The organism is Thauera sp. 2A1 (assembly GCF_009469595.2).
Taxonomy (GTDB): domain Bacteria; phylum Pseudomonadota; class Gammaproteobacteria; order Burkholderiales; family Rhodocyclaceae; genus Thauera.
Genome location: NZ_SSXV01000014.1, coordinates 1 through 56499, shown reverse-complemented (window position 1 = coordinate 56499; position 56499 = coordinate 1). Strand labels below are relative to the sequence as shown.

Genomic DNA, 56499 nt, shown 5'->3' with positions numbered 1-56499 from the left:
GGATCTGCGCGACCATCATGGCGATGCGCGGGCTGGAGAGCGTCTTCTGGAAGTAGCTGGAGACGCGGCGCTTGAGGTTCTTGGCCTTGCCGACGTAGAGGACCTTGTCCTCGGCGCCGATCATGCGATAGACGCCGGGCTCCTCGGTGAGGGTACGGAGGAAGGCCTTGGCGTCGAAGGCGGAGGTGGGCGTCGGATCGGTCATGGTCGGTGCTGGGCGGCTTCTGAAAACCGTCGGTGCGTTGGATTGCGCACGGGGCATTCGTTCTGCAGGCTGCGGAACTCGTTCGCTGCGCTCACTCAGACAGTCCTCGCCTGCGCCACGAACACCCCGCACGCAACCCAGCTTGGTTCGTGATCGCCGCGTTGTCGATCCGCGGGATTATCCGTCCTTGCGCAGCACTTCGGTGCGTTGCTGGCCGATCGTAGATGCGGTCATGGTCGGCACGTTGCTCGTGTCTTCGGGGATGGCCATGACCCGCTCGCGCGCCTGGACGTAAGCAGGATGAAGTTCCAGCGCGAAAGGGTCGGCCAGCCAGGCAGGTCGCGAGGCCGGCGGTACGATCGCGGCCAGGCGTGCGAGGTTTTCGGGGTCGGGAGCCGGCGCCCAGCGATTGAGCAGTTCCTCGGCGAGATCGGGGCGGTTGCACACCAGCAGCATGTCGCAGCCGGCGGCGTAGGCCGCCTTGGCGCGGCCGACGATGTCGCCGGCGACGCGCGCGCCTTCCATGTTGAGGTCGTCGCTGAAGATCACGCCCTTGAAGCCGAGGCGCTCGCGCAGCACAGTCTTGAGCCAGAACGGCGAGAAGCCGGCGGGCATGGGTTCGGGGCTGGGGTCGGCGTTGGGGTAGATGACGTGGGCGGGCATCACGCCGGCGAGCTGGCGGCCGAGGCGGTGGCGGTAGGGGGCGATGTCTTCGGCCCAGAGGGTGTCGAAGTCGCGCTCGTCGACGGGCACGTCGTGGTGCGAATCGGCCTCGACGTAGCCGTGGCCGGGGAAGTGCTTGCCGACGCAGCCCATGCCGGCTTCCGCCATGCCGGCGGTGAGCGCCTGGGCAAGCGCGGCGACGGCCGCCGGGTCGCGGTGGAAGGCGCGGTTGCCGATGGCGCGGCTGACGCCATAGTCGAGGTCGAGCACCGGCGTGAAGCTGAGGTCGACGCCGTGGGCGAGCAGCTCGGCGGCGAGGACGTAGCCGGTGGCGCGGGCTACGTCGAGCGCGCCGAGGTGGTCTCGCTCCCACAGCACGCCGAGGCTGCGCATGGCCGGCAGGCGGGTGAAGCCGTCGCTGCGGAAGCGCTGCACTCTGCCCCCTTCATGGTCCACGGCGATGATCAGCGCCGGGTCGCGCAGCGCGCGAATGTCACAGGTGAGCGCGACGAGCTGTTCGGAGTCGCGGAAGTTGCGCGCGAACAGGATCACGCCGCCGACGAGCGGGTCGAGCAGGCGCTGGCGCTCGTCGTCGGTGAGTTCGGTGCAGGCCACGTCGATCATGACGGGGCCGCGGGGGCGGAGGATGGGGCTATTCATGGAATGGACGAAACCAAGGGGGTGGAAGCGCACCTGGCCACGATTCTGTTGGCGGATCGCGGCCAGGTCCGCTCCTACAGGGCCGGCTGCTGTCTCTCGATCACCGCGAAGGCGACCACGTAATCGTCTTCGTCGGTCAGGCTGAGGTGGGCGCCGAGCCCCCGCTCCGCCATGTAGGCCGCGAGCCCGTCGCCATACCAGTAGTGCGGCTTTCCGACCTCATCGTGCCCGACCGCCACCGCATGCAGCGTCGCCGGTACCGCGACGCCGGTGCCGAGCGCCTTGCCGAAGGCTTCCTTGGCGGCGAAGCGCTTGGCGAGCAGGCGTGCAGGGTCGCGGCTGGTGCGCCAGGCCTCGACTTCCGACTCGGCGAGGATGCGCAGCGCAAAGCCTTCGCCGTGGCGCTCGAGCGCGCGGCGCACGCGCTCGATGCGGACGATGTCGGTGCCGATGCCGTGGATCATGGCCTGCGCGTGCAGATCAGGCCGACGGCGTGGCGGCTTCGCGCATCAGCCGCTTCATTTCTGCCACCGCCTCGCGCAGGCCGACGAAGACCGAGCGGCTGACGATGGCGTGGCCGATGTGCAGCTCACGCACGCCGGGCAGCCGCGCGATGGGCTGCACGTTGTAGTAGTTGAGCGCGTGGCCCGCGTTGAAGCGCATGCCGAGACCTCGCGCCGTCTCGCCCGCCGCCTTCACTTTTGCCAGTTCGGCGAGCACCGTCGGCGCTTCGGCATCGCGGCCGGCGCCATGGAAGGCGTGCGCATAGGGGCCAGTGTGGATCTCGCACACGCGCGCCCCGATGCGCGCCGCGGCCTCGATCTGCGGGATCTCGGCGTCGATGAATACGCTGGTGACGATGCCTGCATCGGCGAGCCTTGCGATGACGTCCTTGAGCCGTGCTTCCTGGCCGACGATGTCCAGGCCGCCCTCGGTCGTCACCTCATGCCGGCCCTCGGGCACCAGCATCGCCATCTCGGGCTTCAGGCGGCAGGCGATGCCGACCATTTCGTCGGTGGCGGCCATCTCGAGGTTGAGCTTGACCTGGGTGAGTTCGCGCAGCTTGCGCACGTCGTCGTCGTTGATGTGGCGGCGATCCTCGCGCAGATGCACGGTGATGCCGTCCGCCCCGCCGAGGTGCGCTTCCACCGCGGCCCAGACCGGGTCCGGCTCCCAGGTGCGGCGCGCCTGGCGCAGCGTGGCGACGTGGTCGATATTGACGCCGAGTTCGATCACAGTTCCGCAATCTCCTTAAGGACCCGGCGCGACTGCAGCGGCTGGCCGCCCAGGTAGTGGTTGATCAGTGCGCGCAGCAGCAGCTTGGACTGCGCCTGCGTCTCCGCGCGCGAGAAATCGCCGGCCGCCATATCGAGCAGCACCTGGCCGCGCACCGGCGGCTGGTCGCCCCAGGCGCCGCCATCCTCGACGGCCAGCGCGTCGACGGCGACCGGCCCGCGTTCAAAGACGTAAATGTAGCGCTGCTCGGGCCGCACCGGCACGCCGGTGTCGCCCTCCGCATCGAGCCCCAGGCCGTAGCCCAGTTCCTGCAGCAGGGCGAGTTCGAAGCGGCGCAGCACCGGCGGGATGCTGTCGCCACGGCCCAGCGCGGCAATGGCCGCCGCATAGGCGTCGAAGAGCAGCGGATGCGCGTCCTCGCGCGCGGTAAGGCGTATCAGCAATTCGTTGAGATAGTAGCCGCAGATCAACGCACGGCCAGTCAGTAGCGGCTGGCCGCCCTGCCACTCGGCACGGATCAAGGTCTTGACTTCACCGCCACCCGACCAATCGACGAACAGCGGCTGAAACGCCATCAGCACGCCACGCAGCACCGAATGGGGGCGTCGTGCGCCCTTGGCCGCCAGCGCGACGCGTCCGTGGTCGCGTGACAGCACCTCGACGATGAGGCTGGTCTCGCGCCAGGGCAGCGTGTGCAGCACCCACGCCGGCTGCTGTTCGATGCGCTGTTTCGCAGCCACGGGATGATTCTCCCTGGAGGCCCTGGATAGCTGATGGAGCGCGCGTGCCGGGCTTACTCGTAGCCCAGGCTCTTCAGCGCGCGCTCGTCGTCCGTCCAGCCGCTCTTGACCTTGACCCAGACCTCGAGATAGACCTTGCCGTCGAACAGCCTCTCGAGTTCGACGCGCGCCTCGGACGAGATGCGCTTCAACTTCTCGCCGCCCTTGCCGATGACGATGCCCTTGTGGCCCGGCTTGTCGACGATGACGGCAGCAAAGATGCGGCGCAGGTTGCCTTCGGTCTCGAACTTCTCGATCTCCACCGCGATGCCATAAGGCAACTCGTCGCCGAGCAGGCGGAACAGCTTCTCGCGTAGGAACTCGGCGGCCAGGAAGCGTTCGCTGCGGTCGGTGATCTCGTCTTCCGCATACATCGGCTCGCCTTGCGGCAGCAATGGCGTCGCCGTAGCGACCAGCGCCTCGACGTTGCGCCCGCGCTCGGCCGACAGCGGCACGATCTCGACGAAATCGCGCAGCGCGCGCACTTCGTCGATGAAAGGCAGCAGGCGGGTCTTGTCCTTCAGCAGGTCGACCTTGTTGATCACCAGTACCACGCGCGCATCGGCAGGAATGACGTCGAGCACCTTGCGGTCGTCCTCGCCGAAGCGGCCGGCCTCGATGACGAAGAACACCAGGTCGACGTCCGCCAGCACCTGTGACACGGTGCGGTTCATCGAGCGGTTGAGCGCATTGCGGTGCTGCGTCTGGAAACCCGGCGTGTCGACGAAGACGAACTGCGCATCGTCGTTGGTGAGGATGCCGGTCACGCGGTGGCGGGTGGTCTGCGCCTTGCTAGAGACGATGCTGATCTTTTGCCCGATGAGCCGGTTCAGCAGCGTGGACTTGCCGACGTTGGGGCGGCCGACGATGGCGACGAAGCCGGTACGGAAACCAGGATGCTGCTCGGTCTGGTGTGCGTCGTTGCCCTCGGGTGTGCCCTGGTCCTGATCGATATCGCTCATTTCTTCTTCAACTCCGCGAGGGCCGCGAGGGCCAGCTCGGCCGACTGTTGTTCTGCCGCGCGCCGGCTGGCACCCCGCCCGAAGGTGCGTATGCCCAGCTTTGGGATCTCGCAAGCCACCTCGAATTCCTGCGCGTGCGCCTCGCCCAGCACCTGGCTCATCGTGTACACGGGCAGCGCAATGCGGTGGCCCTGCAGCCACTCCTGCAGCGCCGTCTTCGGGTCCTTCGCCGGCTTGCGCGGATCCACTTCGTCCAGCAGCGGCGCATAAAGCCTGTCGACCACCGCTTTCACCGCCTCGAATCCGGCGTCGAGATAGATCGCGCCGAAAATCGCCTCCAGGGCGTCGGCCAGGATGGAGGGCCGGCGCGCGCCGCCGGATTTCAGTTCGCCCTCGCCGAGGCTCAGCTCGTCGCCCAGCTCCAGATCGAGCGCGAGCCTGTGCAACGCCTCCTGGCGCACCAGCGAGGCGCGCGCACGCGACAGTTCGCCCTCGCGCAGCCCGCTGAAGCGGCTGTACAGCGCCACCGCGGTGATGCAATTGAGGATGCTGTCGCCGAGAAACTCGAGACGCTCGTTGTTGGGCTGCCCGAAACTGCGATGGGTGAGTGCCTGCTCGAGCAGCGCGACATCCCTGAATTCATGGCCAAGCGCGCGCTGCAGGCGTTCCAGCGACATCTGCTCAGCGGCCCCGGCTCGAGGCATTGAATTCGATGAGAAGGCTGACGTTGGCGACGACTGGAACCTTGCGCTCGTACTCGACGCCGATGATCGTGCGGTTGTCGTCCTTGGAGATCTCGAGATCGGCGCCGCTCACACTGCGGATGTCGTCGATCTCGCGGCGACGATCGAAATCACGGCGCAGTTCGATGATCGGCTTGCCATTGTCGCCCTCCTTCGCGAGCACGCCGATGATCCGATCGATCGCCATGTACTCGTTGACGGCAGGCACGGTCCTGAACCCGATCAGGATCGCGAACGCGATCAGGCCACCCACGATCACCACGCTGATCAGGCTCAAGCCCGACTGGTAGCGTGCGCTCAAGCCGCCGCCCTGCCCCTTCACGCGGGACGTTCTGTCAGTGGAAAGCACCGATCCGCCTCATGTCGTTGAAGTTGAACCAGATGAAGAATGCGCGCCCGACGATGTTCTCATCCGGCACGAAGCCCCAGACGCGGCTGTCGCTGCTGGCATCACGATTGTCGCCCATCACGAAGTAATGGCCGGCCGGAACCTTGCAACGGACGCCGCGATTAGTATAGGTGCAGTTCTCGCGACCCGGAAAATTCATCACCTGGGGTACGAAGGCCGGCGCGTCGCGTTCGATCAGGACTGAGTGCTCGACTTCACCCAGCTTCTCGCTGTACCTGGGCGAATAGTAGAGACGGTCCGGATGCAGGTAGGTGCCCGATTCGACGATCGGCACCGCCTCGCCATTGACCGTCAGATGCTTGTCGAAGTATTCGACCGTATCGCCCGGCAGCCCGACGATCCGCTTGATGTAGTCGAGCGAGGGATCGGCCGGATAACGGAACACCATCACCTCGCCGCGCTTGGGCTGGTTCACGTCGATGATCTTCTTGTTGATTACCGGCAGGCGGATGCCGTAAGTCCATTTGTTCACGAGGATGAAGTCGCCCACCAGCAGCGTCGGGATCATCGAGCCGGACGGAATCTTGAACGGCTCGACGACGAATGAACGCAGGCCGAACACGATCAGGATGACCGGGAAGAAGCTCGCGCCGTACTCCACCCACCAGGGTGGCGTCGCGTCGGGCCCGCGACGCTTGCGCGCGACGAAATGGTCGTAGACCCACAGCACACCGGTGGCGACCAGCAACAGGAAGAGGATTAACGCAAAATTCACGCGGACTCCGGTAACACGGTAGGGATCGCGAAAGACGAGAGGCGAAAGACGAAAGACGACGGGCGACGCAGTGCGCGCCGCGCAGGCTTACTTGCCGTCCTCGACGCGCAGCACGGCGAGGAAGGCTTCCTGCGGGATCTCGACGTTGCCGACCTGCTTCATGCGCTTCTTGCCTTCCTTCTGCTTCTCCAGCAGCTTCTTCTTGCGCGAGATGTCGCCGCCGTAGCACTTGGCGAGCACGTTCTTGCGCAGCGCCTTGATCGTTTCGCGGGCGATGATGTGCGAGCCGATCGCCGCCTGCACCGCCACATCGAACATCTGGCGCGGGATCAGGCCGCGCAGCTTGGCCGCCAGCTCGCGGCCGCGGTACTGCGCGCTGGAGCGGTGCACGATGACCGACAGCGCATCGACCTTCTCGCCGCCCACCATCAGGTCGAGCTTGACCAGGTCGGCCGTGCGGTATTCCTTGAACTCGTAATCCAGCGACGCGTAGCCGCGCGATACCGATTTGAGCTTGTCGAAGAAGTCCATCACCACTTCGTTCATCGGCATGTCGTAGATCAACTGAACCTGGCGGCCGTGGTAGCGCATATCCACCTGCGTGCCGCGCTTCAGGTTGCACAGCGTGATCACCGGCCCGACGTAGTCCTGCGGCAGGAAGATGTTGGCGGTGATGATCGGCTCGCGGATCTCCTGAAACTTCCCCACTTCCGGCAGCTTGGCCGGGTTCTCGACGTGGATGACCTCGCCGCTGTTGAGCACCACTTCGTACACCACCGTCGGCGCGGTGGTGATGAGGTCCATGTCGAACTCGCGTTCGAGGCGCTCCTGCACGATGTCCATGTGCAGCAGGCCGAGGAAGCCGCAGCGGAAGCCGAAACCCAGCGCCTGCGAAACCTCGGGTTCGAACTGCAGCGACGCGTCGTTCAGGCGCAGCTTCTCGAGCGAGTCACGCAACTGGTCGTATTCGCTGGACTCCACCGGATACAGGCCGGCGAACACCTGCGGCTTGATCTCCTTGAAGCCGGGCAGCGGCTCGGCAGCGGGACGGCTGGCGAGCGTGATGGTGTCGCCGACCTTGGCCGCCTCGAGCTCCTTGATGCCGGCGATGACGAAACCCACCTCGCCCGCCGACAACTGCTCGCGGCCCACCGACTTGGGGGTGAACACACCGACCTGTTCGCACGGGTACTGTGCGCCGGCCGACATCAGCAGGATGCGATCCTTGGGCTTGAGCGCACCATCGACCACGCGCACCAGCATCACCACGCCGACGTAGTTGTCGAACCAGGAGTCGATGATGAGCGCCTTCAGCGGCGCATCCGCATTGCCCTTGGGCGCCGGGATACGCTCGACGATGGCTTCCAGCACATCCTCGATGCCCAGGCCGGTCTTGGCCGAGCACAGGATGGCACGGGAGGCGTCGACGCCGATGACGTCCTCGATCTCGCTGCGCGCGTTCTCCGGATCGGCCGCCGGCAGGTCGATCTTGTTCAGCACCGGCACCACCTCGACGTCGAGGTCGAGCGCGGTGTAGCAGTTGGCCACCGTCTGCGCCTCCACCCCCTGCGACGCATCGACCACCAGCAGCGCACCCTCGCAGGCCGACAGCGAGCGACTGACCTCGTAGGAGAAGTCGACGTGGCCCGGCGTGTCGATGAGGTTGAGGTTGTAGACCTGTCCGTTCTTCGCCTTGTAGCTCAGGGCGGCCGTCTGGGCCTTGATGGTGATGCCGCGCTCGCGCTCGATGTCCATCGAGTCGAGCACCTGCGCCTCCATCTCGCGTTCGGACAGGCCGCCGCAGAACTGGATCAGGCGATCCGCCAGCGTGGATTTGCCGTGGTCGATGTGAGCGATGATGGAGAAGTTTCTGATTTGCTGCATGCGATAACAAAACGGGTGCCTTGCAGCACCCGGTTTCGATTGGTTGGCGACGTCAAGCCTCGGATTCTAACGGAAAACCCGCGCAATAGGCACGGACCGCCGCGGCGTCGAGGTGGTAGTGGCACACTTCGGTCTCGCCGTGCAGCAGCACCGGCACGAGTTCATTCCAGCGCGCCTCGAGCGCCGGATCCTGATCAACATCGACCACCACAACACGCCAGCCGAACTCGTCGGCGATCGGTCGCAGGGCGTCGACCAGGTCGTGACACAGGTGGCACCACTCGCGGCTCATCACCGTGAATTCGCGATGCACGTCGGCGGGCACGGCGGAAAGTGGATGCATGCTTACTTGTCCGCGCGCAGGCTGACGTAGGACGTCGCCTCGCCCCGCTTCACCAGCAAGGTGACCTGCTGCCCTTCCTTCAGGCTGGCAGCCTGACGGTTGAACTCCTCGACCGATTTCAGCGGAACCTGCTTGCCCGCGATCACCATCGCCAGGACGAGGTCCCCTTCGCGAATTTCTGCGCGCAGCGCCGCGCCGACCGAGCGCTCGACCACCAGCCCTTGATCGATGCCCCGCTCACGCCGCTGCACCGGCGTGGGCGGGGCCAGCGCAAGGCCGAGGCGATTCGGCACGGCCTGCGACTTCGGCATGCCGCCTTGCGCACGCTGCGATTTGCCGTCGTGCCACTCGCCGACGGCAACGATGACGTCGCGCGGCTGGCCATTGCGATAGACCTGCACCGCGACCTTTGCTCCCGGACGCACCGCCGCGACGATGCGCGGAAGATCGCTGGACTTGTCGACCACCTTGCCATCGAAGCGGACGATCACGTCGCCCTGATCGATGCCCGCTCGGACGGCCGGACTGTCGGGCTCCACCGCGCTCACCAGCGCGCCTGCCGCGCGCGGCAGGCCGAAGCCCTCGGCGAGGTCCCGCGTCACCTCCTGGATCGCCACGCCGATGCGTCCGCGCTGAACGCGGCCGAAGGTCCGCAGTTGCTGCTGGACGTCCATCGCGACATCAATCGGGATGGCAAACGACAGGCCCATGAAGCCGCCGGTGCGGCTGTAGATCTGCGAGTTCATGCCGACGACTTCGCCCTTTAGGTTGAACAGCGGGCCGCCCGAATTCCCGGGGTTGATGGCCACGTCGGTCTGGATGAAGGGCACGAAGTTCTCGTCGGGCAGGCTGCGCCCCTTGGCGCTGACGATGCCCGCGGTGACCGATTGCTCGAAACCGAAGGGCGATCCGATGGCGATGACCCATTCGCCCACCTTGAGCTTGTCGGGGTCGCCCAGCGCCACCTTGGGCAGCCCCGACGCCTCGATCTTGATCAGTGCGACGTCGCTGCGCGCATCGGCTCCAATCACTTTGGCGCGGAATTCGCGCTTGTCGGCGAGCCGCACCACGATCTCCTCGGCTTCGTCCACCACGTGCGCGTTGGTCAGGATGTAGCCGTCAGGGCTGACGATAAAACCCGAACCCAGGGACTGGTTGTTGGGGCCAAACTGCGGCGTGTCCGGATTCCGCGGCACGAACTTGCGGAAGAAATCGAACATCGGATCCGACTCGTCCAGGCCGGGGAACGGCAATTGCGGTGAACGGACGCGCGACTGTGCGGTGCCGATGTTGACGACCGCGATCCCCTGCCGTTCGACCAGCGCAGTGAAATCGGGAAGGTTGGCAGCGGCGGATGCAAACACCGGGCTCGCGCAAAAGCCGATCAGCAGCCACGCCGCGACCCGGCACAGGATCGAACGGATCATCAGGATTCCCGCAAGGAATCAGCAGCGGGGTGCAGACAGGCCTGCTCCGCGACCAGCTCCATACCCAGGCCGGCGCGCCAGCGCAGGCTGCGAGACAGGCCGCGGTTGATCACCACTGCCAGGGCGAGTCCCGCAACGGCCCCCAGTGCTGCCGCAAGGTCCGCCAGCTCGCGGCTCGCGAGCGCGGTCCCGGCCGCCGCACCGGCGACAAGGAGGACCACGCCCAGGCCATAGCTGCCCAGCGCGGCCTTCAGCGGCGCACCGTCCGGAATGCGGATGCGCACCATATCGCCCACGCGCGCGCCATCGTAGGCCGGCAGAATGAATTCGTCGGCAGGCTTGCCGAACGCGTGGGAGATCTGCACCGCACGACAGCCGCCTGGCTCGTCGCAACGGCCGCAGCCTCCGCCGTTGTCGCTCACCCTGAGCCACACGCGGCCAGCTTCGATGCGTTGCACGCGCGCGAAGGCGTCCATCATTGCGCCGAATGTTCAATGCCGTCAGCGAGGCGCTGCACCGCACGCGCCGGCACTTCACCCAACGCAGTGACGAGATGGCGATCGACGACGCGCTTGTAGATGTTGATGGCGCCCGAGGACAGCGCACCCACCGCTGGCGATACCGCATGTCCAGCGAGCGGCTCGATGAAGACCGAGATCGCAGCGAGCCCGTCGCCATAGACCATGTGTATCGCCTCGCCGCGCTCGCGACCGAGCGGACGGCGCATCACCGACATCAGCGCATAACCCGGCAGCGGCGAGCGCAGCACCCAGCCGCCCTCGCTCCGCGAAATCTCGCTGCCGCGCGCATTGACGACGCGCCAGCCGCCGCTCTGATCGAAGCGCGACTTGAGCAGATCAGGGCCCACGTCGCCGCCGATCCGAACATCGCTGAATGCGAACTGCTCGATCGTCTCTCCGCCTTCATCCACCATGCGCGACTTCAGCAGCAGGCCGGACTGCACGTCGGCCCACAGCACATAGCCAAAGCGCAGGTCGTCACGTGGCTCGAGGACGATGGATTGTGCCTCGTATCCAGCGACCCGCCCGAGCTCTCCCTTGCGGATCCGGTAGTTCTCGGCGAGGTTGGAAAAACTCGCGGGCAGCCGCGCGGGGAATGCGCGCCTGCCACCTGCCTGGTCGATGATCACCGTCTTCTGTTCCGGCAGCACGCAGCGGACTTCGTTGCCCGAGCGGATCACTTCGCGCGGGCTGCCGTCCAGGACCTCGAGCCGCTCGTACTCACCGGTGGCATCCATGCGATGCGCGATGCGCGACGTCTCGGAGGCGCCGCGCGACTGATACATGAACGTGCCGACGTAACTGAGCTTTTGCCCCGCGCTCGCGATACGACCAAGCCAGGTCAGCGGGTCTGACATTGCCTCGGCATGAACGGTCGGCTGCGCAAGCGCCGCGCAGAGCGCAATCACCGCCGCGGCAAACCTCATCGCGCAGCATCCTCGCGCAGATTGGAAATGCTGCGCACGTACTGCAATGCTGCGGGAACCGGCCCGCCGCCAACGACGCTCTGGTGCGCAAAGACATATTCGCGATGCACATCGTCGCCGGTGCGCTGCACATGCTCCACCTGGGCCGGCGGCACGATCAGCCGCGCCACCTGGGTCGCCGGTTGCGACACCGCGCTCCGCGCAACTGCCGTCTGACCGAGCTGCTGGTCACGCCCCGAATACAGCGACGCCGCCACCAGGCCCACTGCCGCCACACCCATCACCGAGGCGGCGATCGGCATCAGGGAGCGCCAGCCCGCCTGGTTCGCCGCCGATGAAACCGGCCTCGATTGTGGCGCAAGGACGGTCGGTTCGTCGTCCAAAGACGCCAGCACGCGGTTTACGAAATCGCGCGAGGAGCCACGCTCGCCACGCAGGGTATCTCCGATCAGGCAGTACGCGCCCCAGGTCTGCCTCAGATCGGGGTCGCGCTGCAAACCGTCGAACACCGGCTTCATCGCCTCTTCTTCCAGATCGCCATCCAGAAGCGCCGAGAGTCTGTCCTTCATCCCATTTACCTACCAACGTTTGTCCGGGGCCGTGTCGAGCAGCGGCCGCAGGCGTTCAGCAATCGCCTCGCGCGCCCGGAAGATCCGGGAACGCACGGTTCCTATGGGGCAATCCATGATGCCGGCGATTTCCTCGTAGCTGAGCCCCTCCAGCTCGCGAAGGATGATGGCCGTCCGCAACTCCTCGGGCAGCGCCGCCATCGCGTCATCGACGGTTTCACCGATCTGACGCGTCATCATCAGCCGCTCGGGCGTGTTGATGTCGCGCAGTTGTTCTCCATCTTCGAAGCTTTCCGCCTCTTCCGAATCGAAGCTCGTCGATGTCGGCGCCCTCCTGCCTTGGGAGACGAGATAGTTCTTTGCGGTGTTGATGCCGATCCTGTACAGCCAGGTGTAGAACGCACTGTCACCGCGAAACGAACCCAGGGCGCGATAAGCCTTGATGAAGGTTTCCTGCGCCACGTCCTCGACTTCGGCGGGATCACGGATCAGCCGCGACAGCAGACGATTGAGCTTGCGCTGGTACTTGGTTACCAGCAAGCCAAACGCCTGCTTGTCGCCGCGTTGAACACGCTCGACGAGGACCTGATCGATTTCGCGATCGCTCATGTGGGACGGATATTGCTTCTCGGTTTTGCAATCCGCCCGATTATAAGCGCCCGCCCCGAAGCTCTCACCAAAATTCGAAGACGTCAGAACAGACACGGGCACATCCGATTAGTTCATAGGCGAACAGGGGTATTTACCCGGCGCGGGCATCCGGCTGCATCACCGCGGGCGCCGGGCGGCGCGAGTGCCCCTGGCGTGCTATATTTTTCGCCCCCAACCTGCCCGGACCGCAATCTTGCTGAAACAGTACGACGTCCTCATTCTCGGCAGCGGAACTGCTGGCCAGTCCCTTGCGTTGCGCCTGGCAGACCGGCTCAAGGTCGCGTTGGTGACCAAACGCGAATTGTCGGACAGCGCGAGTGCATGGGCCCAGGGCGGCATCGCCGCGGTGCTCGACAATACCGACAGCATCGAGGCACATCTCCAGGACACCTTTACCGCCGGCGCCGGCCTGTGCGATCCGGTGGCGACACGCTTCGTGGTGGAGAACGGCCGCCGCGCGATCGAGTGGTTGATCGAGCGCGGCGTGCCATTCACGCGCGAGGCGCAGTCCGAACTGGGTTATCACCTCACGCGCGAGGGCGGCCACTCCCACCGCCGCATCATCCACGCCGCCGACGCCACCGGCGCCGCTGTCCAGGCGACGCTCGGCGAACAGGTGCGCGCGCATCCGAACATCGACATCCACGAACACCACATCGCGATCGACCTGGTGCTCGGCGACAAGGTCGGGCGCCCCGGCGAAGGCTGCCTCGGCGCCTACGTGCTCGACATCCGCAACGACACCGTGGTCACCTTCAGCGCGCACAACACCATCCTTGCCACCGGCGGGACGGGCAAGGTCTATCTGTACACCACCAACCCCGACGTTGCGACCGGCGACGGCGTGGCAATGGCATGGCGGGCCGGGTGCCGGGTGGCGAACCTGGAATTCATCCAGTTTCACCCGACCTGCCTCTATCATCCGCACGCCAAGTCCTTCCTGATCTCCGAGGCGGTCCGCGGCGAAGGCGGCCTGCTCAAGCTGCCCGACGGCACGCGCTTCATGCCCGAGCACGACCCGCGCGCCGAGCTCGCGCCGCGCGACATCGTCGCCCGCGCGATCGATTTCGAGATGAAGAAGCACGGCCTCGACTGCGTCTATCTGGACATCAGCCACAAGCCGGCCGACTGGCTGCGCGAGCATTTCCCCAACATTCACGCGCGCTGCCTCGAGCTCGGCATCGACATCACGCGCGATCCGATTCCGGTGGTGCCGGCGGCACATTACTCGTGCGGCGGCATCGTAACCGACCTCGCTGCGCGCACCGATGTTCCCGGCCTGTATTCGGTGGGCGAGTCGGCCTGCACCGGCCTCCACGGCGCCAACCGCCTGGCCAGCAATTCGCTGCTGGAATGCCTGGTGTACGGCGAAGCGGCAGCACAGGACATCCTGTCCAAGCCGCCGAAGCCGCACGCGAGCGTCCCCGCCTGGGACGAAAGCCGCGTCACCGACGCTGACGAGGAAGTGGTGATCACCCACAACTGGGCCGAATTGCGCCGCGCCATGTGGGATTACGTCGGCATCGTGCGCACGACCAAACGACTGCAGCGCGCGCAGCATCGCATCCGCCTGCTGTCGCGTGAGATCCACGAGTTCTATTCCAACTTCCGCGTCAGCAACAACCTGATCGAGCTGCGCAACCTCGTCGTCACCGCCGACCTGATCGTGCGCTGCGCGCTCAAGCGCCACGAGAGCCGGGGCCTGCACCATTCCCGGGACTATCCGGAAACCCTGCCGGTGGCGCGCAACACCGTCCTGCGCCCGCCTCGGAAGAAGTCGCCCACGGCTTGAGCACGCCAAGCCGATCGCGGCTTTCGCCACTCCCGGGCCTTGCCGCCATCGGTGGCATGGACGTGGAGGCGATCGTCAAGGCACGATCGCCTCCATCGACGCGCCCATCTAGGCCGCGGTCGATATCCGGCGGTGACTGTTTCAGGCGTCGGGCGAAGCGCGATAGGCCTTGTGTCGCAACCAGGTGCGCAAACCCCGCCAGCATGCCGGTCTCACGTTGCCACTGACCAGCATCCAGCGGCGCACGCCACCGACGACACCCGCATCGGGACGCAGCCGCATCCAGACTCCCCAGCCGAAATCGACCGCACCACTTTCTGGCCGATAGAGGAGTTCGCTACCTTGGGCGCGGCACAGGACGGTGCCGTCTTCGAGCAGGACGAACTGCATCGCCCGCTTCCCCATCTCGCTGCGCAATCCCACGGTCATTGACAGGACCAGCAGGACGAAGCAGACGATCTGGACCGCCAGCACGGGCAGCGACACCGGACCGATCAGGAGCGCGCCGTCGCGCGACGACAGCACATGAAAAAACGCCAGTGTCGCCGCCACGTGGGCGGAAAACACTGACGTCATGACGGCCCAGGAGGGCCGCAATTCGATGGCAAGCGGATAACGCACGGTCGGCCGCGGCCGGGTGGCTCAAACGCGGCGGAAGACTAGCGTGCCGTTCGTGCCACCAAACCCGAAATTGTTCTTCATTGCCACGTCGATCTTCATCGGACGGGCAACATTCGCGCAGTAATCCAGGTCGCACTCGGGATCCTGCTCGAAGATGTTGATCGTCGGCGGCGAGACCTGATGATGCACCGCAAGCACCGCGAACACCGACTCCAGGCCACCCGCGCCGCCAAGCAGGTGGCCGGTCATGGATTTGGTCGAATTCACCACCAGCTTCTTCGCAGCATCGACACCGAAGGCGAGCTTGATCGCGTCCGTCTCGTTCTTGTCGCCGAGCGGCGTCGACGTGCCGTGCGCGTTGAGATAATGCACCTCGTCCGCGTTGATGCCTGCGTTCCGCATGGCGTTGATCATGCTGCGCCGTGGACCATCGGTGTCGGGCGCGGTCATGTGATAGGCATCGCCACTCATGCCGAAACCGGCCAGTTCGCCGTAGATCTTCGCGCCCCGCCTGACAGCGTGCTCGTATTCCTCCAGCACCATGACGCCGGCACCCTCACCGAGGACGAACCCGTCCCGACCCTTGTCCCACGGGCGGCTTGCGGTGGCCGGGTCGTCGTTGCGCGTGGACAACGCCTTCGCCGACCCAAAGCCGCCGATCGCGAGCTCGGTCACGGTGGATTCCGCACCGCCGCAGACCATCACGTCGGCATCGCCGTACTCGATCATGCGCGCGCTCAGACCGATCGCATGCAGCCCGGTGGTGCACGCGGTGACGACCGCAATGTTCGGCCCCTTCATGCCATACATGATCGACAGGTTGCCCGAGATCATGTTGATGATGGTGCCGGGAATGAAGAACGGCGAAATCTTGCGCGGACCACCCGCAAGGTAGTCGTTCTGCGTTTCCGAAATCATCGGCAGGCCGCCGATGCCGGAACCGATATTCACGCCGATGCGTTCTGCATTGGCCTCGGTTACCTCGATTCCCGAATCGCGAATTGCCTGGATGCCAGCAGCCATGCCGTAATGGATGAATACATCCATGCGGCGGGCTTCCTTGGCCGACAGATAGGCGGCAACGTCGAAATTCTTCACTTCCCCGGCGACGCGCGAGGAAAACACGGACGCGTCGAAACGGGTGATCGGACCAATGCCGCTTCTGCCGGCAAGCAGGTTTTCCCAGGCTTCGGAAACAGTATTCCCAACCGGGGAAACCACTCCCAGACCGGTTACGACGACTCTACGACGTGACACGGGCAGCTCCGTATGGAATCAAGGAGAAAAACTGAAAAAAATCCGGACCCTGCGCCTTGCAGAATCCGGAAAGGAAGGATGACTTCCCGAATTACTTCTTGAGGTGGGCGCTGACGTAGTCGATCGCCTGCTGGACGTTGGTGATCTTCTCAGCTTCTTCGTCCGGGATTTCGCACTCGAATTCTTCCTCGAGGGCCATGACCAGTTCCACGGTGTCCAGCGAATCTGCGCCAAGATCATCAACGAACGACGAGTCGTTCTTGATTTCCGATTCGTTCACGCCAAGCTGCTCAGCGACGATCTTCTTGACGCGCTGTTCGATGTTCTCCATGAAAAACTCCTTCCTGACAGATACAGGTTTGTAGTTGAAAAGCGGGCGTATTCTACCAAAAAGGCCGGGAACCGCTATCCCGGCCCCAAATCACGACATGTACATGCCGCCATTCACATGCAGCGTCGTGCCGGTGACATAGGCTCCGGCCGGCGATGCGAGGAAAGCCACGGCGCCTGCGACCTCTTCCGGACGGCCCAGGCGGCCCAGCGCAATATTGCCCAGCAGCGCCTCGCGGGCGGCGTCGGGCAATGCGCGCGTCATGTCGGTATCGATGAAGCCCGGCGCAACGCAATTGACGGTGATGTTGCGGCTGCCCAGCTCGCGCGCCAGCGCGCGCGACATGCCGGCCACGCCGGCCTTGGCCGCCGCGTAGTTCGCCTGGCCAGGGTTGCCGGCGCTCGCCACCACCGAAGTGATGTTGATGATGCGTCCGCCGCGGGCCTTCATCATGCCACGCATGACGAGCTTGCTCATGCGGAACACCGCGCGCAGGTTGGTATCGAGGACGGCATCCCATTCCTCGTCCTTCATGCGCATCGCGAGGTTGTCGCGGGTGATGCCGGCGTTATTGACCAGCACGTTGATCGTGCCGAAGCGCTGCTCGACCTCCGCCAGGAGCGCTTCGCAAGCCGCGGCGTCAGTCACATCGACTGCCAGCCCCGCGCCCTTGATCGACGCATCGGCGAGCGCCTTGTCGATGTCCTGGGCACCGCCGGCCGAGGTGGCCGTGCCGACGACCACGGCACCGAGCCGACCGAGCTCCAACGCCACCGCGCGACCGATGCCGCGTGAGGCGCCGGTGACCAGGGCGACCTGCCCTGCGAGCGAAAAACTCATTGCTTACCTCACTGCCGCAATCGATTGTTCGAGGCTGGCCGCATCGTGCGCCGAACCCCCTTCCACTTCCTTGGCGATGCGCTTGGTCATGCCGGCGAGCACCTTCCCGGGGCCGCACTCGATGACGTGGCTCATGCCACGGCGGGCCATCTCCTGGACCAACTCGATCCAACGCACCGGGGAATACGCCTGGCGCACCAAGGCATCGCGAATCCTCTCGGGATCATCGTACACCGCAACGTCAACGTTGTTGATGACATCGATCCCGGGTCGCGCGATCGCCACATCGGCCAGACGCTCGGCCAGGCGTTCCGCGGCCGGACGCATCAGCGCGCAATGGAAGGGAGCGGACACCGGCAGCAGCACCGCACGCTTGGCGCCCTTGGCCTTGGCGATCTCGCTCGCGCGCTCCACCGCCGCCCTGGCACCGGCGATGACGATCTGTCCCGGTGCGTTCAGGTTGGCCGCCTCGACGACCTCGCCCTGCGCCGCTTCGGCGCAGGCATCGCGCACCGCGTCCGGCTCCAGCCCCATCACCGCAGCCATCGCGCCTTCCCCGGCCGGCACCGCCTCCTGCATCGCTTGCGCGCGGAAGCGGACCAGCGGAACCGCGTCCTTGAAGGCAATCGCGCCCGCCGCGACCAGCGCGGAATATTCGCCCAGGCTGTGTCCCGCCACCATCGCCGGCTGCAGGCCACCCGCCGCCAGCCATGCACGATAGGTCGCAACCCCTGCGGTCAGCATCAACGGCTGCGTATTGACGGTGAGCGCGAGTCGTTCGGCAGGCCCCTCGCCGACCATCGCCCACAAGTCCTCGCCAAGCGCCTCCGAAGCCTCGGCAAAAGTGTCACGGATCACGGCCGAATCACCATAGGCGGCCATCATGCCGACCGACTGCGAACCCTGGCCGGGAAAAACCAGCGCGAATGCCATGCTGTTCTCCGCTTGTCAGAAAAAATGGGGAAACTCAGAAATCGATCAGGGCCGCGCCCCAGGTGAAACCGCCACCGACGCCTTCGATGATCAGGCGCTGGCCGCGACGCACCTGGCCGCCACGAACCGCCTCGTCAAGCGCCAGCGGAATGGAGGCCGCCGAGGTGTTGCCATGGTGGCCGACGGTGGTGATGACGCGCTCCATCGGTAGCCCCAGCCGCTTCGCGGTGGCCTGGATGATGCGGATGTTGGCCTGGTGCGGAATCAGCCAGTCCAAGCTGTCCGCGGCCTCGCCTGCCTGCTCGAGCACCTCGTGCGCCACGTCGCCCAGCACCTTCACCGCGAACTTGAACACCGCCTGGCCGTCCATGCGCAGGAAAGGGTCGCCGATCACCTGACCGGAGGCCACGCCGCCCGGCACGCACAGGATGGGATGATGGCTGCCGTCGGCATGCAGCGAGGACGCGCGGATGCCCGGCTGCTCCGAGGCTTCGAGCACCACCGCTCCGGCGCCGTCGCCGAACAGGACGCAGGTGGCCCGATCCGACCAGTCCAGGATGCGCGAGAACACTTCCGCCCCGATCACCAGCGCGCGCTTGTGGCTGCCTGAACGGATGAATTTCTCCGCGACGGTCAGTGCATAAACGAAGCCGCTGCACACCGCCTGCACATCGAAGGCTGCGCCGCCATTGCGGATCCCGAGCTTGGCCTGAACCATGGCCGCGGTGCTGGGAAAGATGTAGTCCGGCGTTGAGGTGGCGACGATGATGAGATCGATGTCGTCGGCTTCACAGCCTGCCGCCTCGATCGCGCGCTCGGCGGCGACCCGCGCGAGGTCGCTGGCCCCCACATCGGCCGCGGCGAGATGGCGGCTGTGGATGCCCGACCGGGTCACGATCCATTCGTCTGACGTGTCGATGCCGCGCGCCACCAGATCGTCATTGCTGACTGGATTACCCGGCAGATAGCTGCCGGTTCCGGCGATCCGTGCGTAGATCATGCCTTTTCCTCGTTCATGCTCGCCATACGTTCGGAAATGCGCTCGAGCAGCCTGTTGGAAGCCGCCTCGGCCGCACGTGCCAGCGCATTCTCGAACGCCAGCGCATCGGCCGAACCATGGCTCTTCAGCACCACGCCGCGCAGGCCGAGCAGCGGCGCACCGTTATAAAGCCTGTGGTCGACGCGCTGCTTGAAGCGCCTGAGCACCGGCAGCACGACGACCGCCATCGCCCGGGTCAGCAGGCTACGCTTGAACTCTTCCTTGAGGAAGACGCCGATCATCTGCGCCAGCCCTTCCGACGTCTTGAGCGCGACGTTGCCGACGAAGCCGTCACAGACGACGACGTCCACCGTACCCTCGAAGATGTCATTGCCCTCGACGTTGCCATAGAAGTTGAGGCCGCTGTTGCGCAGCAGTTCGCCCGCTTCCTTGACCACGTCGTTGCCCTTGATCACTTCCTCGCCGATGTTGAGCAGGCCGACGCTCGGTCGCTCCTTGTGCTCGATGGCGGCGACGAGCATCGCCCCCATCACGCCGAACTGCAGCAGGTGTTCCGCCGAGCAGTCCACATTGGCGCCAAGATCGAGGACGTAGGTATGCCCCTTCTGCGAAGGCAAGACGGTGGCGATGGCAGGGCGATCGATGCCAGGCAGGGTCTTCAGCACGAAGCGGGAAATCGCCATCAGTGCGCCGGTGTTGCCGGCAGACACGGCGGCATCGGCTCGCCCGTCCTTCACCAGATCGATGGCGACGCGCATGGACGAATCCTTCTTGCTGCGCATCGCAATGGCAGGCGGATCTTCCATGGTGACGACCTCGGAAGCCGGCTGCAGCCGCAGCCTGTCTCCAAAGCGGGCAGCTTCGCTGGCGATCAGCGGCCGCAAGACTTCCTCGCGACCCACCAGGACCGCGTTCGCATCAGGATGGCTGCGCAGGAAGGAAAGCGCAGCAGGCACGGTCACGGACGGACCGTGATCGCCACCCATGCAATCGATTGCAATCGTGACACCCATCGGCATCTCGTGTGATTACAGGGAGAACGTCGGACAAAAAAAGCGGCGCCGGCGCGTCATGCGCCGGGCGCCGCCCTTGTATCAGGCTTGAGCCTTATTCACCCTTGGTCTTGAGGACCTTCTTGCCCCGGTAGAAACCGTTGGGGCTGATGTGGTGACGGAGATGAACCTCACCCGTGGTCGCCTCGACGGCCAGCGCCGGACCGGTGAGGAAATCGTGCGCACGGTGCATGCCGCGCTTGGACGGGGACTTCTTGTTCTGCTGAACGGCCATGGAATGACTCCTGAATCAAAAAAGTTGCGCCTACGCCTTCTTGCCGACGCGCAGCGCGGCGAGCCCGGCGAAAGGCGATTCCTTCTGCACCCCGCCATCGGGGCGAGGCGGTTGGCAATCATCGTGTCGCGGCGCAATCGGCAACGCCAGGAGCACCTCTTCCTCGACGAGGCCGATCACGTCGAGATCGCTGCCGACCTCCAGCGCATCGACCTCATCGTCTTCCAGCTCCTCGTCGGGGATCTCCTCCCCTTCACGCACCGGTTGCAGCAAAACCTCGATATCGACCGGCCACTGCAGCCCACCAAGACAACGCTGGCAGCGCAAGGTCAAACTCCCGCCAACAACGAGCCGCAGGCGGGGACGACGTTCCTCGTCGAGCGAACCCTCGACGCTGAAGCGCAGCACACCCGCCGTATCGGCCAGGCTGTCGGCCAGGCGTTCCAGCTTTGCCACTTCGACTTCAGCATCGATGTGGCGACCATCGGCAGCGAACCGAAACGGATCGGCAATGGTCGTCGAGGTAGCGCCATGTTGCGACATAAGCCGCGCATGATATGATTTTTTTCGCGTTGATGTCAAAGGCTGCGCAAGATGATTATGACGCAACTGTCGCAGGGCGCTCGCCTTGTGAACGCTTTCGCGGCTTGCCACGCCTCCCACCGCTTCAATCCCGGCCCGTTCAATTCCGGATATCCCGAGATGCAACTCGTCCTCGCCTCCACGTCCACCTATCGCAAGCAGCTGCTCGAGCGCCTGATGATCAGCTTCGAGACCGCGCGACCGGAAACGGACGAGACGCCGCTGCCTGGCGAGACTCCGTCCGCCACGGCGGAACGCCTCGCAGTCGAAAAGGCCCGGGCCGTGGCGCCCTCCTTTCCCGACGCCCTGATCATCGGCAGCGACCAGGTCGCTCATCTCGGCAGCGAGGTGTTCGGCAAGCCCGGCACCGAGGAGCGCGCGGTCGCCCAGTTGCAACGCATGCGGGGGCGCACCGTCGTCTTTCACACGGCGCTCGCGCTGATCAACACCCGCAGCGGGCGCATCCAGTGCGAAGGCGTGCCGACCCTGGTGCGATTCCGCGACCTGTCCGACGACGAGATCCGCCGCTACGTCGCGACGGAGCGTCCGCTCGACTGCGCCGGCAGCGCGAAGTCCGAGGGCCTGGGCATCTCGCTGCTCGAAGCCTTGTCGGGCGACGACCCCACGGCCCTGATCGGCCTGCCACTGATCGCACTGTCACGCATGCTGCGCGCCGAAGGCGTCCAACTGCCATGAACGCCGCGGAACCCTCGACACCGACCGGGACGCTCTACCTCGTCCCGGTCGCCCTCGGTGACGCGCCGTGGCAAAGCTTCCTGCCGCAGCAGGCGCAGGCCATCGCCGCACGCCTGAGGCATTTCGTCGTCGAGACCGCGCGCAGCGCCCGGGCGCACCTCAAGCAACTGGACTTTCCGCATCCGCTGCGCGACACCGACGTACGCGAACTGCCCGCCGACCCCGCCAACGCCCCCGAGGCAGCGATCGACGCCCTGCTCGCCCCGGCGCTGGCCGGCGACGACATCGGCTTGATGTCCGACGCAGGCTGCCCGGCGGTCGCCGACCCCGGCGCCCGCCTGGTGGCGCGCGCCCACGCGCTCGGCATCCGCGTCGTGCCGCTGGTGGGGCCGTCTTCCATCCTCCTCGGCCTGATGGGCTCGGGACTGAACGGACAGAGCTTCGCCTTCCACGGCTACCTGCCGGTCGCCGAAGCGGAGCGCGACGAGCGCATCCGCGCGCTGGAAGTCGAATCCCGTACGCAGCAGCGCACGCAGATCTTCATCGAAACGCCATACCGCAACGAGCGCATGTTCGAGGCCTTGCTCCGCGCGTGCCGGCCCGGCACGCGCCTGTGCGTCGCCTGCGACCTGAGCACCAGCAACGAATTCCTGCTCACGCGCAGCGTCGGCGACTGGCGGCGAACGGCGAAGCCAGCGCTGGCGAAACGCCCGACGCTCTTCCTGCTGCTGGCCTGAGCCGTCGCCGCGCCGTCCGGCAGACTCAGGCGTGCTGCCTCAACCAGCGCCCCAGTTCTGCCGGCGTACCCACGCAATCGAGCGGCGCCTCGGCCCGCAGCACTTCGGCCGGATGGGCGCCGAAGCTCACTGCAAGCGAGGCCACGCCCGCGTTCCTCGCCATCAGCAGGTCGTGCGTGGTGTCTCCGACCATCAACGTGCGCGCGGGCTCCACTGACAGTTCGTCCATGATCTGCTCCAGCATTGCCGGATGCGGCTTGGAGAAGCATTCATCGGCGCAGCGCGTGCTGTGGAAATAGCTGGCCAGGCCCGAGTGACCCAGCGCCCGGTTGAGCCCCAGGCGGCTCTTTCCGGTCGCCACGCCGAGCATGCGACCCTGCTCCGACAGCCAGGCCAGCGTGTCGGCCACGCCAGGAAACAGCGTCAGTTCATGGTCGCTCGAGAGGTAGTGGTGTCGATAACGCTCGATCATGCGCGGGTAGTCGCTTTCGGCCAGTTCCGGCACTGCGTGTCGCAACGCATCGCCCAGGCCGAGCCCGATGACGTAGCGCGCCCGCTCCTCCGGCGGCTCAGGCAGCCCCAGGTCGCGGCACGAAGCGACGATGGCGCGCACGATCGCGCCCGCCGAATCCATCAGCGTGCCATCCCAGTCGAACACGATGAGATCGAAGCGATCAGCCATTTGCCCTTCCCCGTCTCGAATCCAGTCCATCGACGAAGCGCTGCAACTCCTCCGGCAAGGGCGCCTCGAAGCTGAGCCGCTCGCCCGTCAGCGGGTGGTCGAAGCTGAGCTTCGCCGCGTGCAGGAACATGCGCTTCAGCCCTTCGCCCTCCAGCCGCTTGTTGAGCGCGAAGTCGCCGTACTTGTCGTCGCCGCAGAGCGGAAAACCCAGATGCGCCAGATGCACGCGGATCTGATGCGTGCGCCCGGTCTTCAGTTCCACTTCGAGCAGGCTGTAGTCCGCCCAGCGCTTCACCAGACGCACCACGCTGTGCGCCGGCTTGCCCTCGTCGCTGACCCGCACCCGGCGCTCGCCCTCGGGCGTGAGGTATTTGTGCAGCGCAACCTTCACATGCTGCAGCGGATTCGCCCAGCGCCCGGGCACCAGCGTCAGGTAGCGCTTCTCGACCCTGCCTTCGCGCATCATGTCGTGCAGCGCGGTGAGCGCGGAGCGCTTCTTGGCGACGATCAGCAGGCCCGACGTTTCGCGGTCGAGGCGGTGCGCAAGCTCGAGCATGCGCAACTCCGGCCGCTGCGCGCGCAACTGCTCGATCACGCCGTAGCTCACCCCGCTGCCGCCATGCACCGCCTTGCCCGACGGTTTGTCGATCACCAGGATGGCGTCGTCCTCGTACACCACCGGCAACGGCTTGCCCAGCGGGGCTGGCGCCGAGCGCGTCGGCTCGGCGGTGCGCAGCGGCGGAATGCGCACCTCGTCGCCCGCCTGCAGGCGATAGGTCTGCTGCACGCGGCCACCGTTCACCCTCACCTCGCCACTGCGCAGGATGCGATACACATGGCTCTTGGGAACCCCTTTCGCCACGCGCAGCAGGAAATTGTCAATGCGCTGACCGGCCGCGGCCTCGTCGATGCGCTCATGGCGCACTGCAATCGCTTTGCCTTCTGTCGTCGTCATGAAATATACTTCTGCGCCGTTGAATCCGGTTTCAGTCAGCCAAGTGCCTCGCCCGCGAGAACCGTCGGATGCGAGGCAAACTGCTGGCGACGAGCCCTGAAGAGCGCTCCCGGCTTCTTCGCCGCGTGCCATCCAAGGCCAAAAAAGGCGCCGATGGTAACGCAAACAAGCCAGTACGACACACTGGTCCAGCCCAACAACTGGACTTAAACGCCTAAATCAAAGCAGGCACAAGCAGGATCAAATGTCCCGGCCCGCTCGTCCGAAACGGCATCCGGGCGGGGACAAGAGAATTTCGACCAGCCGACCCATCACAGCCCTTACCAAAACCGGATGAAAGCAGCAGCCCTAACCGATCGCTCCTGACCCCGGAAAGCGCGATGGTGCGCGCCGTTCGTCCTGCCCGTGTGACCTGCGCGGGAGAAGGATCAAATGAAGCGCATGCTTTTCAATGCGACGCAGGCCGAGGAACTGCGCGTCGCGATCGTGGACGGTCAGAAACTGATCGACCTCGATATCGAATCGGCCGCAAAAGAAGAACGCAAGAGCAACATCTACAAGGCGGTCATCACCCGCATCGAGCCCAGCCTCGAGGCGGCTTTCGTCGATTACGGCGCGGACCGGCACGGCTTCCTGCCGTTCAAGGAGATTTCCCGCTCCTACTTCCAGCCCGGCGTCGACGCCGGCAAAGCATCCATCAAGGAAGCCCTGAGGGAAGGTCAGGAGCTCATCGTCCAGGTCGAGAAGGACGAGCGCGGCAACAAGGGCGCGGCGCTGACGACCTACATCTCGCTCGCCGGCCGCTACCTCGTGCTGATGCCGAACAACCCGCGCGGCGGCGGTGTCTCCCGCCGCGTCGAGGGTGACGAGCGCGCCGAGCTGCGTGAAAACATGGACCAGCTCGACGTGCCGCAGGGCATGAGCCTGATCGCGCGAACCGCCGCGATCGGCCGCAGCGCCGAAGAGCTGCAGTGGGACCTCAACTACCTGCTGCAACTGTGGACCGCCATCGAAGGCGCGGCGCAGGGCCAGAGCGGCGCCTTCCTGATCTACCAGGAAGGCAGCCTGGTGATCCGTGCGATCCGCGACTACTTCCAGCCCGACATCGGCGAGATCCTGATCGACACCGACGACATCTTCGAGCAGGCGCGCCAGTTCATGGCGCACGTGATGCCGAACAACGTCGCCAAGATCAAGCGCTACTCGGACGACGTCCCGCTGTTCTCGCGCTTCCAGATCGAGCACCAGATCGAATCCGCGTATTCCCGCCAGGTCGGCCTGCCCTCGGGCGGCGCGGTGGTCATCGACCACACCGAGGCGCTGGTGTCGATCGACGTGAACTCCGGCCGCGCCACCAAGGGCGCCGACATCGAGGAAACCGCACTGCGCACCAACCTCGAGGCGGCCGACGAGATCGCCCGCCAGTTGCGCCTGCGCGACCTCGGCGGCCTCATCGTCATCGACTTCATCGACATGGAGTCGCAGAAGAACCAGCGCGAGGTGGAAAACCGCCTGCGCGATGCCCTGCGCCACGACCGCGCCCGCGTGCAGACCGGCAAGATCAGCCGCTTCGGCCTACTCGAGCTGTCGCGCCAGCGCCTGCGTCCGGCGCTGGCCGAGACGAGCTACATCACCTGCCCGCGCTGCAACGGCACCGGCCACATCCGCAGCACCGAATCTTCCGCGCTGCACATCATCCGCATCCTCGAAGAGGAAGCGATGAAGGAGAACACCGGCGCGGTGCACCTGCAGGTGCCGGTCGATGTCGCCACCTTCCTGCTCAACGAGAAGCGCGTCGACATCGCCCGCATCGAGATGCGCCACAAGGTGCAGCTCATCATCGTGCCGAACCGCCACCTCGAGACACCGGCGCACGAGATCATCCGCTTGCGCCACGATCAGCTCAACACCGAGGACATCGCGCTGGCGAGCTACCAGATGGTGCAGAAGCCCGAGGAAACCGAACAGCGCCTGCCTGGCAAGGCCAGCGACAAGCCCGTGCGCCAGGAAGCTGCGGTGAAAGGCATTGCCCCCAGCCAACCGGCGCCAATGCCCGAGGCGCGTCCCGAGCCGGCCGTCGCGCCGGTCGAGCCCCCCAGCCAGCGCCCCGGACTCATCGGCCGCATCCTCGGCTGGTTGCGTGGCGAACGTGCTGCGACACCGGCTCCCGTCCCTGCGGTGGAGACCGAACCGAAGCGCGAACCGCGTCCGCGCAGCGAGCGCAGTGGCGACGGACGCCGCGGCAACGGCAATCGTAACCGGCGTGAGCGCGACACTGACTCCCAGGCCGGCCGCAGCAGCCGTCCTGAGCGTGGCGAACGCGTGGAACAGGCCGAGAAGCCCCAGCGCGCCGCCCAGGCAGGCGAGCGCCTGGAACGCGGCGAGCGTACCGAGCGTACCGAGCGTGCCGAGCGGACCGAAGGCGGTAATCGCGGCCGGGGTCGTGGTCCGCGCAACGCGCGTCCGGAAGACAGCACCGAGAAACCGGCAAGCCCGGCCTTGAGCGAAGTTGCCGCCGCGGCGGCGGCAACTGCGGCCGCTGCCTCGGAGGCCGCGGCAGCGCTCGCGCCGGAGGAAGGCACCGTCACCAGCGAGGGCAGCACTCCCGAAGAAGGGATGCAGCCCGAGAAGCGCCGCCGCCGGGGCCGTGGCCGTGGCCGACGCGCGGGCGAGGCTGCCGGCGTCACCACGCTGGCGGAAGAAGGCGGAGAAGCGGCTGGCGACGAAACCGCTGAAACTTTCGCCGCCACCGTCGCAGCCGAACCGACACCCGCCGCTGCTGAAGCTGCCGTCGAGGAATTCACCTCGACGCCTGCAACCGCCGCCGCGGCCGAAAGCCAAGTTGAGGCTGCGCCGGCCGTGGCGCCGATCGCGGCTGAGGCCGCGGCGACTACGTTGCCCGCCGAGGCTGCGCCACTGCCGATCGCCGTGTCGCCTGCTGTCGAACCGCCTGCCGAACCGACCGTCGAGGCACCGCTCCCGGTTGCGGTGACCGCGCCTGCGCAATCAGCCCCGGCAGTCGAACATGCCGCCGAAGCGCAAACGGAGAAGGCAGTCGAGATCGCCACGACGGAAGCCCCTGCGGTTGCGGAGCCGGAGCTGGCGGCCAGCACCGAACCCGCTGCCGGCGCTCAGGCAGAAACGCGCACCGCCGAAACTGCCGCCGCGGAAACGCTTGCGGGCGAGGCCGTCACGCCGACCGAGGCTCAGCCTCAGGCAGCCGAAGCCGAACCCATCGAGGCGAAACCGTCGGCTGCCACCATGGACGTCGGCCACGTCGTCGCCGAAGCCGGGTTGATCATGATCGAAACCGATGCGAGCAAGCAGGCGCAGTTCGGCACCGGCGCGCCCGAAGCGCCGCTCCGCCTCGGCCGCAAGCCGCGCCCCGCGCCGGTGATCGTGGACGAGCCGCTGCAGCAGGTCGAGACGCACAAATAAGGCCGCGCTCCCTCGGGCGAAGGTTCGAGGGAGCGATCACGTCTGCTGAACCAGTGACGAGAGCCGCGATCGGGTGACCGATCGCGGCTCAGCTTCATCAGCGGCAGTGACTGTGCCTCAGGCGCGCTTCAGGATGTCGTCCAGGAGCCCCTGCACGGCGTCCTCGCACATGTCGAGCACCGCGTCGAAACCCGTCGGGCCGCCGTAGTACGGGTCGGGCACCTCGTCGAATTCGCTGTCGCGGGCGTAGCGCATCAGCAGATCCAGGCGCCCCTTGTAGGGTTCCGGGCAGGCGCGGCGCATGATGTCGAGGTGGCCACGGTCCATCGCCAGGAGCAGGTCGAAGCGCTGGAAGTCGAAATGCTCCAGCTTGCGCGCACGCAGTTTCGAAAGATCGTAACCACGCCGCAGGGCCGCCTTCTGCGTGCGCGGATCAGGCGCCTCGCCGACGTGGTAGCCGTTCGTGCCGGCCGAATCGACGACGATGCGGTCACTCAGGCCTCTCACTTCGATGAAGTGGCGCGCCACGCCTTCTGCCGTCGGCGAACGGCAGATGTTGCCGGTGCATACGAAAAGCACCCTAGTCATTTTTCTCTCCCTCATGTGCTGCCGTGCTGGTCTGCGCCAAACGCGCGCTGGCGCAGCTTGAACAGCTCGTCGCGCGCTGCAGCGGCTTTTTCGAATTCCAGGTTGCGGGCGTGCTCCTGCATCTCCTTTTCCAGGCGCTTGATGGCCCGCGCCAGCGCCTTCTCGTCCATCACCGCATAGTCGGCATCCTTCTCGGCGACGCGTGCGGCATCGCGCTTCGCACCGTCCGAATCATAGACACCGTCGATGATGTCCTTGATGCGCTTGGTGACCGACTTGGGCACGATACCGTTGGCTTCGTTGTAGGCGATCTGCTTCTGGCGCCGGCGCTCGGTTTCGCCGATCGCCGCCTTCATCGAGTCGGTGATGCGGTCGGCGTACAGGATCGCCGTGCCGTGCAGGTGGCGCGCGGCGCGACCGATGGTCTGGATCAGCGAGCGCTCCGAGCGCAGGAAGCCCTCCTTGTCCGCATCGAGGATCGCGACCAGCGACACCTCCGGAATGTCCAGGCCTTCACGCAGCAGGTTGATGCCCACCAGCACGTCGAACTCCCCCAGGCGCAGGTCGCGGATGATCTCGACGCGCTCCACCGTGTCGATGTCCGAGTGCAGGTAACGCACCCGGATGCCGTTGTCGGCAAGGTAGTCGGTAAGGTCCTCCGCCATGCGCTTGGTCAGCACGGTGACCAGCACGCGCTCGTTCACGTCCAGCCGCTTCTTGATCTCCGACAGCAGGTCGTCGACCTGGGTCATCGCCGGGCGCACCTCCACCATCGGGTCGATCAGGCCGGTCGGGCGCACCACCTGTTCCACCACCTGGCCCTGGTGCTCCTCCTCGTACTTGGCCGGCGTGGCGGAGACGAAGACGGTCTGCGGCATCAGGCGCTCGAACTCGTCGAACTTGAGCGGCCGGTTGTCGAGCGCCGACGGCAGGCGGAAACCGTAGCCGACGAGGTTCTCCTTGCGCGACCGATCGCCCTTGTACATGCCGCCCACCTGGCCGATGGCGACGTGCGACTCGTCGATGAACAGCAGCGCGTCCGGCGGCAGGTAATCGATCAGGGTCGGCGGCGGCTCGCCCGGACCACGGCCGGACAGATGGCGCGAGTAATTCTCGATGCCCTTGCAGAAGCCCATCTCGTTCAACATCTCGAGGTCGAAGCGGGTGCGCTGCTCGATGCGCTGCGCCTCGACGAGCTTGCCGTCGCGCTGGAAGAAGGCTACGCGTTCACGCAGTTCCTCCTTGATCGCCTCGATCGCCTGCAGCACGGTGGCGCGCGGCGTCACGTAGTGGCTGGAGGGATACACGGTGAAACGCGCCAGCCTGTGCTTGAGGTGACCGGTCAGGGGATCGAACAGCGTCAGGTGCTCGATCTCGTCGTCGAACATGTCGATGCGCACCGCCAGCTCGGCGTTTTCTGCCGGGAACACGTCGATGACGTCGCCGCGTACGCGGAAGGTGCCACGGCGGAAGTCGATGTCGGCGCGCGTGTATTGCATCGCCACCAGGCGCTGGATCAGGTCGCGGTGCGCCATGCGCTCGCCTTCGCGCAGGTGCAGGATCATCGCGTGGTAATCGACCGGGTCGCCGATGCCGTAGATGCACGACACCGTCGCCACGATCACCACATCGCGCCGCTCCATCAGGCTCTTGGTCGCCGACAGCCGCATCTGCTCGATGTGCTCGTTGATCGACGAGTCCTTCTCGATGAACAGATCGCGCGACGGCACGTAGGCCTCGGGCTGGTAGTAGTCGTAGTAGCTGACGAAGTACTCGACTGCGTTCTCCGGCAGGAACTCCTTGAACTCGGCATACAACTGCGCGGCCAGCGTCTTGTTCGGCGCCAGCACCAGGGCCGGGCGCCCCATGCGGGCGATGACGTTGGCCATGGTGTAGGTCTTGCCCGAGCCGGTCACGCCGAGCAGGGTCTGGTACATCAGCCCGTCTTCCACCCCTTCGCACAGCAGGCGGATCGCCTCGGGCTGGTCGCCCGCGGGCGGAAAGGGCTGGTGCAGGCGGAAGGGGCTGCCCTCGAAGGTGAGCACCTGTACCCCGCTGCCCGGCGCACCTTCAGGTTGCTTCGTCGCGCTACTGCCTTGACTCGCCATGCTAAAATTTCCGCTTGTTTTTTCGACCGCCTGCACCAAGCCGGTGCTCGCACGCGAAAGCAGCGATTATTTCCCAAATCGCGCCGCAAGGCACGGCTCACCGTCGGCCCGAGGCGCGCAGACACGCCAGCACAACTGGAACAACTGGAGTCGATATGTCCGCTTCGATCTTCGCCGCCGTCGAGATGGCGCCCCGTGACCCGATCCTTGGCCTGAACGAGGCCTTCGCCGCCGACACCCGTGCTGAAAAGGTCAACCTCGGCGTGGGCGTCTATTACGACGACAACGGCAAGATCCCGCTGCTCGCAGCAGTACGCAGCGCCGAGAAGGCCCGCCTCGAAGCCGCTCCCGCCCGTGGCTACCAGCCGATCGAAGGCCCCGCCGCCTACAACAACGCGGTGCAGAACCTGCTGTTCGGCAAGGAATCCGCCCTCATCGCCGAAGGCAAGGTCGTCACCGCCCAGGCGCTGGGCGGCACCGGCGCGCTGAAGATCGGCGCCGATTACATCAAGCGCCTGCTGCCCGGCGCCACCGTGTATATCTCCGACCCGAGCTGGGAGAACCACCGCGCCCTGTTCGAAGCCGCCGGCTTCCCGGTCGAGAACTACCCATACTACGAGCCCGAGACCCGCGGCGTGAACTTCGCCGCCATGAAGGCCAAGCTCGACACGCTGCAGCCGGGCTCGGTGGTCGTGCTGCACGCCTGCTGCCACAACCCGACCGGCGCCGACCTCAGCGACGCACAGTGGAACGACGTGGTCGACGTCTGCCGCGGCCGCGGCCTGGTGCCCTTCCTCGACATGGCCTACCAGGGTTTCGCTGACGGCATCGAACCTGATGCCGTCGCGGTGCGTGCCTTCTCGGCCAGCGGCCTGCAGTTCTTCATCTCGAGCTCGTTCTCGAAGAGCTTCTCGCTGTATGGCGAGCGCGTCGGCGCGCTGTCGATCATCACCGCCAGCAAGGACGAATCGGCCCGCGTGCTGTCGCAACTGAAGCGCGTGATCCGCACCAACTACTCCAACCCACCCACGCATGGCGGCGCGATCGTCGCGGCGGTGCTGAACTCGGCCGAACTGCGCCAGATGTGGGAAGACGAGTTGGGCGGCATGCGCGAGCGCATCCGCGCGATGCGCACCGGGCTGGTGGAGCAGCTCAAGGCCGCAGGCGTGGCGCAGGATTTCTCCTTCGTCATCAAGCAGCGCGGCATGTTCTCCTACACCGGCCTCAGCGCCGCGCAGGTCGAGACGCTGAAGAGCGAGTTCGGCATCTACGCCGTGTCCACCGGCCGCATCTGCCTTGCAGCGCTGAACTCGAAGAACATCGGTTACGTTGCCAAGGCAATCGGCCAGGTCGTGAAGGCCTGACCGGACGGGAACGCCGGCGATGACAAAAATCATCGCAGCTTCCTTGACGAAAGCGCGCGTACTACCTAGAATGCGCGCCTCTGTTCCCCGATAGCTCAGTCGGTAGAGCGCCGGACTGTTAATCCGTAGGTCCCTGGTTCGAGCCCAGGTCGGGGAGCCAAGTTTTCACAACTTGGTGTTTCTCCAAGGAACAGCAAGTCAGCATTACAACCGAGTTTTTCCCCGATAGCTCAGTCGGTAGAGCGCCGGACTGTTAATCCGTAGGTCCCTGGTTCGAGCCCAGGTCGGGGAGCCAAGTTACCTCGCACTGTGAACCGCCGATGGCATTCACAATGCTTTCAGGCCAGTAATCCAGCGCCACTTCGTGGCCACGGATGCTGGCCTTTTTCACGATCGCCGCCGTCAGCGGGCGCAGCTTGGTCGGCTTTTGGCACGATCGCACCACGTCCCCGAAAAGCTCCGCCGCGCGCCAGCACGTCGATCCGCGCCTGCCGTCCGCGCTCTTCGCCGCCTCGTCGTGCGACTTGTTATTAAGCTCATCGAGCTTCGTCGTCGTCTCATCGAGCCACTTCGTGGACGAAGAAATTTCGAGCCGCGCTCGGACAGTCTTGTCTTCGCTGCCGCCTTACTCTTGGTCATGACTCAACGTGCCCAAGGCGCAAACGCAAGAAACCTGAGCGCCGCAGCGCCCAGCCTACTGGAGAAGCCGTTTCACCGCTCGCACGAACGTGGCAACCAGTCCGCGCGCTGACGGCTCGTCCTTGGGCAACAAGTCCGCGATTCGCGCAGCGGCCTGAATGGTTGCTTCGTCAGCGCCAAGAAAGGCGCCGGTCGCGCGCAGCCTCTCCATCGTCAGAGGTTCAGGCGCCCGCGCGATATGCGGGCCGGCGGACGGGTGGCGCACTTTCGGCCAGCGCCAGACCAGTCCACGGGCCTCCTCTTCGAAGATGGCTTCCCATGTGCAGCAGCAACCCTCGCCGCCGTCGAGGTCGCAGGGCCCGAACGGATAGGCTGGCGCATCGCATAGGCACCATCCTGCGGGTCATGTTGCGACACTGTAACCCATGGACTACACTCGATCCATGCATGAAATCGTTCAGAGTGCGAGCTTCTCGCGCTGGCTCGCCAAGCTGAAGGATCGAGCCGCAGTCATGCGCATCAACGCGCGAATCCGCCGTGTGGCAGAAACCGGCAACTTTGGCGATGCCAAGCCGCTCAGAGACGGTGTCAGCGAAATTCGTATCGATTACGGCCCTGGTTACCGCCTCTACTACCTGCAGCATGGCCCGATCGTCGTTGTGCTGCTTGCCGGTGGCGACAAAAGTACCCAGGACGCCGATATCAAACGAGCGATCGAGATTGCGAAGGAGTGGAAGGGATGACCGAACAATTTTCGCGTTGGGACCCTGTCGATCACCTTCGATCCGAGGAAGACATGGCGATGTATCTGGACGCCTGCCTTGAAGAAGATCCGGGTGATGGCAGCGTCGTGCGTGCCGCGCTCAATGACATCGCCCGGGCTCAAGGGATGACGCAACTGGCGAAGGCCACCGGGATCACGCGCGAAGGCCTGTACAAGGCGCTTTCGCCCGCCGGCAACCCGGAGTTTTCGACGATCCTGAAGGTGATCAAGGCACTGAAGATCAAGCTCCACGCATCGACCGGCACCGAGCCCTCGACGATGACCTGAGGCGGGAGTCTGTCCGGTCCAGTTCCGGCTCATGCACCGCCTTCCGATCCCGCTCTGGTTACATTTCCTTTTTGATCTCTCGCTGGCCTGAGTCACGAAGCCCCATGACGCTGCCGGTGTTGGTGGCCGAGCGGCTTGTGACCTTCGGCATCGTCGTGGGCGCGGCGTGCGGCGGTCATTTCGGCCAGCACCGAGGCCACCTTGTGATTCAGCGTGCCGCGCGGGATGACCCCCTTGGCGTCCGGCTCGCCGGCCGGAATGCCGGTCAGCACCGTCATCGCCTCGTCCACGGTTCCGATGGCGTGGATGTGGAACAGTCCGTCGCGCGCCGCCCGCACCACGTCGTCGCGCAGCATCAGGTGGCGCACGCTGGCGGCCGGGATCACGACGGCGTGACTGCCGTCCAGGCCTCGCGCCTTGCACAGGTCGAAGAAACCTTCGATCTTCTCGTTGACGCCGCCGATGACCTGCACTTCGCCGAACTGGTTCACCGAGCCTGTGATCGCGAAGCGTTGCTGGATGGGCACCTGGGCGAGCGCCGACAAGAGCGCGCACAGCTCGGCCAGCGAGGCCGAATCGCCCTCCACCATACCGTACGACTGCTCGAAGACCAGGCTGCCCGACAACGACAGCGGCTGGTGGCGCGCGTAGCGGGCCGCGAGGAAGGCCGACAGGATCATCACCCCCTTGGAGTGGATCGCGCCGCCAAGCTCGGCCTCGCGTTCGATGTCCACCACGTCGCCCTCGCCCAGACGCACCGTCGCGGTGATGCGGACCGGGTAGCCGAAGCGCTCGCCCGCCAGTTCCACCACTACCAGGCCGTTGATCTGGCCGGCGCGTGCGCCCTCGGTGGAAATCAGGGTCGTACCGTCCAGCATGGACTCGAGCACGCGCTGCGGGTAGCGGCTGCAGCGCCGAGCGCGCGCGGCGATCGCCGCCTCGACTTCAGCGCGGCCAGTCGTCTCGCGACCATTGAGGCGGGCGTGGTGGTCGGCCTCGCGCATCAGGTCCGACAAGGAACGTGTGTTGAGCGACAGTTTGGCCGCATCCTCGGCCAGCCGTGCCGCCTCCTCGATCAGGCGTGCCACGCCGCCGCGGTCGATGGGCAGCAGGTTGGCGCCGCGCGCCAGCAGCGCCATGAGCCGCGCATATTCGTATTCGTTTTCCGGCGTGCGCGGGATGTCGTCGTCGAAGTCGGCCGCGACCTTGAACAGGTCGGCGAACTCGGGGTCGTTCTCCATCAGCAGGTAATACAGCTCGCGGTCGCCGATCAGCACCACCTTCACCGCGCAGGGCACCGCCTCCGGCTCCAGCGTCAGCGCACCACTCCAGCCCTGCGCTTCGGCCGGTGGCTCGATGCGGATCTCGCCACTGCGCAGGCTGCGCTTGAGGCCTTCCCAGGCAAACGGCTGGGTCAGCAGGCGTTCGGCATCGATGACCAGGTAGCCGCCGCTGGCGCGATGCAGCGCCCCGGCACGGATCATGTTGAAGTGCGTGACCTGGGCGCCCTGCTGCACGATGTGTTCGATGCGGCCGATCAGGTTGCCATAGCCGGGATTGTTCTCGAACACGACCGGCGCTCCCTGCGACGTGGCGTGATCGACCAGCAGCTTCACCTGGTAACGGTGGAAGCGTGTGTTGTCGTCCGGCTCGGTGACTTCCTCCTCTTCCTCTTCCTGTGGGATGCCATTGACGGCGTTGTCGAGCACGTCCTTGCTGACCGCATCGAGGAAGCTCAGTACTTCGGGCAGGTCGGCGTGGCGCTCGCGTACCTCACGCAGCAGATGCGAGACGGCCGGGCCCAGCGCCTCCTGCTCGGCGCGCGCGATCGATTCGCGCAGTGCCTTGCGCCAGCCGGGGAACTCGTTGAGCAGATCCTCGAGCTTGTCGCTCCAGCCGCCCACTCGGGTCTCGATCTCATCGCGTTCCGCCTGTGGCAGCGCATCGAACGCTTCCGGCGACAGCACCTCGCCATCGCGCGAGGGTGCGAAGACGAAGCCTTCCGGGGTCTGCAGCAATGAAATGCCTTCAGCGCCGCAAGCCTGGCCCAGTTCGCGCAGGGCCCCCTCCTCGCGCGCCTTGTGGTTGTTCTGCAGCGCCTCCACGCGGTCGCTGTGTGTGTCGCTGCCGAGCGCGGATTCGACCGCTGGGCCCAATTCGCGGATGAATGTCTGCATCTGCGCCCGCAGCACGGCGCCGCGTCCCGCAGGAAGAGTGAGCAGACGCGGATGCAGCGGCTCGTCAAAGTTGTGCAGGTAGCAAAGATCGGGCGGCACCGGCTCCGCGGCCGCGCGCGCGCGCAGCAGGCGGAAGGTGGTCGCGTGCTTGCCGCTGCCGGGCTCGCCGAGCACGAAGACGTGGTAACCGCTGTGGCCCATCGCCAGGCCGAATTGCAGTGCCTCGACGGCGCGCGCCTGCCCGAGATCACCCGCATGGTCGGCCAGCGAGGCAGTGGAATCGAAATTGAAACGGGAAGGGTCGCAACTCGCGCGCAGGGCGGTTGCAGGAAGCGGCGCAAGATCGGCCATGTTGTTTTGTTCTCCGGGTGCCGGGAAAGGCAGGCGGTACGCCGTGTCGTCGTTGCCATCTTTACCCCCAAGCGCGACGCAGGGCAAGCGCCTTGCGTGTGTCGGGACGGCTGCCGATAATCGAATCATCCTGGGGCGAGACGGTCGACGCACAAGTAGGCTGCTGCGCTGCATCCGATTGACGCCGGACAATGCGCCGCGCCGCAGCCATGTTCACCATGACGGCACCTGCAATGACACGCGCCATTCTTCCCATGAAAGTGATCCCCATCCGCGAAGCGGCGACGCCTTTTGCCCTGGCTGCAGGCAGCACACACCGGTCGGGCGAGGGGGCGCCGCTTGACCAGCGCGGCCGCAGCCTGCGTGATCTGCGAATCTCCGTCACCGACCGCTGCAACTTCCGCTGCATCTATTGCATGCCGCGGGAGGTGTTCGGCAACGACTATCCGTTCCTGCCGCGCGAGGAGCTCCTGAGCTTCGAGGAGATCACCCGCGTCGCACGCCGCGCAGCCGCGCTCGGCGTGCGCAAGATCCGCATCACCGGCGGCGAGCCCTTGCTGCGCAAGGACCTGGAGCGGCTCATCGCCATGCTGGCGGAGCTCGACGGGGTCGAATTGACCCTCACCACCAACGGCGTGCTGCTGCCCAAGCTGGCGCGCCGGCTGAAGGAGGCCGGTCTGCACCGCGTCACCGTCAGCCTGGATGCGCTGGACGACGAAACTTTCCGTCGCATGAACGACGCCGACTTTCCCGTCTCTCGCGTGCTCGAAGGCATCGCCGCGGCGCGCGACGCGGGCCTGGGGCCGATCAAGGTGAACATGGTCGTCAAGCGCGGCACCAACGACCATGGCATCGAGGCGATGGCCAGCCACTTCCGTCATAGCGGCCACATCCTGCGCTTCATCGAGTTCATGGACGTCGGCAGCTCCAACGGCTGGAAGATGGACGAAGTGCTGCCCTCGCGCGACGTCGTCGCACGCATCGACCGGCTGTTTCCGCTCGAGCCCGTGGAGCCCAACTACCAGGGCGAAGTCGCCGCACGCTGGCGCTACAGGGACGGCGCCGGCGAGATCGGCGTGATCTCCTCGGTGACCCAGGCTTTTTGCTCGAGCTGCACGCGCCTGCGGCTGTCAACCGAGGGCAAGCTCTACACCTGTCTGTTCGCCCAGCAGGGCCACGACCTCCGGGCGCTGCTGCGCGGCGGCGCGGACGACGATCACATCGACGCCGCGATCGCCGCGGTCTGGCAGCAGCGCGATGACCGCTACTCGGAGATCCGCACTGCCGCGACACCCACGGCGCGCAAGATCGAGATGTCCTATATCGGCGGATGAGGCGGCCATGCGTGTCGGCGTTCCGAAGGAAATCAAGACGCACGAGTACCGCGTCGGCGCGACGCCGCACAGCGTGCGCGAGCTCATCGCCCGTGGTCACCAGGTCCTCGTGCAACAGGGTGCCGGTGCCGCGATCGGCCTGACCGACGAGCAATACCGCGCAAGCGGCGCCGAGGTGGTCGCTACGCCCGAAGAGGTTTTCGCCCGCAGCGAGCTCATCGTCAAGGTGAAGGAGCCGCAGCCGCACGAGTGCAGCCTGTTGCGCGCCGACCACGCGCTGTTCACCTACCTGCACCTGGCCGCCGATCCGCAGCAGGCGAAGAGGCTGCTCGAAGCCGGGACCACGGCCATCGCTTACGAGACGGTGACCAGCCCGTCGGGCGGGCTTCCCCTGCTGGCGCCGATGAGCGAAGTTGCCGGCCGCATGGCGATCCAGGCCGGGGCGACCTGCCTCGAAAAGCCACGCGGCGGCGCCGGCGTGCTGCTGGGCGGCGTGCCGGGCGTGGCGCCCGCAAGGGTGGTGATCCTCGGTGGCGGCGTCGTCGGTTACAACGCAGCCCGAATGGCAGTCGGACTGGGCGCCGACGTGATCGTCATGGACCCTTCGATCGAGCGCCTGCGCCGTCTCGACGAACTCTTCGCCGGCGCCATCGGCACCCGGCACGCCACCACGGGCATGATCGAGGCGCTGGTGCCTAAAGCCGATCTGTTGATCGGCGCAGCGCTCGTCCCCGGAGCGCGCACCCCGCGCCTGGTGTCACGCGAGTGGCTGGCTCGCATGCAGCCAGGTGCGGTGCTGGTCGACGTGTCGATCGATCAGGGCGGCTGCTTCGAAACCAGCCACCCGACCACGCATGCCGATCCGACCTATGTCGTCGATGGCATCGTGCATTACTGCGTGGCCAACATGCCGGGCGCGGTCGCACGCAGTTCCACCTTCGCGCTCAACAACGCCACCCTGCCCTTCATCCTCGCCCTGGCGGACAAGGGTGTCCAGCGCGCGCTCGCCGACGACCCGCATCTTGCTGCCGGCTTGAACCTGCAAGGTGGTAAAGTCGCGCATCCCGCGGTCGCGGCAGCCCTCGAAGGGGCCTGATTCATTCCGTCGGACAGCGATTCAAGAGCTCCCTCGTCACCCCCAGAACCGGCCCCGAGAGGCCGCACCGAAATTGCAAAGCGTCAGATCGATACCCTTTGTCGGCGCCGCCGCCGATGTAACCGCCGAACGCCCGTGGGTGATCATCAAGCAGACCCTGCTGGTCGCCACCCTGATCCTCGTTCCGCTGTTCTACACCCTCGTGCCACCACTCGAGGACTACCCCAACCACCTCGCGCGCATGTTCGCGCTGTCGCAGATCCCCGCCAACGCCTCGCTGTCCGGCTACTACGAAGCCGCCTGGGCACCGATCCCCAACCTGATCATGGACCTCACCGTGCCGACCCTCGCGTCCTGGGTCGGCATCTACACCGCGGGGCGCATCTTCATCGGCGCCACGCTGCTGCTCCTGCTACTGGGGCCGATGTTCCTGCACCGCACCCTGTACGGCCAATGGTCGGCATGGCCGCTGGTGGGCGGGCTCTTCGTCTACAACGGCTTCCTGTTCGTCGGGCTGATGAACTACCTGTTCGGCGTCGGCGTCGCGGTGTTCGGCCTGGCCACCTGGATACGGCTTGCCGACCGGCCGCTGTTGCTGCGCGCGCTGGCGAGCCTCGCCTTCTGCGCGGTGCTCTACGTCTGCCACCTGTCGGCACTCGGCCTCTACGGCCTGGGTATCGCGAGTTTCGAAGCCTGGCGCCTGTGGACGTCGGGCTCACTGCGGCCCAGCAAGCTCATCGGCAGCGCGCTGGCGCTCGGCCTGCCTTTCCTGCCCGCGCTTTACCTGCTGCTGCACAGCCCGACCTGGGGCCTGGCACATGAGAACGTGTGGGAAGCGCAAGGCAAGCTCGGCGCAGTCACCCGTTTCCTGTCGGTGTATTCGGACCTGGTGGACATCCCTTTCCTCGCGCTGATCATGGGGGCGATCGTCGTCGCCATGCGCCGGGGACTGGTGCGCTTCCATCGCGCCGGCATCGTTGTTGCCATCTCGCTCACGCTCGCCTTCCTTGCGATGCCCAGCATGGCTTTCGGCTCGCTGATGGCTGATGAGCGGCTCGTCGTCGGCATCTTCTTCATGACGCTCGGTTTCATCTCGACCGACCTGCGCAAGCTCGAAGGGCAGAATGCCTTCTTCGCCATCTGCCTGGTCACGATTGCCTTCCGTGTCGTGGATGTGTCGGTCAACTGGTCGTCGATCTCCCATCCGCTGCTCGAGTTGCGCAGTTCGCTCCGCACCATGCAGCCCGGTTCACGGCTGCTGGTGACGCAGGCGGACAACCTCCCTGAAAGCGCGATCGACGCAGCGATGTCCCATGCGCCCACGCTGGCGGTGATCGAGCGGTCGGCGCTGGTGTCGCGCCTGTTCGTCGTGCCCGGCAAGCAGATCCTGCAAGCGCGCGAAGGTGCACGCGAACATGTGGATACCGAAGATGGCGACACGCCGTCGATCAGCCAGGTGATTCTCGCCAGCCACGGCACGGCGCCCGGCAGCGACAGCCACTACTGGGACAAATGGACGGCGTTCTACGACTACCTGGTGGTTCTCGGGACCGATCCCGACGAGTGGGACAACCCTGCCCCGGAACTGCTGCAGCTCGTGCATAACGGCCGCGGCTTCGCCTTCTACAAGGTCAGGCGCAAGGCTTGAATGCGGCAGCGCGCGAAACGGCCGGTTCGGCGGCCGCCCGCCCTCAATGCGCTCGCAACATCTCGCGAATCATCGCCGAGAACTGTTCGGCGGTCTCATGGCGCACGAAAGCGGGTCCGACAAGCGGCGGCAGCCAGAATGCCGGCTCCACTTCGGCGTGGTAATGCAGGCGCGTGCCCCCACCCTCCTCGTCGAGGATCATGACGCTGTCCATGCGCCGCACGTTGCCGCCCACGCTGTGGGCGCGGATTTCCCGCTGCGGTCTCAGCGTGAACTCGCGCATGAAGTCGAATTGCGCGGAGAACGGCCCATATCGCGCTCGCCCGGCCTGCCTGACGCGGATCACGCCCTCGTCGCGCCCGACCACTTCGCTCAGGCGCAGGTTTGGCACGAACTCCGCCATGCGCTCGAATGCGGTCAGCACGACCCATGCCCTCCCGATGTCGACCGGGGCATGCGCGACCATGTCGACGGTGAAATGATCCCCCGCGCGCTCGACGCGCACGTCGGCGTCATCCACGGGGTCAGTGTCGCCTGCGCCCGCCGGCCAGGCGTTCGCCATCAGGAAGAACGATGAGGCGAGGAGGAAGGCAAAACGCGTCATGTTTGGCTACCTCGGCAAGGTTTCGGCGTAACCTTTGGTCATGTTAGCCCAGCTACCCTCCGACTGACTGCAATGCGACTGCTTCTCATCGAGGACGACCCCATGATCGGTGCCGGCGTGCAGCAGGCACTGCGCGGCGAGGGCTACACGGTGGACTGGGTACGCGACGGCGTCGCCGCGGAACTTGCCGTCGCCGACAATCCCTATGAACTGCTGCTGCTCGATCTGGGCCTGCCGCGCCGCGACGGCATCGAATTGCTGCGACGCCTGCGCGGCGCCGGCAAGGCCGTCCCGGTGCTGGTGATGACGGCGCGCGACGCTGTCGCCGACCGCGTGCGCGGCCTCGACGCCGGTGCCGACGATTACCTGGTCAAGCCCTTCGACCTCGACGAACTGGGTGCGCGCGTGCGCGCCCTGCTGCGCCGGCAGCGCGGCACCGCATCACCGCTGATCACGCTGCGCGGGCTGCAGGTCGATCCTGCCACCCGCCAGGTGACGCTGGACGGGGCTGCCGTGCGCCTTTCCGCGCGAGAGTTCTCGCTCCTGTGCGCCTTGCTCGAACAGCCGGGCAAGCCCTTGTCGCGCGCGCAACTGGAGGAGCGCATCTACGGCTGGGACGAGGAAGTAGAGAGCAATGCGGTGGAAGTCCATATCCACGCGCTGCGCCGCAAGCTGGGGCCGGAGTGGATCCGCAACCTGCGCGGCGTAGGCTATTTCGTGCCAGCCTCTACCGACCGGCCGCCGGCGTGACTTCGGGACGAGCGTGATGAACTCGCTGCGCCGTACCCTGCTGATGTCCCTGCTTGCCGCGCTGGTCGCAGTCTTCCTTGCCGGCGCGCTGGCAACCTACACCGCCGCCCGGGCGGAAATCGACGGCCTGATGGATTACCAGTTGCGCCAGCTCGCCCTGTCGCTGCGGGACCAGCAGTTCGGCGGTCCGGTGGCGACACCGCTTGCACCGCCGGAAGAATCGCTCGACTTCGTCATCCAGGTGTGGGACAGCAGCGGCGTGCAGCTCTATCTGTCGCGACCGCACAGCTCCCTGCCTTCGCTCGCACAGCTCGGCTACAGCACCGTGCGCACACCGGAGGGCGACTGGCGCGTGTATTCGGTGCCGCTGCGCGACCGTGTCATCCAGGTGGCGCAGCCGATGTCGGTGCGCAGCAGCATGGCCGCCGACGCTGCGCTGCGCACGCTGTTGCCGCTGCTGGCAGTGGTGCCGCTATTCGGCGCCCTCATCTGGTATCTCGTTGGCCGCGGGCTGCGGCCGCTGGAACGCCTTGCGCGCGACGTGGCGACACGTCGCCCCGATTCCCTCGAACCCCTGCGCGCCGACCACGTGCCGGACGAAGCTCAGCCGCTGGTGCGCGCACTGAACCACCTGCTCGACCGCCTCGGCCAGGCGCTGGCTGTGCAGCGCGCCTTCGTTGCGGACGCCGCGCACGAGCTGCGCACGCCGCTCGCCGCCTTGCAGATCCAGTTGCAGCTTTGCGAGCGTGCCGGCGATCCGGCCGCGCGCGCCGCTGCGTTTGCCGAGTTGCGCGCCGGATTGCAGCGTGCCACCCACATGGTGCAGCAGTTGCTGACGCTGGCGCGCCAGGAGCCCGGCAGCGCGCCGCCGGCCGTGCAGGCACGGCTGGCGCTGGCCGACATCGCGCGCCAGACTCTGGCGGATCACGCGACGCTGGCCGATGCGCGCAACATCGACCTGGGAGCGGACGCGCTCGACGATGGTGCGGTCGTGCTGGGCGACCCCGCCGCGCTGCGCACGCTTGCTGGCAACCTCATCGACAACGCCATCCGCTACACGCCGGAAGGTGGTCGCATCGACGTTGGCGTGCGCCGGGATCCTGCCGGCGGCATCGACCCGCGCTGCTGGATCGAGGTCTGCGACAGTGGCCCCGGCATTCCCCCCGACGAGCGCGAGCGCGTGCTCGACCGCTTCTACCGCCGCAACGGGCAGGAGCAGACAGGCACCGGCCTGGGGCTGGCGATCGTGCGCAGCATCGCCGACCGGCACGAGGCACGTCTCGTCCTCGACACCTCGCCGCTGGGTGGCCTGCGCATCGCCGTCGGTTTCCCGCCTGCCGGCGCCTCCGGAAAAGGCTGACCCGCCTTAAGTTTGCGTTAAGTCGCCTGGTTTTAGTCTGCAAGTGTCGCGGGAGAAGTCCACCCGCTCCAGCACAAGGAGGCAGACATGAAAGCCACAGCCATCAAGCTCAGCATCCTCGCCACCGCCGTCGCAAGCATCTTCGTCGGCGCGTACGGGGGCGCACATCTCGCCAGCTCGGCGCACGCCGAATCCGGTGCGCCCGCCATTACCGCCGTGGCACCCGTGGCAGGCACGGTCGCTGCACCGGTGATGGCGCTGCCGAACTTCCAGAGCATCGTCGAACGGTACGGCCCCGCGGTGGTGAACATCAGCGTCGAAGGCACCGTCAAGACGGCGGCCCGCATGCAGTCGCCTTTCGGACGCATCGATCCGAACGATCCGTTCTACGACTTCCTGCGCCGCTTCGGCCCGCAGTTCCAGGTACCGCAGGGGGAACAGGTCAAGCGCGGTCTGGGGTCGGGCTTCATCATCAGCGCCGACGGCGTCATCCTGACCAACGCCCATGTGGTCGAGGACGCCAGCCAGGTCACGGTGAAGTTGACCGACAAGCGGGAGTTCAAGGCCAAGGTACTCGGTGTCGACAAACCGACCGACGTGGCCGTGCTCAAGATCGACGCCCACGACCTGCCCACCGTGCCGCTGGGAGACCCCACGCAGACCAAGGTGGGCGACTGGGTGCTCGCCATCGGCTCGCCCTTCGGCTTCGAGAACAGCGTGACCGCGGGCATCGTGTCGGCCAAGTCGCGATCGCTGCCCGACGAGGGCTATGTTCCCTTCATCCAGACCGACGTCGCCATCAATCCGGGCAACTCCGGCGGGCCGCTGCTCAACCTCAAGGGCGAAGTGGTCGGGATCAACTCGCAGATCTTCAGCCAGTCCGGCGGCTACCAGGGCCTGTCGTTCGCGATCCCGATCAACGTCGCGGCGCAGGTCAAGGACCAGTTGCTCGCGCACGGCAAGGTGACGCGCGGCCGGCTCGGCGTCGCCATCCAGGATCTCAATCAGGGGCTGGCCGAATCTTTCGGTCTCGACTCCGCGCGCGGCGCGCTGGTGAGCAATGTAGAGGCCGACAGCCCGGCCGCCAAGGCGGGCCTGGAGGCGGGCGACGTCATCCTGAAGTTCGACGGTCAGCCCGTCGCCGCCTCCTCCGAGCTGCCATCCAGGGTCGCCGCAGTGCCGCCCGGCAAGGCAGTGACGCTGGACGTGTGGCACAAGGGCAAGGCGCGCTCGGTCACCGTCACCGTCGGCGAGATGAAGCCGGCGCAGGTGGCGAGCGCTGAATCGGGCTCGCCCGACCGTGGCCGGCTCGGTGTCGCCGTCCGCCCGCTGAACCCTCAGGAACAGCAGGAAGTGGAAACGCGCGGCGGACTGCTGGTGCTGGATTCGAGCGGGCCAGCCGCGCGCGCCGGCATCGAGCAGGGCGACGTGATCCTCGCCGTCAACGGCAAGCCGGTCACCAACGCCGAGGATTTGCGCAGGCAGGTCGCCGGCGCCGGCAAGCACGTGGCACTGCTGATCCAGCGTAACGACGCGCGCATATTCGTTCCCATCGAACTCGGCTGATTGCCACCCAGCTCGGGCTTTCGGCACCAAAGCCGCCGCGGCCGCGGCGGCGCATCATGGAGACAGGCATGAGAGGCAGACACCGCATTCCGCCCAGAACGATCAAGCGCTTCCTGCAACTGGCAGCCGCCACCTTCGCCATCGGTCTCGGTGCCACGCCGGCCCGCGCCGATGGCGAGAACTGGCAGGCATCGACCAGCGGCCGCGAGGACGACATGCGTGCAGATGACACTGCGGACGACATGCCGCGCGGCTACCAGCACCGCTTCGCCCTTCCCGCAACGGCCGCTGCCAGACTTCACGAGCGCCGCGCGCTGGCGGACGTCCGCGTGCTCGATGCGACCGGGCGCAAGGCGCTGCAGCTCGCCCTCCACGGCGAAAGCATGGTAGGCCCGCTCCCTTACGGCAGCTACACGGTACTTCTACGCACGAATGGGCTCACCGAGGTGCAACGCATCCGCATCGGCCCGGATACACTGCCGTATCTGCACTTCAGCGAAACGGCCTAGAGTCGTGGCGATTCTGATCCACCAACGTCCACCACGTCGGCACCTACCGAGCACCCGGGCTGCGAGGTGGACAATTTCACGAAGGAGCACACCATGTCACGCCTGATCACTGCACTCCTGACCGGCCTGTTCGTCAGCAACCTCGCTTTTGCCCAGGCGACGCCAGCCACCCCCGCTACGCCGGCAACGCCTGCCGCCGACTCGACCTGCGAGGCGCGCGCCGTCGACAAGAATGGCAAGCCGCTGGCCGGCGCGGCACGCTCCTCGTTCATGAAGAAATGCCAGGGCGATGCCGGCGCAGGCTGCGCCACGCGCGCCGTCGACAAGAACGGCAAGCCGCTGGCCGGGGCGGCCCGCAGCTCGTTCATAAAGAAGTGCCAGGCTGAGTCCCAGCCGGCCCGCTGAGGGCACGGGCGGCGGGCCGCGTGCCCGCACGATCGCGGCGAGGGCCGCTCCCACGCTGGCGCACCGGCCTGCCGTGGGAGCGGCCCTGGCCGCGATGAAGGACCCTTCTTACTTCAGGCTGCCAAGATAGGCGATCAGGTCCTCGCGATCATGGGCGTCGGCCAGGCCGTCATATTTCATCTTGCCGCCAGGCACTGCCTTGCGCGGATTGGCGACGTAGGCGTCCAGCGCAGCGGGAGCCCAAACGATTCCGGACTGCTTCATCGCATCCGAATAGACGAAATCGGCGACGCTGGCCGCCTTGCGCCCGGCGACGGCCGACAGCGAGGGGCCTTTCTTGTTCTTGCCCTCGCGCACGCTGTGGCACTCGGCGCACTCCTGCGCAAAGACCTCCTCGCCATGGCGAAGGTCGGCCGCGTGCGTCACCGAAGCCCCGCACGCCAGCGGCATCAGCGACACCGCCATGAAGAGGCGTAGGGTGGAAGAAGGGATACGTCGAAACATCAAGCCGGGTCCTCTCAGAACGAAGTCCATGCGAACATGAACAAGGTGTTGTTGTCTTTCGCGTCGCGGCCGCTGCCGTCGTAGTTGCGTCGCGCGCCGTTGAACTTGTCGAACATCGTGTATTGCAGGCCGAGGCGCAGGTTGGCCCATGGCGCACCCCACGAATCCTCCTTGCCCCAAGGCGTCCAGTCGGCCTGCAGCACGGTGCCGGAAGTGTCGGGCGAATCATTGGCATAGCCATCGCCGTACAGGGTCGCGTCGCGGTTGCCGCGGGTGGCGAAGCGCCCGGCGGTCAGGCCCCAGGTCTGCTTGTAGTAATAGGACGCGTTGATGCGGAACTCGTTGAGCGAGCCCTTGCGATTGTCGGCCTCGCCAACGGCAAACAGATCGTTGCGCGTCTGGCGTTCGCGGATGAAGCTGGTGTAGACGGTACCGACATGCTCGCGCGTGCCGAGGAACTGATACGAGGCATCGACGCCAAGGTCGCGATAGCGGTTCGTCGGCCCGCCAGACAGGCGGTCGGGCTGGATGTCCGTGTTGAAGCCGAACAGTCCGGCGGAGAAATTCTGCCGCTTCCAGTCCTGCAGCCAGGCCAGCCGCCAGTACGCCGTGCCGCCACCCAGCCGGCCCATGTCCTCGCCGCGTCCCTGCCCCGTGCGGCTCTGCACCGAGGGCGAGAGCGCGCGGTAGGTTCCCAGTTCCGCATACAGCGAATTGTCGATGAAGGCGTAGGCGGATGCGCCGAGCACGCGGTGCTCCAGGCCACCGTTGAACATCGTCGCCGCGTTGCCCCCGGTGAAGCCCACGGCCGAGCCGATATACGGGAAGCCCCAGGTCGGCAAGGTGTTGAAGGGATCCTGCACGCCCGGGTTGTTGTTCACCGACAGGCCCAGCACCGCCTCCCTGCCCGCCAGCTCCAGCGTGTGCGCGAGGCGGACGTCGGCATGGTCGAGCGAGCTGCGCTGTTCCACTCCGTCGTAGGTCGCCTGCACGAAGGCACCGAGCTTGTCCGACAGCCGTCCGGCGAGAAACACCGAGGCCTCGTCCAGCGTCAGGTTGTTGTTGCGGTGCGTATGGTCCGCAGGCGGCTCGGCCTGATCCATTTCGGTGCGGGTGAAGGCCGCGACGAGCATGCCCGACAGCGGCACCTTGCCATCCTTGCCGTCGGTGTCGGTGTAGCCGCCGATCTTGAACTTCATGCCATAAGGCGTCAGTTGCGGACCATAGGCACCGACGTGGCAGGCAGCGCAGTCCTGTCCGGTCTGCCGTGCGAAGCTGGGCACCGCATGAGCCGATGGCATGCCACCGGCGAGCGCGACTGAGGCGCCCAGCAGCAGCACGCTGCGACGACGCACGCGGCGCGGGACCGCGCCGCGGGAGGGGGATCGTGTTTTCATCACCAAGCCTCGGTTGATTCGTGAGAGAGGGAAGTCGGGGCAGAGAGCATGTCCGGAGTTCCTGGGCGTGCGGACGCACGCCCGGGAAGCATCGCCAGCAGCACCGCATCGCGGCGGACGAAGTGGTGCCACAGCGCGGCAGCCACATGCAGGCCCACCACGGCGAGCAGGGACCAGGCGGCCCATTCGTGCACATCGGCGAGGGTGTCGCCAAGATCGACGTCGCGTGCGATCAACGCCGGCAGCGTGCCGACACCGAACAGCGACACAGCCTGGCCGCGCGCGCTGGTGAGCGCCCACCCCAGCATGGGCACGGCGAGCAGCAGGCCGTAGAGCGAGAGATGCACAAGTCCGATCAGTGCCCGGTGCGCGAAGGCCGCGGCAGCGCTTTCCGCAAGCGGGTGGTGGCGCACGCGAAAGGCGATGCGCGCAAGGGTCAGGGCGATGACGAGCGCACCGAAGGCCCGGTGCCCGTCCAGCAGCCAGGCGCGCAGCGCCTTGCCCCCGGCCTGCTCATGCGCCAGGATCAGCGCGATGACGGCAACGCCCACGAGCGCGGTCGCCCAGTGCAGCGCGATGATCGCAGCCGGCCTGCGCAAGATCGGCAGCGGCGCTGACTCGGGGCCGGGAAGGTCTTTGTTCGAGGAGAGAGCCACGGTTCATGTCCGGTCATCAGTAATGGCCCCGAGACTAACGCGGGCTTTCCTTCAGAAACCTGACAATGCCCTCAGCCGGCAGCTCGCTCCGCGGGCGAGAAGCGGATCCGGATCCGCGTGCCGACTCCGGCCTGGCCCGCTGACAACTCCACCACCGCATGATGGCGCTCGGCGATCTCGCGCACGATCGCGAGGCCCAGGCCGCTGCCCTCCGCCTCGCCCCCGCCCAGGCGCTGGAAGCGCTCGAACACGCGCGCGCGATCGCCAGGCGGGATTCCCGGACCATCGTCCTCGACTTCGAGCCATGGATGCCCATCGACCTCTTCACCACAGCGCAGCGTGACGTGGCCACCGCTGGGCGTGTATTTGATCGCATTGTCGAGCAGGTTGGCGACGAGTTCGCGCAGCATCCAGTCGGACCCCAGCACCTGCGCGCGGGCCGGCTCGAAGGCGAGCTCGATGCCGCGTGCGACGGCCATGTCGGCGAAGTCAGATGCGCGCTCCTCGATCAGCGACGACAGCTCCAGCGCCCGCTGAGCGCCGTCCGCCGACGCCGCCTCGCGCGAGGAGCGCGCAAGCGCCAGCATCTGGTTGGTGAGCCGCGCCAGTCGCTGCGCCGAATTGCGCAGACGATCGACGCGGATCTGCGCCTCATCGGGTAGGGCCGCACCGAGAAGCTCGAGCTGCATCAACATGCCGGCCAAGGGCGTGCGCAATTGGTGGGCGGCATTGGACAAGAAAGCCTGTTGCGCGCGCCCGGCCGCATCGAGGTTGGCAAGCAGACGGTTGAGTGCCGCGACAAGCGATCGCGCCTCGGCCGGCACACCGGCGTCGGGAATCGGGCTGAGGTCGTCCGGCGGGCGAGCATCGATGCGCTCCCCCAGTGCATCGAGCGGCCTCAGCGCGAAACGGACCACGATGAAGACCAGCGCCAGCGTCGAGGCAATCAACAGCAGATTGGGCCAGATGATCGCCGACAGGATGCCCTGCGCCGAGCGCTCGCGCTTCAGGGTCGTCTCGGCCACCATCACGGTGGCGTGAAGCATCGGACTCGAGTAGGCGTAGCAGGCCAGGCGCAGCGACTGGCGGCCGATGCGCCCGTCGATGAAGCTCGGCTTGTGCATGGCCGCGGGGCAAGGCAGGGCTGCCAGTGCCGCGTCGCCAGCAACAAGCCGCCCTGAGCCGTCGACCACCGCATAAAGGACGACGTCTTCGGGGTCCGACCGCAGCACCGCCTCGGCTGCGGGCGGCAGGTCGATCTCGATGTTCTCGTCGTCCGCGTCGCGCTCGAGGCGCGACGCCAGCGCGATCGCAGTGCCAGCGAGCGCCTTGTCATAGGCCTCGTTGGCAAGCCCCACGGCCGTGCGGTAATCCGCCACCACGCTGACGGCCAGCAGCACGAGCAGCGACACCGCCAGCGAGACGAGCAGGCGACCGTGCAGTGAGGCGGGAAACAGCCGGTCAATCCGGCGCGGCATCCTCTTCCTCGATGCGGTAGCCGATGCCGCGCAGCGTGCGGACGGCGATCCGGCTCTCGGCCAGCTTCACCCGCAGGCGCGACACATAGATCTCGATGGCGTTGGAGGTGATCTCCTTGTCCCACTGGCTGAGGCTGTCGGCGAGCTTCTTCTTGGTCACCAGCTTGGGGGCAGCGAGCATCAGTTGTTCCAGCACACCCCATTCGCGTCCGGTCAGCTCCAGCGGCGCACCATCCAGGGTGGCACTGCGGTTGCCGAGGTCGAGCGCGAGCGGCCCGAGGCTGAGGTGCGCCCCGGCGCTCGCACGGCTGCGCCGGATCAACGCCCGCATGCGTGCCAGCAGTTCCGGCATCTCGAAAGGCTTCACCAGGTAGTCGTCAGCACCCTGGTCTAGCCCCACCACCCTGTCTTCGAGGCTGTCACGCGCGGTCAGCACCAGCACCGGCACCTCGATCCCGCGCCGGCGCACGCGGCGGATCAGCTCGAAGCCATCGATGCCGGGCAGGCCGATGTCGACGATCGCGAGGTCGTAGGTGACGTGCTGCAATGCGTGTTCGGCGGGCTCTGCCGCCGGCAGGGCGTCGACGGCGAAATGCCCCTTCTCCAGCGCCTCGCAGAGGCCGGAACGCAACGCCTCGTCGTCTTCCACCAGCAGGATGCGCATTGTCGCGACCGTAGATGCTCGCGCCGCGCTCAGCGCTGCGCGATCCGCACATCGCCGAACAGCGACTTGTACGCGCGCGGCTGCGAGCGCCAGTACTGCCGCGGCGCCTTGACCTGCGCACCGAGTTCGCCGGCCGCACGCCACGGCCAGTGCGGCTCGAACAGGATGGCGCGCGCAATCCCCACCAGGTCCGCCTGTCCCGAGGCGATGATGGTCTCGGCCTGCTCGGGCTCGGTGATCAGGCCGACGGCGATCACCGGCATGTTCACCTGCCCGCGCAGGCGCGCCGCCAGATGAACCTGGTAGCCCGGTCCGATCGGGATCTGCTGCTGCGGCGACACGCCGCCGCTCGACACGTGCAGGAAGTCGCAGCCTCGCGCCTCCAGCGCATGCGCGAAGATAGCGGACTGCCCGGGGTCCCAGCCGCCCTCCACCCAGTCGGTGGCGGACACGCGCACGCCGACCGGCCGGCCGGCAGGGAAGACCGCGCGCACGGCCTCGAACACTTCCAGTGGAAAGCGCATGCGGTTCTCGAGGGAGCCGCCATATTCGTCGCCGCGCTGGTTGGCCAGCGGAGACAGGAACTGATGCAGCAGATAGCCGTGGGCGGCATGCAGCTCGACGGCGTCGATGCCGATGCGTCCGGCGCGGCGCGCGGCGTCAACGAACGCGTCGCGGATGCGCGCCAGCCCCGCCGCATCGAGCGCCAGCGGCGGCGCCTCGCCGGAGGCATGCGCAATCGCGGACGGTGCCACCGGCAACCAGCCGCCCGCCTCGGGCGCGATCAGCGCGCCGCCGTCCCACGGCGCGGCGCTCGAAGCCTTGCGCCCGGCATGGCCGAGCTGGATGGCGATCGGCATGTCGGAATGCCTGCGCACGGCAGCGATGACACGTCCCAGCGCGGCCTCGCAGCCGTCCGAATACAGGCCGAGATCGCCCGGCGAGATGCGCCCCTCTTCGCTGACCGCGGTGGCCTCGATGATCAGCAGGCCGGCGCCGGACAAAGCGAGCTGCCCAAGGTGGAACATATGCCAGTCGCCGGCCTCTCCGTTCGTCGCCGAATACTGGCACATCGGTGCGATGACGATGCGGTTGGCGAGCGCGAGCCCGCCGAGCGAAACCGGGGAAAACAATCTGCTCATCATGAAACTCCTGTTGTCTGTCGACGAACCACCCGATTACCGGGACACATCGGCCGAACGGAGGACGGTCCGGCGCTCACGCCGCGCCGTCGGGCGAATCGAGGCGGCCCGTCACACTCTCCTCGCCACTCGCGCCCTGCAGTTCGTCCAGCCTGGCAGATTCGATCTTCTGGAAGTGGGCGCTGATCTTGCGGCTGGAAGTCTGCACGTCCTGCACGTCCTTGCTTGCCTGTTCGATGTGGCGCGCCAGCGCGTTCATGCGCTCGTCGAAACGGTGGAAATCCTTCGCCAGTTTGCCCAGCGCGTCCTTGATGACGTGGATCTGCTTGCGCGTCTCGACGTCCTTCAGCACCGCGCGCGCGGTGTTGAGCACCGCCATCAGCGTGGTCGGCGACACGATCCACACCCGCCTCTGCTGCGCGTAGGCCACCACTTCGGGATGATAGGCGTGAACTTCGGCGAACACCGCCTCCGCCGGCAGGAACATCACCGCGCCGTCGGAGGTCACGCCGGGCAGGATGTATTTTGTGGCGATCGCCTCCACATGGCGCCGCACGTCGGCGCGAAAGGCCTGCTGCGCCGCGCGCCGCTCCAGCTCGCCGAGAGAGGCGTCGAACATGCGGTGGTAGTTCTCCAGCGGAAACTTGGCATCCACCGCCACCTGCCCGGTGGGCGGCGGCAGCGTCAGCAGGCAGTCGACGCGCGTGCCGTTGGGCAGCGCCGCCTGGAAGGCGTAGGCGTCGGGCGGCAGCGCGTTCTGCACCAGCGCCTCGAGCTGCACTTCGCCGAAGGCGCCGCGCGCGCGCTTGTCGCCCAGCAGTTCCTGCAGGCTGACGACGTTGGTGGTGAGGCCGTCGATCTTCTTCTGTGCCTCGTCGATCGTCGCCAGCCGCGCCATCACGCTGGCGAAGGTCTCGTTGGTCTTGCGGAAACCTTCGTCCAGGCGCTGGTTCACATGGCCAGCGAGACTCTCGAGCCGGCCATCGACGCTGTGCGTCAGCGTCTGGATGCTGCGCGACAACTGCACCGAGGCGGCAGCCAGCCCGCGCTGCAGCAGCTCGCGGTCGGCACGCGCATGTTCGCCGATGCGATCGGTCTGGCGACCGAGGCCTTCGTGGAGGTCACGCAGCAGCTCCCGATGCTGCGCCGCCATGCTCAGCGCGAGCTGGTCGCCGAGCTGGTCGCCCAGGCGATCGGCGATCTCGGTGCGCAGGCGGGACAAGCGCAAGGACATCCATGCGAGCAGCAGCAGGACCGCGCCGAGCAGCGCGGCCAGAAGGATTTCGGTATGCGTCATCGGAAAGAGGAAGTCAGGCCAGCGCCCTCAGGCTCGCCAGCGGCGGCCGCGACAGCAGCCCGCGCGTGCCGAGCCAGCCGCCCAGCACCACGCCGCCCGCGCCGAGCAGCGTCGCCGCCAGCACCGGCAGCAGCGCGGGCGCGTAGCTCATCTTGAAGACGTAGTGCGCCAGCGCCCAGCCGATCGCGCTGGCGCCGATGCCGGCGAGCAGCCCGGCGACCCCGCCCAGCACCAGGAATTCGGCCAGCAGTGCCTGGCGCACCTGGCGGTTGCGCGCGCCCAGCGTGCGCAGCATGGCGAGCTCGTATTCGCGCTCGTCGTGGGTCGCCTGCAGCGCGGCATACAGCACCACCAGCCCGGCCAGCACGGCAAAGCCGAACACGAACTGCACGATCACGATCAGGCGGTCGGTCATGGACTGAACCTGCGCCAGCACCGCGGTGATGTCGATCACCGACAGGTTGGGATAGGCATGCACCAGCCGCGCGACGAAGTCGTGGCTCGAGGGCGGCAGATGGAAGCTGGTGATGAGGCTGGCCGGGGCACCGTCCAGCAGGCCTTCGGAAGCGATGAAGAAGAAATTCACCCGCATCGAATCCCAGTCGAGCGCACGCACGCTGGTGATCGGCGCCTCGACCGAATGCCCGGCGACGTCGAAGCTGACGACATCGCCGACCTTCAGGCCGAACGTCTCCGCCAACCCCTTTTCCACCGAGAACTGCGGCGTGCGCTCCTCGCCATGCCAGCGTCCGGCGATCACGCTGTTGCCGTCGGGCAGCGCCGGCGTGTGCGACAGGTTGAACTCGCGCTCGGCCAGGCGGCGCGTGCGCTGGTCCTCATAGGCATCGGGATCGACCTTGGCGCCGTTGATCGCCGTCATGCGGCCGCGGATCATCGGCTGGATGCCGGGAACCGGCATCCCGGCGTCGGCGAAGATGCGCTGCACGCCCTCGCGCTGGTCGGGCTGGATGTTGATGACGAAGCGGTTGGGTGCATCCGGCGGCGCCATGCGGCGCCAGTTGTCGAGCAGATCCGCACGCACCAGGGTCAGCAGCAGCAACGCCGTCATTCCCAGTCCCAGCGCCGTCGCCTGGATCACGCTGCCGCCCACGCGCCGGCCCAGCGCGGCCACGCCGTAGCGCCAGCCACCGCCGCGCAGGCTGCCCTGCCCTTTCAACCGCGCCGCCAGCCGCAGCACCCACCACGCCACCAGCGCAAACAGGCCCAGCGCCAGCGCAAAGCCAGCGGCCACCATCAGACCGAGACGCAGGTCGGCCGCGATCCAGAAGATCAGCGCCAGCAGGGCCGCCAGACCAAAAACCCAGGCTGCGCCGGAGACAGGTTCGGCTCCCGCGAATTCGCGCCGCAGCACGCGCAAGGTCGGCACCTTGCCCAGACGCAGCACCTGCGGCAACACGAAGCCGGCCAGCAGCACCATGCCCACCAGCACGCCGTGGGCCAGCGGCAGCATCGACGGCGCGGGCAATTCAGTAGCAAGGATCTCGCGCAGGCCGCCGGCGAGACCCCACTGCACCGCCCAGCCGAGCGCCGAGCCGAGCAGCGCCGCAAGCAGGCCGAAGATCAGGAATTCGCCCACGAAGATGCCCAGCACCTGTGCCTGCCGTGCGCCGAGGCAGCGCAGCACCGCGCAGCCGTCGAGATGGCGCTGCATGAAGCGGCGCGCCGACAGTCCCACCGCCACCGCCGCGAGGATCACCGCCAGCAAGGCCGCCAGCCGCAGGAAGCGCTGCGCCTGATCGAGCGAGGTACGCACCTCGGGGCGGGCGTTCTCGATCGTCTCCACCGACTGCCCGCGTCCCAGCCGCGCGCGCGCCCACTGTTCGAACGCGGCCACTGCCTCGGCCGAACCCGCCAGGTGCAGGTGCCAGGTGGCACGGCTGCCTTCCACCAGCAGGCCGGTGGCGGGCAGGTCCGACAGGTTGAAGATGGCGCGCGGCAGCAGGCTGAAGAAGTTCGCCCCGCGGTCGGACTCGAAGCTCACCATGCCGCCGACGCGGAACTCGACGTCGCCGAAGCCGACACGGTCGCCGGTCTTGACGCCCAGATCGGCGAACAGTCGCTCATCCAGCCACACCTCGCCGGGCGTCGGCACGCCGGCCGCCACCGCATCCGGCTGGTTCGGCCCCGGCGCGATGCGCACTGCGCCGCGCAGCGGATAGCCTGCCTCCACCGCCTTGACCCCGGTCAGCACCGCGGCGTTCTCCGTGCTCGCCATGCTGGTGAACAGCACCGTCGTCGCCACCTGCAGCCCACGTTGGCGCGCCTCGTCGGCGAACGCCGGCGGCCACGGCCGGTCGGCGCGCAGCAGCAGGTCGCCGCCGAGGAGCTGGTTCGCCTCGCGGTCCAGCGCGCGACCGACACGGTCGGCGAGGAAACCAACGCTGGCGAGGCTCGCGACCGCGATGACGATCGCCAGGCCGAGCAGATGCAGCTCGCCCGCGCGCAGGTCGCGCAGCATCATGCGCAAGGCCAGCTTGAGGGTCTTCATGTTCTGGAACTGCCGGACCGGTCGCTCACCACACCCATCAGCCGGCACGCGGCAGCAGGCGGCGCACCAGTTCCGTCCAGTAGGCCACGCCGCTCGGGATCACGTCGTCGTTGAAGTCGTAGTTGGGGTTGTGCAGCATGCAGCCGCCCTCGCCCGGGCCGTTGCCGATCCACACGTAGGCGCCCGGCTTGTGCTGCAGGAAGAAGGCGAAGTCCTCCGCCCCCATGCTGGGCCGTGCGGTCGTATTCACACGGTCGCCACCGACCAGCGCGCGCGCTACCTCGGCGCAGATTCCGGCTTCCGCCACGGTGTTGATCGTCGGAGGATAGCCGCGGCGGTATTCGAACTCGATGCTCACGCCGTAGGCGTCGGCAACGCCTGCGCACATGCGTCGCAGCGCCGCCTCGATGCGGTCCTGCACCGCCGCCGAGAAGGTGCGCACCGTGCCGCACAGCTCGGCGCGGTCGGGGATCACGTTGTAGGCCTCGCCGGCGTGGAACTGGGTGATCGACACCACCGCGGCATCGATGGGATCGAGCGTGCGCGACACGATGGTCTGCGCCGCCTGCACCAGCGCCGCGGCGGCCGGCATCGGATCGACACCCAGGTGGGGCATCGCCGCGTGCGCGCCGACGCCCATCACGCGAATGTCGAAGCGGTCGGCGCTGGCCATCACGGGGCCTGCGTGCACGGCAAAGCTGCCCGCCTCCATGCCCGGCCAGTTGTGCATGCCGAAGACCGACTCCATCGGGAAGCGGTCGAACAGGCCGTCGGCGATCATCTCGCGCGCCCCGCCCTCGCCTTCTTCGGCAGGCTGGAAGATCAGATACACCACGCCATCGAAATCGCGCCGCGCCGCCAGCACCTCGGCGGCGCCGAGCAGCATGGTGGTGTGCCCGTCGTGGCCGCAGGCGTGCATGCAGCCCTGGATGGTGGATCGATGCTCGAAGTCGTTGCGCTCGGTAATCGGCAGCGCGTCCATGTCGGCGCGCAGGCCGACCGCGCGCAAGCCGCGTCCACCGCGCACCACGCCGACCACGCCGGTGCCGCCAATGCCGCGGTGGGTCTCGATGCCAAGAGACTCAAGATGCCGGGCAACCAGCTCGGCCGTGCGGTGCTCCTCGAAGGCAAGTTCGGGGTGGGCGTGGATGTCTCGCCGGATGGCGGTGAGCTTGGCGTGATGGGGCCGGATGCTTTCGATGACGCTCATGGCTGCACCAGTCGGGTTCTGTTCGGGGGTGGTCGAGTTTATTACAAACGCCCGCGCCGCGACCTTCGCGCCGCCTCACCGTGTAGGAGCGGGCTTGACCGCGACCGAGGGCGCCCCGGGGTCGCGGTCAAGCCCGCTTATATGGACGCCTCCCGGTTTGGCAAGTGAAGTTTGCATTTGACGCTTGAGGATCTGGCTGCAGTCTTATATCCGGCCTGTTGTGCAGACCCGATGTCTGCTGGCCCTGA

The 56499-nt window shown here is 66.7% G+C and carries 56 protein-coding genes and 2 tRNA genes (1 of these 58 only partly in view); 18 read left to right on the top strand and 40 right to left on the bottom strand.

The annotated features are described in order from the left end of the window. From uvrC to rpoE, 16 genes are all read right to left on the bottom strand, one after another. On the bottom strand, positions 1-205 hold the 5' portion of the coding sequence (gene uvrC / locus GH664_RS13725; RefSeq protein ID WP_153168646.1) for an excinuclease ABC subunit UvrC. 1613 nt of this gene lie to the left of the window's left edge; 205 of the gene's 1818 nt are visible here — the first part of the coding sequence; its start codon is at positions 203-205; its stop codon lies off the left edge, out of view. 177 nt (positions 206-382) lie between these two features. Next, positions 383-1528, bottom strand: coding sequence for a beta-N-acetylhexosaminidase (nagZ, locus tag GH664_RS13720; protein WP_153168645.1), 1146 nt, complete (start codon positions 1526-1528; stop codon positions 383-385). Between the two features lie 74 nt (positions 1529-1602). Continuing rightward, entirely contained in the window at positions 1603-1992 is a 390-nt protein-coding gene (gene acpS / locus GH664_RS13715; protein WP_153168644.1) for a holo-ACP synthase, read from the bottom strand. A 16-nt stretch (positions 1993-2008) separates the two neighbouring features. Further along, positions 2009-2764 (bottom strand): pyridoxine 5'-phosphate synthase, encoded by a 756-nt coding sequence (locus tag GH664_RS13710; protein WP_153168643.1) that lies wholly within the window; start codon positions 2762-2764, stop codon positions 2009-2011. Beyond that, on the bottom strand, positions 2761-3504 hold the full coding sequence (recO, locus tag GH664_RS13705) for a DNA repair protein RecO (RefSeq protein ID WP_153168642.1): 744 nt from the start codon (positions 3502-3504) through the stop codon (positions 2761-2763). The genes GH664_RS13710 and recO overlap by 4 nt, the downstream gene beginning before the upstream one ends. Before the next feature lie 53 nt (positions 3505-3557). Further along, positions 3558-4505: a GTPase Era gene (era, locus tag GH664_RS13700; protein ID WP_228111512.1), complete on the bottom strand. Its 948-nt coding sequence runs from the start codon at positions 4503-4505 to the stop codon at positions 3558-3560. Continuing rightward, positions 4502-5182: a ribonuclease III gene (gene rnc / locus GH664_RS13695; RefSeq protein ID WP_153168641.1), complete on the bottom strand. Its 681-nt coding sequence runs from the start codon at positions 5180-5182 to the stop codon at positions 4502-4504. The genes era and rnc overlap by 4 nt, the downstream gene beginning before the upstream one ends. A 4-nt stretch (positions 5183-5186) precedes the next feature. Further along, the gene (locus tag GH664_RS13690; protein WP_228111511.1) at positions 5187-5597 is read right to left on the bottom strand and encodes a DUF4845 domain-containing protein; all 411 of its coding nucleotides are present in this window, start codon (positions 5595-5597) and stop codon (positions 5187-5189) included. Continuing rightward, a complete protein-coding gene (gene lepB / locus GH664_RS13685; protein ID WP_153168640.1) occupies positions 5584-6372 on the bottom strand; it encodes a signal peptidase I in 789 nt (262 codons plus the stop codon). Before lepB ends, GH664_RS13690 begins: the two co-directional genes overlap by 14 nt. Positions 6373-6459: 87 nt before the next feature. Further along, positions 6460-8256, bottom strand: coding sequence for a translation elongation factor 4 (gene lepA / locus GH664_RS13680; protein WP_153168639.1), 1797 nt, complete (start codon positions 8254-8256; stop codon positions 6460-6462). Between the two features lie 52 nt (positions 8257-8308). Then, positions 8309-8599 carry a glutaredoxin family protein gene (locus tag GH664_RS13675; RefSeq protein ID WP_153168638.1) on the bottom strand — a complete coding sequence of 97 codons (291 nt, stop codon included), beginning with the start codon at positions 8597-8599 and terminating at the stop codon, positions 8309-8311. Between the two features lie 2 nt (positions 8600-8601). After that, complete coding sequence (locus GH664_RS13670) at positions 8602-10026, bottom strand: DegQ family serine endoprotease (RefSeq protein WP_153168637.1); 1425 nt, start codon at positions 10024-10026, stop codon at positions 8602-8604. Next, positions 10026-10505, bottom strand: a complete 480-nt coding sequence (locus tag GH664_RS13665; protein ID WP_228111510.1) for a SoxR reducing system RseC family protein — start codon at positions 10503-10505, stop codon at positions 10026-10028. The genes GH664_RS13670 and GH664_RS13665 overlap by 1 nt, the downstream gene beginning before the upstream one ends. Further along, positions 10502-11473, bottom strand: coding sequence for a MucB/RseB C-terminal domain-containing protein (locus GH664_RS13660; protein WP_153168636.1), 972 nt, complete (start codon positions 11471-11473; stop codon positions 10502-10504). Before GH664_RS13660 ends, GH664_RS13665 begins: the two co-directional genes overlap by 4 nt. After that, the gene (locus GH664_RS13655) at positions 11470-12042 is read right to left on the bottom strand and encodes a sigma-E factor negative regulatory protein (protein WP_153168635.1); all 573 of its coding nucleotides are present in this window, start codon (positions 12040-12042) and stop codon (positions 11470-11472) included. The genes GH664_RS13660 and GH664_RS13655 overlap by 4 nt, the downstream gene beginning before the upstream one ends. 9 nt (positions 12043-12051) lie before the next feature. After that, a complete protein-coding gene (gene rpoE / locus GH664_RS13650; RefSeq protein WP_153168634.1) occupies positions 12052-12651 on the bottom strand; it encodes an RNA polymerase sigma factor RpoE in 600 nt (199 codons plus the stop codon). A 235-nt stretch (positions 12652-12886) separates the two neighbouring features. Here rpoE and nadB point away from each other — a divergent pair, with 235 nt between their 5' ends. Continuing rightward, the gene (gene nadB, locus GH664_RS13645; protein WP_153168633.1) at positions 12887-14485 is read left to right on the top strand and encodes an L-aspartate oxidase; all 1599 of its coding nucleotides are present in this window, start codon (positions 12887-12889) and stop codon (positions 14483-14485) included. 141 nt (positions 14486-14626) lie between these two features. On the opposite strand, the gene GH664_RS13640 is transcribed toward nadB, so the two are convergent. From GH664_RS13640 to GH664_RS13600, 9 genes are all read right to left on the bottom strand, one after another. Further along, positions 14627-15106, bottom strand: coding sequence for a protein YgfX (locus GH664_RS13640; protein ID WP_153168632.1), 480 nt, complete (start codon positions 15104-15106; stop codon positions 14627-14629). 21 nt (positions 15107-15127) lie between these two features. Continuing rightward, entirely contained in the window at positions 15128-16363 is a 1236-nt protein-coding gene (gene fabF, locus GH664_RS13635) for a beta-ketoacyl-ACP synthase II (RefSeq protein WP_153168631.1), read from the bottom strand. A 91-nt stretch (positions 16364-16454) separates the two neighbouring features. Next, entirely contained in the window at positions 16455-16694 is a 240-nt protein-coding gene (acpP, locus tag GH664_RS13630; RefSeq protein WP_153168630.1) for an acyl carrier protein, read from the bottom strand. 90 nt (positions 16695-16784) lie between these two features. Further along, the gene (fabG, locus tag GH664_RS13625; protein ID WP_153168629.1) at positions 16785-17534 is read right to left on the bottom strand and encodes a 3-oxoacyl-ACP reductase FabG; all 750 of its coding nucleotides are present in this window, start codon (positions 17532-17534) and stop codon (positions 16785-16787) included. A 3-nt stretch (positions 17535-17537) separates the two neighbouring features. After that, positions 17538-18467 (bottom strand): ACP S-malonyltransferase, encoded by a 930-nt coding sequence (gene fabD / locus GH664_RS13620; RefSeq protein ID WP_153168628.1) that lies wholly within the window; start codon positions 18465-18467, stop codon positions 17538-17540. Positions 18468-18501: 34 nt separating this feature from the next. Beyond that, positions 18502-19467 carry a beta-ketoacyl-ACP synthase III gene (locus GH664_RS13615; RefSeq protein WP_153168627.1) on the bottom strand — a complete coding sequence of 322 codons (966 nt, stop codon included), beginning with the start codon at positions 19465-19467 and terminating at the stop codon, positions 18502-18504. Then, positions 19464-20480, bottom strand: a complete 1017-nt coding sequence (gene plsX, locus GH664_RS13610) for a phosphate acyltransferase PlsX (RefSeq protein WP_153168626.1) — start codon at positions 20478-20480, stop codon at positions 19464-19466. The genes GH664_RS13615 and plsX overlap by 4 nt, the downstream gene beginning before the upstream one ends. Before the next feature lie 94 nt (positions 20481-20574). Beyond that, on the bottom strand, positions 20575-20754 hold the full coding sequence (gene rpmF, locus GH664_RS13605) for a 50S ribosomal protein L32 (RefSeq protein WP_153168625.1): 180 nt from the start codon (positions 20752-20754) through the stop codon (positions 20575-20577). Between the two features lie 30 nt (positions 20755-20784). After that, entirely contained in the window at positions 20785-21462 is a 678-nt protein-coding gene (locus GH664_RS13600; RefSeq protein WP_308445454.1) for a YceD family protein, read from the bottom strand. On the opposite strand from GH664_RS13600, the gene GH664_RS13595 reads away from it, so the two are divergent. After that, on the top strand, positions 21457-22032 hold the full coding sequence (locus GH664_RS13595) for a nucleoside triphosphate pyrophosphatase (protein WP_153168624.1): 576 nt from the start codon (positions 21457-21459) through the stop codon (positions 22030-22032). The two genes, GH664_RS13600 and GH664_RS13595, sit on opposite strands and share 6 nt — an antisense overlap. Next, positions 22029-22769 (top strand): SAM-dependent methyltransferase, encoded by a 741-nt coding sequence (locus GH664_RS13590; protein ID WP_153168623.1) that lies wholly within the window; start codon positions 22029-22031, stop codon positions 22767-22769. The genes GH664_RS13595 and GH664_RS13590 overlap by 4 nt, the downstream gene beginning before the upstream one ends. Positions 22770-22794: 25 nt before the next feature. On the opposite strand, the gene GH664_RS13585 is transcribed toward GH664_RS13590, so the two are convergent. After that, a complete protein-coding gene (locus tag GH664_RS13585; RefSeq protein ID WP_153168622.1) occupies positions 22795-23451 on the bottom strand; it encodes an HAD family hydrolase in 657 nt (218 codons plus the stop codon). Beyond that, the gene (locus tag GH664_RS13580) at positions 23444-24406 is read right to left on the bottom strand and encodes an RluA family pseudouridine synthase (protein ID WP_153168621.1); all 963 of its coding nucleotides are present in this window, start codon (positions 24404-24406) and stop codon (positions 23444-23446) included. The genes GH664_RS13585 and GH664_RS13580 overlap by 8 nt, the downstream gene beginning before the upstream one ends. 432 nt (positions 24407-24838) lie before the next feature. Here GH664_RS13580 and GH664_RS13575 point away from each other — a divergent pair, with 432 nt between their 5' ends. Next, positions 24839-27844 (top strand): Rne/Rng family ribonuclease, encoded by a 3006-nt coding sequence (locus GH664_RS13575; RefSeq protein WP_153168620.1) that lies wholly within the window; start codon positions 24839-24841, stop codon positions 27842-27844. Between the two features lie 117 nt (positions 27845-27961). On the opposite strand, the gene GH664_RS13570 is transcribed toward GH664_RS13575, so the two are convergent. Together GH664_RS13570 and uvrB are read right to left on the bottom strand one after the other, a co-directional pair. Next, on the bottom strand, positions 27962-28432 hold the full coding sequence (locus GH664_RS13570) for a low molecular weight protein-tyrosine-phosphatase (RefSeq protein ID WP_153168619.1): 471 nt from the start codon (positions 28430-28432) through the stop codon (positions 27962-27964). 11 nt (positions 28433-28443) lie between these two features. Next, positions 28444-30540, bottom strand: coding sequence for an excinuclease ABC subunit UvrB (gene uvrB / locus GH664_RS13565; protein ID WP_153168618.1), 2097 nt, complete (start codon positions 30538-30540; stop codon positions 28444-28446). 155 nt (positions 30541-30695) lie between these two features. Between uvrB and GH664_RS13560 the strand changes: the two genes are divergently transcribed. From GH664_RS13560 to GH664_RS13535, 6 genes are all read left to right on the top strand, one after another. Continuing rightward, the gene (locus GH664_RS13560; RefSeq protein WP_153168617.1) at positions 30696-31904 is read left to right on the top strand and encodes an amino acid aminotransferase; all 1209 of its coding nucleotides are present in this window, start codon (positions 30696-30698) and stop codon (positions 31902-31904) included. Between the two features lie 84 nt (positions 31905-31988). After that, a tRNA-Asn gene (locus GH664_RS13555) sits at positions 31989-32064 on the top strand. Positions 32065-32123: 59 nt separating this feature from the next. Continuing rightward, a tRNA-Asn gene (locus GH664_RS13550) sits at positions 32124-32199 on the top strand. Positions 32200-32278: 79 nt separating this feature from the next. Then, complete coding sequence (locus tag GH664_RS13545; RefSeq protein ID WP_153168616.1) at positions 32279-32545, top strand: hypothetical protein; 267 nt, start codon at positions 32279-32281, stop codon at positions 32543-32545. 441 nt (positions 32546-32986) lie between these two features. Further along, positions 32987-33286, top strand: coding sequence for a type II toxin-antitoxin system RelE/ParE family toxin (locus tag GH664_RS13540; protein WP_153168615.1), 300 nt, complete (start codon positions 32987-32989; stop codon positions 33284-33286). Further along, positions 33283-33594 carry an addiction module antidote protein gene (locus GH664_RS13535; RefSeq protein WP_153168614.1) on the top strand — a complete coding sequence of 104 codons (312 nt, stop codon included), beginning with the start codon at positions 33283-33285 and terminating at the stop codon, positions 33592-33594. Before GH664_RS13540 ends, GH664_RS13535 begins: the two co-directional genes overlap by 4 nt. Positions 33595-33686: 92 nt before the next feature. On the opposite strand, the gene GH664_RS13530 is transcribed toward GH664_RS13535, so the two are convergent. After that, positions 33687-36122 carry a Lon protease family protein gene (locus tag GH664_RS13530; RefSeq protein ID WP_153168613.1) on the bottom strand — a complete coding sequence of 812 codons (2436 nt, stop codon included), beginning with the start codon at positions 36120-36122 and terminating at the stop codon, positions 33687-33689. 254 nt (positions 36123-36376) lie between these two features. Between GH664_RS13530 and moaA the strand changes: the two genes are divergently transcribed. The 3 genes from moaA to GH664_RS13515 all read left to right on the top strand — a co-directional run bounded on the left by moaA (position 36377) and on the right by GH664_RS13515 (position 40200). Beyond that, positions 36377-37456: a GTP 3',8-cyclase MoaA gene (gene moaA, locus GH664_RS13525; RefSeq protein WP_153168612.1), complete on the top strand. Its 1080-nt coding sequence runs from the start codon at positions 36377-36379 to the stop codon at positions 37454-37456. Positions 37457-37463: 7 nt separating this feature from the next. Then, entirely contained in the window at positions 37464-38552 is a 1089-nt protein-coding gene (gene ald, locus GH664_RS13520; RefSeq protein ID WP_153168611.1) for an alanine dehydrogenase, read from the top strand. Between the two features lie 139 nt (positions 38553-38691). Next, positions 38692-40200 (top strand): hypothetical protein, encoded by a 1509-nt coding sequence (locus tag GH664_RS13515; protein ID WP_153168610.1) that lies wholly within the window; start codon positions 38692-38694, stop codon positions 40198-40200. Positions 40201-40243: 43 nt separating this feature from the next. Here GH664_RS13515 and GH664_RS13510 read toward each other — a convergent pair whose 3' ends face one another. Next, positions 40244-40804, bottom strand: a complete 561-nt coding sequence (locus tag GH664_RS13510) for an SRPBCC family protein (protein ID WP_153168609.1) — start codon at positions 40802-40804, stop codon at positions 40244-40246. A 72-nt stretch (positions 40805-40876) separates the two neighbouring features. On the opposite strand from GH664_RS13510, the gene GH664_RS13505 reads away from it, so the two are divergent. The 5 genes from GH664_RS13505 (at position 40877) to GH664_RS13485 (ending at position 45394) form a co-directional block, all read left to right on the top strand. Next, the gene (locus tag GH664_RS13505; protein ID WP_153168608.1) at positions 40877-41554 is read left to right on the top strand and encodes a response regulator; all 678 of its coding nucleotides are present in this window, start codon (positions 40877-40879) and stop codon (positions 41552-41554) included. A gap of 16 nt (positions 41555-41570) precedes the next feature. Further along, positions 41571-42914, top strand: a complete 1344-nt coding sequence (locus GH664_RS13500) for an ATP-binding protein (protein WP_153168607.1) — start codon at positions 41571-41573, stop codon at positions 42912-42914. Positions 42915-43001: 87 nt separating this feature from the next. Beyond that, the gene (locus GH664_RS13495; RefSeq protein WP_153168606.1) at positions 43002-44480 is read left to right on the top strand and encodes a DegQ family serine endoprotease; all 1479 of its coding nucleotides are present in this window, start codon (positions 43002-43004) and stop codon (positions 44478-44480) included. 68 nt (positions 44481-44548) lie between these two features. After that, complete coding sequence (locus GH664_RS13490) at positions 44549-44989, top strand: hypothetical protein (protein ID WP_153168605.1); 441 nt, start codon at positions 44549-44551, stop codon at positions 44987-44989. Between the two features lie 93 nt (positions 44990-45082). Continuing rightward, positions 45083-45394, top strand: coding sequence for a hypothetical protein (locus GH664_RS13485; protein ID WP_153168604.1), 312 nt, complete (start codon positions 45083-45085; stop codon positions 45392-45394). 108 nt (positions 45395-45502) lie between these two features. Here the strand turns inward: GH664_RS13485 and GH664_RS13480 are convergent, their stop codons facing one another. The 9 genes from GH664_RS13480 to GH664_RS13440 form a co-directional block, all read right to left on the bottom strand. Continuing rightward, positions 45503-45898 (bottom strand): cytochrome c family protein, encoded by a 396-nt coding sequence (locus GH664_RS13480; RefSeq protein ID WP_228111509.1) that lies wholly within the window; start codon positions 45896-45898, stop codon positions 45503-45505. A gap of 14 nt (positions 45899-45912) precedes the next feature. Next, positions 45913-47295, bottom strand: coding sequence for a cytochrome C (locus tag GH664_RS13475; protein ID WP_228111508.1), 1383 nt, complete (start codon positions 47293-47295; stop codon positions 45913-45915). Next, positions 47295-47951 (bottom strand): cytochrome b, encoded by a 657-nt coding sequence (locus tag GH664_RS13470; protein WP_153168603.1) that lies wholly within the window; start codon positions 47949-47951, stop codon positions 47295-47297. The genes GH664_RS13475 and GH664_RS13470 overlap by 1 nt, the downstream gene beginning before the upstream one ends. A 71-nt stretch (positions 47952-48022) precedes the next feature. Next, entirely contained in the window at positions 48023-49429 is a 1407-nt protein-coding gene (locus GH664_RS13465) for a sensor histidine kinase (protein WP_153168602.1), read from the bottom strand. Then, entirely contained in the window at positions 49413-50093 is a 681-nt protein-coding gene (locus GH664_RS13460; RefSeq protein ID WP_153168601.1) for a response regulator, read from the bottom strand. The genes GH664_RS13465 and GH664_RS13460 overlap by 17 nt, the downstream gene beginning before the upstream one ends. Positions 50094-50122: 29 nt before the next feature. Further along, a complete protein-coding gene (locus GH664_RS13455; protein WP_153168685.1) occupies positions 50123-51235 on the bottom strand; it encodes an NADH:flavin oxidoreductase/NADH oxidase in 1113 nt (370 codons plus the stop codon). Positions 51236-51311: 76 nt separating this feature from the next. Beyond that, the gene (locus GH664_RS13450; protein ID WP_153168600.1) at positions 51312-52532 is read right to left on the bottom strand and encodes a DNA recombination protein RmuC; all 1221 of its coding nucleotides are present in this window, start codon (positions 52530-52532) and stop codon (positions 51312-51314) included. 13 nt (positions 52533-52545) lie between these two features. Next, on the bottom strand, positions 52546-55041 hold the full coding sequence (locus GH664_RS13445; protein ID WP_153168599.1) for an ABC transporter permease: 2496 nt from the start codon (positions 55039-55041) through the stop codon (positions 52546-52548). A gap of 37 nt (positions 55042-55078) precedes the next feature. Continuing rightward, a complete protein-coding gene (locus GH664_RS13440; RefSeq protein WP_153168598.1) occupies positions 55079-56251 on the bottom strand; it encodes a M20 aminoacylase family protein in 1173 nt (390 codons plus the stop codon). Between the last annotated feature and the right edge of the window lie 248 nt (positions 56252-56499).

Bases quoted from the DNA above. Each gene is read 5' to 3' on its own strand.
- nagZ (WP_153168645.1), bottom strand. From the start codon at position 1,528: ATGAATAGCCCCATCCTCCGCCCCCGCGGCCCCGTCATGATCGACGTG.
- acpS (WP_153168644.1), bottom strand. From the start codon at position 1,992: ATGATCCACGGCATCGGCACCGACATCGTCCGCATCGAGCGCGTGCGC.
- era (WP_228111512.1), bottom strand. From the start codon at position 4,505: ATGAGCGATATCGATCAGGACCAGGGCACACCCGAGGGCAACGACGCA.
- rnc (WP_153168641.1), bottom strand. From the start codon at position 5,182: ATGTCGCTGGAACGCCTGCAGCGCGCGCTTGGCCATGAATTCAGGGAT.
- lepA (WP_153168639.1), bottom strand. From the start codon at position 8,256: ATGCAGCAAATCAGAAACTTCTCCATCATCGCTCACATCGACCACGGC.
- GH664_RS13675 (WP_153168638.1), bottom strand. From the start codon at position 8,599: ATGCATCCACTTTCCGCCGTGCCCGCCGACGTGCATCGCGAATTCACG.
- GH664_RS13670 (WP_153168637.1), bottom strand. From the start codon at position 10,026: ATGATCCGTTCGATCCTGTGCCGGGTCGCGGCGTGGCTGCTGATCGGC.
- GH664_RS13665 (WP_228111510.1), bottom strand. From the start codon at position 10,505: ATGATGGACGCCTTCGCGCGCGTGCAACGCATCGAAGCTGGCCGCGTG.
- GH664_RS13660 (WP_153168636.1), bottom strand. From the start codon at position 11,473: ATGAGGTTTGCCGCGGCGGTGATTGCGCTCTGCGCGGCGCTTGCGCAG.
- GH664_RS13655 (WP_153168635.1), bottom strand. From the start codon at position 12,042: ATGAAGGACAGACTCTCGGCGCTTCTGGATGGCGATCTGGAAGAAGAG.
- rpoE (WP_153168634.1), bottom strand. From the start codon at position 12,651: ATGAGCGATCGCGAAATCGATCAGGTCCTCGTCGAGCGTGTTCAACGC.
- acpP (WP_153168630.1), bottom strand. From the start codon at position 16,694: ATGGAGAACATCGAACAGCGCGTCAAGAAGATCGTCGCTGAGCAGCTT.
- fabG (WP_153168629.1), bottom strand. From the start codon at position 17,534: ATGAGTTTTTCGCTCGCAGGGCAGGTCGCCCTGGTCACCGGCGCCTCA.
- fabD (WP_153168628.1), bottom strand. From the start codon at position 18,467: ATGGCATTCGCGCTGGTTTTTCCCGGCCAGGGTTCGCAGTCGGTCGGC.
- GH664_RS13615 (WP_153168627.1), bottom strand. From the start codon at position 19,467: ATGATCTACGCACGGATCGCCGGAACCGGCAGCTATCTGCCGGGTAAT.
- plsX (WP_153168626.1), bottom strand. From the start codon at position 20,480: ATGGGTGTCACGATTGCAATCGATTGCATGGGTGGCGATCACGGTCCG.
- rpmF (WP_153168625.1), bottom strand. From the start codon at position 20,754: ATGGCCGTTCAGCAGAACAAGAAGTCCCCGTCCAAGCGCGGCATGCAC.
- GH664_RS13595 (WP_153168624.1), top strand. From the start codon at position 21,457: ATGCAACTCGTCCTCGCCTCCACGTCCACCTATCGCAAGCAGCTGCTC.
- GH664_RS13590 (WP_153168623.1), top strand. From the start codon at position 22,029: ATGAACGCCGCGGAACCCTCGACACCGACCGGGACGCTCTACCTCGTC.
- GH664_RS13585 (WP_153168622.1), bottom strand. From the start codon at position 23,451: ATGGCTGATCGCTTCGATCTCATCGTGTTCGACTGGGATGGCACGCTG.
- GH664_RS13580 (WP_153168621.1), bottom strand. From the start codon at position 24,406: ATGACGACGACAGAAGGCAAAGCGATTGCAGTGCGCCATGAGCGCATC.
- GH664_RS13575 (WP_153168620.1), top strand. From the start codon at position 24,839: ATGAAGCGCATGCTTTTCAATGCGACGCAGGCCGAGGAACTGCGCGTC.
- GH664_RS13570 (WP_153168619.1), bottom strand. From the start codon at position 28,432: ATGACTAGGGTGCTTTTCGTATGCACCGGCAACATCTGCCGTTCGCCG.
- uvrB (WP_153168618.1), bottom strand. From the start codon at position 30,540: ATGGCGAGTCAAGGCAGTAGCGCGACGAAGCAACCTGAAGGTGCGCCG.
- GH664_RS13560 (WP_153168617.1), top strand. From the start codon at position 30,696: ATGTCCGCTTCGATCTTCGCCGCCGTCGAGATGGCGCCCCGTGACCCG.
- GH664_RS13545 (WP_153168616.1), top strand. From the start codon at position 32,279: ATGCTGGCCTTTTTCACGATCGCCGCCGTCAGCGGGCGCAGCTTGGTC.
- GH664_RS13540 (WP_153168615.1), top strand. From the start codon at position 32,987: ATGCATGAAATCGTTCAGAGTGCGAGCTTCTCGCGCTGGCTCGCCAAG.
- GH664_RS13535 (WP_153168614.1), top strand. From the start codon at position 33,283: ATGACCGAACAATTTTCGCGTTGGGACCCTGTCGATCACCTTCGATCC.
- GH664_RS13530 (WP_153168613.1), bottom strand. From the start codon at position 36,122: ATGGCCGATCTTGCGCCGCTTCCTGCAACCGCCCTGCGCGCGAGTTGC.
- moaA (WP_153168612.1), top strand. From the start codon at position 36,377: ATGAAAGTGATCCCCATCCGCGAAGCGGCGACGCCTTTTGCCCTGGCT.
- ald (WP_153168611.1), top strand. From the start codon at position 37,464: ATGCGTGTCGGCGTTCCGAAGGAAATCAAGACGCACGAGTACCGCGTC.
- GH664_RS13510 (WP_153168609.1), bottom strand. From the start codon at position 40,804: ATGACGCGTTTTGCCTTCCTCCTCGCCTCATCGTTCTTCCTGATGGCG.
- GH664_RS13505 (WP_153168608.1), top strand. From the start codon at position 40,877: ATGCGACTGCTTCTCATCGAGGACGACCCCATGATCGGTGCCGGCGTG.
- GH664_RS13500 (WP_153168607.1), top strand. From the start codon at position 41,571: ATGAACTCGCTGCGCCGTACCCTGCTGATGTCCCTGCTTGCCGCGCTG.
- GH664_RS13495 (WP_153168606.1), top strand. From the start codon at position 43,002: ATGAAAGCCACAGCCATCAAGCTCAGCATCCTCGCCACCGCCGTCGCA.
- GH664_RS13490 (WP_153168605.1), top strand. From the start codon at position 44,549: ATGAGAGGCAGACACCGCATTCCGCCCAGAACGATCAAGCGCTTCCTG.
- GH664_RS13485 (WP_153168604.1), top strand. From the start codon at position 45,083: ATGTCACGCCTGATCACTGCACTCCTGACCGGCCTGTTCGTCAGCAAC.
- GH664_RS13480 (WP_228111509.1), bottom strand. From the start codon at position 45,898: ATGTTTCGACGTATCCCTTCTTCCACCCTACGCCTCTTCATGGCGGTG.
- GH664_RS13475 (WP_228111508.1), bottom strand. From the start codon at position 47,295: ATGAAAACACGATCCCCCTCCCGCGGCGCGGTCCCGCGCCGCGTGCGT.
- GH664_RS13465 (WP_153168602.1), bottom strand. From the start codon at position 49,429: ATGCCGCGCCGGATTGACCGGCTGTTTCCCGCCTCACTGCACGGTCGC.
- GH664_RS13460 (WP_153168601.1), bottom strand. From the start codon at position 50,093: ATGCGCATCCTGCTGGTGGAAGACGACGAGGCGTTGCGTTCCGGCCTC.
- GH664_RS13455 (WP_153168685.1), bottom strand. From the start codon at position 51,235: ATGAGCAGATTGTTTTCCCCGGTTTCGCTCGGCGGGCTCGCGCTCGCC.
- GH664_RS13450 (WP_153168600.1), bottom strand. From the start codon at position 52,532: ATGACGCATACCGAAATCCTTCTGGCCGCGCTGCTCGGCGCGGTCCTG.
- GH664_RS13445 (WP_153168599.1), bottom strand. From the start codon at position 55,041: ATGAAGACCCTCAAGCTGGCCTTGCGCATGATGCTGCGCGACCTGCGC.
- GH664_RS13440 (WP_153168598.1), bottom strand. From the start codon at position 56,251: ATGAGCGTCATCGAAAGCATCCGGCCCCATCACGCCAAGCTCACCGCC.